This is a genomic window from Enterococcus sp. AZ119, assembly GCF_050546175.1.
Classification (GTDB): Bacteria; Bacillota; Bacilli; order Lactobacillales; family Enterococcaceae; genus Enterococcus; species Enterococcus faecalis.
Genome location: NZ_CP172951.1, coordinates 2,189,654 through 2,247,324, shown reverse-complemented (window position 1 = coordinate 2,247,324; position 57,671 = coordinate 2,189,654). Strand labels below are relative to the sequence as shown.

55 protein-coding genes and 1 other annotated feature (2 of these 56 running past the window's edge) are annotated in these 57,671 nt (G+C 37.5%); of the genes, 40 read left to right on the top strand and 15 right to left on the bottom strand.

The window, feature by feature from the left end; translation table 11 throughout:
• The 10 genes from dltB to IGL37_RS10860 form a co-directional block, all read left to right on the top strand.
• Positions 1-783, top strand: the 3' portion of a protein-coding gene (gene dltB, locus IGL37_RS10905) for a D-alanyl-lipoteichoic acid biosynthesis protein DltB (RefSeq protein WP_002372329.1). It extends 423 nt beyond the left edge of the window; 783 of the gene's 1,206 nt are visible here — the last part of the coding sequence; its start codon lies off the left edge, out of view; its stop codon occupies positions 781-783.
• A gap of 32 nt (positions 784-815) precedes the next feature.
• Positions 816-1,052 carry a D-alanine--poly(phosphoribitol) ligase subunit DltC gene (dltC, locus tag IGL37_RS10900; RefSeq protein WP_002356389.1) on the top strand — a complete coding sequence of 79 codons (237 nt, stop codon included), beginning with the start codon at positions 816-818 and terminating at the stop codon, positions 1,050-1,052.
• Positions 1,052-2,326: a D-alanyl-lipoteichoic acid biosynthesis protein DltD gene (dltD, locus tag IGL37_RS10895; RefSeq protein ID WP_002356390.1), complete on the top strand. Its 1,275-nt coding sequence runs from the start codon at positions 1,052-1,054 to the stop codon at positions 2,324-2,326. Before dltC ends, dltD begins: the two co-directional genes overlap by 1 nt.
• A 212-nt stretch (positions 2,327-2,538) precedes the next feature.
• On the top strand, positions 2,539-3,621 hold the full coding sequence (locus tag IGL37_RS10890) for a M42 family metallopeptidase (RefSeq protein ID WP_002372326.1): 1,083 nt from the start codon (positions 2,539-2,541) through the stop codon (positions 3,619-3,621).
• Between the two features lie 20 nt (positions 3,622-3,641).
• Positions 3,642-4,433, top strand: coding sequence for a DUF975 family protein (locus IGL37_RS10885; protein ID WP_002372324.1), 792 nt, complete (start codon positions 3,642-3,644; stop codon positions 4,431-4,433).
• Between the two features lie 145 nt (positions 4,434-4,578).
• Positions 4,579-5,319 carry an MBL fold metallo-hydrolase gene (locus tag IGL37_RS10880; protein ID WP_002356393.1) on the top strand — a complete coding sequence of 247 codons (741 nt, stop codon included), beginning with the start codon at positions 4,579-4,581 and terminating at the stop codon, positions 5,317-5,319.
• 32 nt (positions 5,320-5,351) lie between these two features.
• The gene (locus IGL37_RS10875; protein ID WP_002356394.1) at positions 5,352-6,356 is read left to right on the top strand and encodes a lipoate--protein ligase; all 1,005 of its coding nucleotides are present in this window, start codon (positions 5,352-5,354) and stop codon (positions 6,354-6,356) included.
• Positions 6,357-6,969: 613 nt separating this feature from the next.
• The gene (locus tag IGL37_RS10870; protein WP_002381418.1) at positions 6,970-7,659 is read left to right on the top strand and encodes an O-methyltransferase; all 690 of its coding nucleotides are present in this window, start codon (positions 6,970-6,972) and stop codon (positions 7,657-7,659) included.
• A gap of 240 nt (positions 7,660-7,899) precedes the next feature.
• Positions 7,900-8,463 (top strand): alkyl hydroperoxide reductase subunit C, encoded by a 564-nt coding sequence (ahpC, locus tag IGL37_RS10865; RefSeq protein WP_002356396.1) that lies wholly within the window; start codon positions 7,900-7,902, stop codon positions 8,461-8,463.
• 96 nt (positions 8,464-8,559) lie between these two features.
• On the top strand, positions 8,560-10,242 hold the full coding sequence (locus IGL37_RS10860) for an FAD-dependent oxidoreductase (RefSeq protein ID WP_002370536.1): 1,683 nt from the start codon (positions 8,560-8,562) through the stop codon (positions 10,240-10,242).
• Between the two features lie 99 nt (positions 10,243-10,341).
• On the opposite strand, the gene IGL37_RS10855 is transcribed toward IGL37_RS10860, so the two are convergent.
• From IGL37_RS10855 to IGL37_RS10845, 3 genes are all read right to left on the bottom strand, one after another.
• Positions 10,342-10,932 (bottom strand): hypothetical protein, encoded by a 591-nt coding sequence (locus tag IGL37_RS10855; RefSeq protein ID WP_033786525.1) that lies wholly within the window; start codon positions 10,930-10,932, stop codon positions 10,342-10,344.
• A gap of 120 nt (positions 10,933-11,052) precedes the next feature.
• On the bottom strand, positions 11,053-11,586 hold the full coding sequence (locus tag IGL37_RS10850) for a 3'-5' exonuclease (RefSeq protein ID WP_002356400.1): 534 nt from the start codon (positions 11,584-11,586) through the stop codon (positions 11,053-11,055).
• Positions 11,587-11,619: 33 nt separating this feature from the next.
• On the bottom strand, positions 11,620-12,375 hold the full coding sequence (locus tag IGL37_RS10845; protein ID WP_002367205.1) for an exodeoxyribonuclease III: 756 nt from the start codon (positions 12,373-12,375) through the stop codon (positions 11,620-11,622).
• Positions 12,376-12,581: 206 nt separating this feature from the next.
• On the opposite strand from IGL37_RS10845, the gene IGL37_RS10840 reads away from it, so the two are divergent.
• Both IGL37_RS10840 and murB read left to right on the top strand, forming a co-directional pair.
• A complete protein-coding gene (locus IGL37_RS10840) occupies positions 12,582-13,496 on the top strand; it encodes a Gfo/Idh/MocA family protein (protein ID WP_002394135.1) in 915 nt (304 codons plus the stop codon).
• A gap of 86 nt (positions 13,497-13,582) precedes the next feature.
• A complete protein-coding gene (gene murB, locus IGL37_RS10835) occupies positions 13,583-14,470 on the top strand; it encodes a UDP-N-acetylmuramate dehydrogenase (RefSeq protein WP_002387193.1) in 888 nt (295 codons plus the stop codon).
• A gap of 73 nt (positions 14,471-14,543) precedes the next feature.
• Here murB and cbpA read toward each other — a convergent pair whose 3' ends face one another.
• A complete protein-coding gene (cbpA, locus tag IGL37_RS10830; protein WP_002365057.1) occupies positions 14,544-15,182 on the bottom strand; it encodes a cyclic di-AMP binding protein CbpA in 639 nt (212 codons plus the stop codon).
• A 285-nt stretch (positions 15,183-15,467) separates the two neighbouring features.
• Between cbpA and rpmG the strand changes: the two genes are divergently transcribed.
• The 4 genes from rpmG (at position 15,468) to IGL37_RS10810 (ending at position 17,479) form a co-directional block, all read left to right on the top strand.
• Positions 15,468-15,620 carry a 50S ribosomal protein L33 gene (gene rpmG / locus IGL37_RS10825; RefSeq protein WP_002356408.1) on the top strand — a complete coding sequence of 51 codons (153 nt, stop codon included), beginning with the start codon at positions 15,468-15,470 and terminating at the stop codon, positions 15,618-15,620.
• A 20-nt stretch (positions 15,621-15,640) separates the two neighbouring features.
• Positions 15,641-15,811, top strand: coding sequence for a preprotein translocase subunit SecE (secE, locus tag IGL37_RS10820; protein ID WP_002356409.1), 171 nt, complete (start codon positions 15,641-15,643; stop codon positions 15,809-15,811).
• Positions 15,812-15,935: 124 nt separating this feature from the next.
• A complete protein-coding gene (gene nusG / locus IGL37_RS10815) occupies positions 15,936-16,481 on the top strand; it encodes a transcription termination/antitermination protein NusG (RefSeq protein WP_002384070.1) in 546 nt (181 codons plus the stop codon).
• Between the two features lie 110 nt (positions 16,482-16,591).
• Positions 16,592-17,479 (top strand): alpha/beta hydrolase, encoded by an 888-nt coding sequence (locus IGL37_RS10810; RefSeq protein WP_002362316.1) that lies wholly within the window; start codon positions 16,592-16,594, stop codon positions 17,477-17,479.
• A 92-nt stretch (positions 17,480-17,571) separates the two neighbouring features.
• Here IGL37_RS10810 and IGL37_RS10805 read toward each other — a convergent pair whose 3' ends face one another.
• Complete coding sequence (locus tag IGL37_RS10805; RefSeq protein WP_002356415.1) at positions 17,572-18,294, bottom strand: MurR/RpiR family transcriptional regulator; 723 nt, start codon at positions 18,292-18,294, stop codon at positions 17,572-17,574.
• Positions 18,295-18,372: 78 nt separating this feature from the next.
• On the opposite strand from IGL37_RS10805, the gene IGL37_RS10800 reads away from it, so the two are divergent.
• From IGL37_RS10800 to IGL37_RS10790, 3 genes are read left to right on the top strand one after another with little or no spacing between them, the layout of a single operon-like run.
• Positions 18,373-20,001 (top strand): peptide ABC transporter substrate-binding protein, encoded by a 1,629-nt coding sequence (locus tag IGL37_RS10800; protein ID WP_033598766.1) that lies wholly within the window; start codon positions 18,373-18,375, stop codon positions 19,999-20,001.
• Between the two features lie 13 nt (positions 20,002-20,014).
• Entirely contained in the window at positions 20,015-21,118 is a 1,104-nt protein-coding gene (locus IGL37_RS10795; RefSeq protein WP_002356417.1) for a M42 family metallopeptidase, read from the top strand.
• On the top strand, positions 21,115-21,960 hold the full coding sequence (locus IGL37_RS10790) for a M55 family metallopeptidase (protein ID WP_033917830.1): 846 nt from the start codon (positions 21,115-21,117) through the stop codon (positions 21,958-21,960). The genes IGL37_RS10795 and IGL37_RS10790 overlap by 4 nt, the downstream gene beginning before the upstream one ends.
• A gap of 64 nt (positions 21,961-22,024) precedes the next feature.
• On the opposite strand, the gene sdaAA is transcribed toward IGL37_RS10790, so the two are convergent.
• Positions 22,025-22,897, bottom strand: a complete 873-nt coding sequence (gene sdaAA, locus IGL37_RS10785) for an L-serine ammonia-lyase, iron-sulfur-dependent, subunit alpha (protein ID WP_002356421.1) — start codon at positions 22,895-22,897, stop codon at positions 22,025-22,027.
• A 22-nt stretch (positions 22,898-22,919) separates the two neighbouring features.
• Positions 22,920-23,588: an L-serine ammonia-lyase, iron-sulfur-dependent subunit beta gene (gene sdaAB, locus IGL37_RS10780; RefSeq protein ID WP_002414070.1), complete on the bottom strand. Its 669-nt coding sequence runs from the start codon at positions 23,586-23,588 to the stop codon at positions 22,920-22,922.
• Positions 23,589-23,963: 375 nt separating this feature from the next.
• On the opposite strand from sdaAB, the gene lsa(A) reads away from it, so the two are divergent.
• The 5 genes from lsa(A) (at position 23,964) to rplL (ending at position 28,060) form a co-directional block, all read left to right on the top strand.
• The gene (gene lsa(A), locus IGL37_RS10775; RefSeq protein ID WP_033917831.1) at positions 23,964-25,460 is read left to right on the top strand and encodes an ABC-F type ribosomal protection protein Lsa(A); all 1,497 of its coding nucleotides are present in this window, start codon (positions 23,964-23,966) and stop codon (positions 25,458-25,460) included.
• A gap of 122 nt (positions 25,461-25,582) precedes the next feature.
• Entirely contained in the window at positions 25,583-26,005 is a 423-nt protein-coding gene (rplK, locus tag IGL37_RS10770) for a 50S ribosomal protein L11 (RefSeq protein ID WP_002356424.1), read from the top strand.
• A 111-nt stretch (positions 26,006-26,116) separates the two neighbouring features.
• Entirely contained in the window at positions 26,117-26,806 is a 690-nt protein-coding gene (rplA, locus tag IGL37_RS10765) for a 50S ribosomal protein L1 (RefSeq protein WP_002356425.1), read from the top strand.
• 62 nt (positions 26,807-26,868) lie between these two features.
• Positions 26,869-26,998 (top strand) — a sequence feature (ribosomal protein L10 leader region).
• Positions 26,999-27,128: 130 nt separating this feature from the next.
• Entirely contained in the window at positions 27,129-27,629 is a 501-nt protein-coding gene (gene rplJ / locus IGL37_RS10760; RefSeq protein ID WP_002356426.1) for a 50S ribosomal protein L10, read from the top strand.
• A gap of 62 nt (positions 27,630-27,691) precedes the next feature.
• A complete protein-coding gene (gene rplL / locus IGL37_RS10755; protein ID WP_002356427.1) occupies positions 27,692-28,060 on the top strand; it encodes a 50S ribosomal protein L7/L12 in 369 nt (122 codons plus the stop codon).
• A gap of 312 nt (positions 28,061-28,372) precedes the next feature.
• On the opposite strand, the gene IGL37_RS10750 is transcribed toward rplL, so the two are convergent.
• Positions 28,373-29,203 (bottom strand): AraC family transcriptional regulator, encoded by an 831-nt coding sequence (locus tag IGL37_RS10750; protein ID WP_002356429.1) that lies wholly within the window; start codon positions 29,201-29,203, stop codon positions 28,373-28,375.
• A gap of 148 nt (positions 29,204-29,351) precedes the next feature.
• Here IGL37_RS10750 and IGL37_RS10745 point away from each other — a divergent pair, with 148 nt between their 5' ends.
• The 3 genes from IGL37_RS10745 (at position 29,352) to IGL37_RS10735 (ending at position 34,335) form a co-directional block, all read left to right on the top strand.
• Positions 29,352-30,851, top strand: a complete 1,500-nt coding sequence (locus IGL37_RS10745) for an amino acid permease (protein WP_002359464.1) — start codon at positions 29,352-29,354, stop codon at positions 30,849-30,851.
• On the top strand, positions 30,784-33,906 hold the full coding sequence (gene ebgA, locus IGL37_RS10740; protein WP_029655894.1) for a beta-galactosidase subunit alpha: 3,123 nt from the start codon (positions 30,784-30,786) through the stop codon (positions 33,904-33,906). Before IGL37_RS10745 ends, ebgA begins: the two co-directional genes overlap by 68 nt.
• 180 nt (positions 33,907-34,086) lie before the next feature.
• Positions 34,087-34,335 carry a GlsB/YeaQ/YmgE family stress response membrane protein gene (locus IGL37_RS10735; protein ID WP_002356434.1) on the top strand — a complete coding sequence of 83 codons (249 nt, stop codon included), beginning with the start codon at positions 34,087-34,089 and terminating at the stop codon, positions 34,333-34,335.
• A 368-nt stretch (positions 34,336-34,703) separates the two neighbouring features.
• On the opposite strand, the gene rlmD is transcribed toward IGL37_RS10735, so the two are convergent.
• Complete coding sequence (gene rlmD, locus IGL37_RS10730) at positions 34,704-36,074, bottom strand: 23S rRNA (uracil(1939)-C(5))-methyltransferase RlmD (protein ID WP_033917833.1); 1,371 nt, start codon at positions 36,072-36,074, stop codon at positions 34,704-34,706.
• Between the two features lie 131 nt (positions 36,075-36,205).
• On the opposite strand from rlmD, the gene recX reads away from it, so the two are divergent.
• The 4 genes from recX to IGL37_RS10710 all read left to right on the top strand — a co-directional run bounded on the left by recX (position 36,206) and on the right by IGL37_RS10710 (position 40,108).
• Entirely contained in the window at positions 36,206-37,006 is an 801-nt protein-coding gene (gene recX / locus IGL37_RS10725) for a recombination regulator RecX (protein WP_002356439.1), read from the top strand.
• Entirely contained in the window at positions 36,996-38,180 is a 1,185-nt protein-coding gene (gene mutY / locus IGL37_RS10720) for an A/G-specific adenine glycosylase (protein WP_033917834.1), read from the top strand. Before recX ends, mutY begins: the two co-directional genes overlap by 11 nt.
• Positions 38,181-38,360: 180 nt before the next feature.
• Positions 38,361-39,485: an LCP family protein gene (locus IGL37_RS10715; protein ID WP_002356443.1), complete on the top strand. Its 1,125-nt coding sequence runs from the start codon at positions 38,361-38,363 to the stop codon at positions 39,483-39,485.
• Positions 39,486-39,622: 137 nt separating this feature from the next.
• Positions 39,623-40,108: a hypothetical protein gene (locus IGL37_RS10710; RefSeq protein ID WP_002356444.1), complete on the top strand. Its 486-nt coding sequence runs from the start codon at positions 39,623-39,625 to the stop codon at positions 40,106-40,108.
• Positions 40,109-40,152: 44 nt separating this feature from the next.
• Here the strand turns inward: IGL37_RS10710 and IGL37_RS10705 are convergent, their stop codons facing one another.
• The 4 genes from IGL37_RS10705 to IGL37_RS10690 all read right to left on the bottom strand — a co-directional run bounded on the left by IGL37_RS10705 (position 40,153) and on the right by IGL37_RS10690 (position 43,565).
• The gene (locus IGL37_RS10705) at positions 40,153-40,677 is read right to left on the bottom strand and encodes a GNAT family N-acetyltransferase (RefSeq protein ID WP_002362532.1); all 525 of its coding nucleotides are present in this window, start codon (positions 40,675-40,677) and stop codon (positions 40,153-40,155) included.
• A gap of 16 nt (positions 40,678-40,693) precedes the next feature.
• Positions 40,694-41,533: an NUDIX domain-containing protein gene (locus tag IGL37_RS10700; RefSeq protein WP_002384084.1), complete on the bottom strand. Its 840-nt coding sequence runs from the start codon at positions 41,531-41,533 to the stop codon at positions 40,694-40,696.
• A gap of 144 nt (positions 41,534-41,677) precedes the next feature.
• Complete coding sequence (locus IGL37_RS10695) at positions 41,678-42,865, bottom strand: toxic anion resistance protein (RefSeq protein ID WP_002356447.1); 1,188 nt, start codon at positions 42,863-42,865, stop codon at positions 41,678-41,680.
• Positions 42,866-42,884: 19 nt separating this feature from the next.
• Positions 42,885-43,565, bottom strand: coding sequence for a 5-bromo-4-chloroindolyl phosphate hydrolysis family protein (locus IGL37_RS10690; protein ID WP_002356448.1), 681 nt, complete (start codon positions 43,563-43,565; stop codon positions 42,885-42,887).
• Between the two features lie 402 nt (positions 43,566-43,967).
• Between IGL37_RS10690 and IGL37_RS10685 the strand changes: the two genes are divergently transcribed.
• From IGL37_RS10685 to IGL37_RS10675, 3 genes are read left to right on the top strand one after another with little or no spacing between them, the layout of a single operon-like run.
• The gene (locus tag IGL37_RS10685) at positions 43,968-44,552 is read left to right on the top strand and encodes an NUDIX hydrolase (protein WP_002356449.1); all 585 of its coding nucleotides are present in this window, start codon (positions 43,968-43,970) and stop codon (positions 44,550-44,552) included.
• Positions 44,549-44,845, top strand: a complete 297-nt coding sequence (gene macP, locus IGL37_RS10680) for a cell wall synthase accessory phosphoprotein MacP (protein WP_002356451.1) — start codon at positions 44,549-44,551, stop codon at positions 44,843-44,845. Before IGL37_RS10685 ends, macP begins: the two co-directional genes overlap by 4 nt.
• A 15-nt stretch (positions 44,846-44,860) precedes the next feature.
• Positions 44,861-45,556, top strand: coding sequence for a 5'-methylthioadenosine/adenosylhomocysteine nucleosidase (locus IGL37_RS10675; RefSeq protein WP_002356454.1), 696 nt, complete (start codon positions 44,861-44,863; stop codon positions 45,554-45,556).
• A 66-nt stretch (positions 45,557-45,622) separates the two neighbouring features.
• Here the strand turns inward: IGL37_RS10675 and IGL37_RS10670 are convergent, their stop codons facing one another.
• Positions 45,623-45,889: a GIY-YIG nuclease family protein gene (locus tag IGL37_RS10670; RefSeq protein WP_002356455.1), complete on the bottom strand. Its 267-nt coding sequence runs from the start codon at positions 45,887-45,889 to the stop codon at positions 45,623-45,625.
• Positions 45,879-46,613 carry a tRNA1(Val) (adenine(37)-N6)-methyltransferase gene (locus IGL37_RS10665; protein WP_002374085.1) on the bottom strand — a complete coding sequence of 245 codons (735 nt, stop codon included), beginning with the start codon at positions 46,611-46,613 and terminating at the stop codon, positions 45,879-45,881. The genes IGL37_RS10670 and IGL37_RS10665 overlap by 11 nt, the downstream gene beginning before the upstream one ends.
• Positions 46,614-46,801: 188 nt before the next feature.
• Here IGL37_RS10665 and IGL37_RS10660 point away from each other — a divergent pair, with 188 nt between their 5' ends.
• The 6 genes from IGL37_RS10660 to elrA all read left to right on the top strand — a co-directional run.
• On the top strand, positions 46,802-47,428 hold the full coding sequence (locus IGL37_RS10660; RefSeq protein WP_002356461.1) for a lysophospholipid acyltransferase family protein: 627 nt from the start codon (positions 46,802-46,804) through the stop codon (positions 47,426-47,428).
• Positions 47,429-47,479: 51 nt separating this feature from the next.
• The gene (locus IGL37_RS10655) at positions 47,480-48,748 is read left to right on the top strand and encodes an exonuclease SbcCD subunit D (RefSeq protein ID WP_281517325.1); all 1,269 of its coding nucleotides are present in this window, start codon (positions 47,480-47,482) and stop codon (positions 48,746-48,748) included.
• A gap of 4 nt (positions 48,749-48,752) precedes the next feature.
• Positions 48,753-51,890: an SbcC/MukB-like Walker B domain-containing protein gene (locus tag IGL37_RS10650; RefSeq protein ID WP_033917835.1), complete on the top strand. Its 3,138-nt coding sequence runs from the start codon at positions 48,753-48,755 to the stop codon at positions 51,888-51,890.
• 19 nt (positions 51,891-51,909) lie between these two features.
• Positions 51,910-55,107: a DEAD/DEAH box helicase gene (locus IGL37_RS10645; protein WP_033917836.1), complete on the top strand. Its 3,198-nt coding sequence runs from the start codon at positions 51,910-51,912 to the stop codon at positions 55,105-55,107.
• Between the two features lie 67 nt (positions 55,108-55,174).
• Positions 55,175-56,080 carry an Rgg family transcriptional regulator ElrR gene (elrR, locus tag IGL37_RS10640; protein ID WP_033918009.1) on the top strand — a complete coding sequence of 302 codons (906 nt, stop codon included), beginning with the start codon at positions 55,175-55,177 and terminating at the stop codon, positions 56,078-56,080.
• A gap of 189 nt (positions 56,081-56,269) precedes the next feature.
• On the top strand, positions 56,270-57,671 hold the 5' portion of the coding sequence (elrA, locus tag IGL37_RS10635; RefSeq protein ID WP_033917837.1) for an enterococcal leucine-rich protein ElrA. It continues 770 nt past the right edge of the window; only the first 1,402 of its 2,172 coding nucleotides appear in the window; it begins with the start codon at positions 56,270-56,272; the stop codon falls past the right edge of the window.

The following is a 57,671-nucleotide window of genomic DNA, read 5'->3' as shown; positions in this document are numbered from 1 at the left end:
ATGAAAGAATATCATCCGTTTCGTTACATTCAGTTTCTCTTGTTTTTCCCGACTATTTCTTCAGGACCCATCGATCGTTATCGGCGCTTTGAAAAAGATTTGAAAAACCCGCCGAGTGCGGAGAAATATTTAGACTTTTTAGAAAAAGGAATTTTTTATTTATTTCTAGGATTTTTATATAAGTTTATTATCAGTCATTATCTTGGTGGTGTCTTTTTACCACATGTGGAAAAAATGGCCTTGGCACAAGGTGGTTTATCTTGGTGGACAGTCGGCTATATGTATAATTACAGTTTGTATCTATTCTTTGATTTCGCAGGCTATAGTTTACTGGCCGTTGGCACAAGTTATTTAATGGGCTATGATACACCAATGAACTTTAACAAACCGTTCCTAAGTTGGAATATTAAAGAATTCTGGAATCGTTGGCACATGACCTTATCTTTTTGGTTCCGTGATTACATTTACATGCGCTTAATGTTTTTCTTATTGAAAAAGAAAGTCTTTAAGAGTCGGATTGTGACTTCTAATATTGGTTACTTTGCGTTGTTCTTAATCATGGGCATTTGGCATGGATTAACGTGGTTCTACATCGCTTATGGGCTCTACCATGCAACACTAATTTGTGTGACAGATGCTTGGCTACGTTTTAAGAAAAAACATAAAGACAAGATACCATCAAACAAATTTACACATGCATTTGCAGTCTTTTTAACTTTCCAAGCGGTTTGTGTCAGCTTCCTGATTTTCTCAGGATTTTTAGACAAACTATGGTTTAAATAAACAAAAATAAAAATATAAAGGGGCAATTTACAATGAACATTCAAGAAACAGTATTAAACATTTTAGAAGATATTACAGGAACAGACGAAGTTGTGAACAATCAAGACATTCAATTATTTGAAGAAGGATTATTGGACTCTTTAGCAACGGTTCAATTATTAGTAGAAATTGAAGGACAATTAGGAATCCAAGTTCCTGTATCAGACTTTGACCGTGAAGTATGGGGAACACCAAAACAAATCATTCAACAAGTGGAAGCTTTACAATAATGTCTAGAAAAAAACGACTAATCAGAATCTTAGGTCCAGTGCTTTGTTCAGCGGTCTTGGTTGCAGTGTTCTTTTTTGCACCGTTCAGAATCAATTTAACTTCCGAAAAAACGTTGAAGGAAGCATCAACGTCAATGGCACCGAACGTTTTAAAAGGCAATGTGATTAAAAACAAAGCAGTGGCTTCTGGTAAATATGTTCCTTTTTTTGGCTCTTCTGAATTAAGTCGATTTAGTGCTTTCCACCCTAGTGTGCTCTCTGAAAAGTATCAACGGAACTACCGACCGTTTTTACTAGGAGAAGCGGGCACACAGTCATTAACCCAAGCGATGGTCATTCATTCGATGGGCGATGCGATTGCCAATAAGAAAGCGGTCTTTATTTTATCTCCGCAATGGTTTGTCAAAAAGGGTGTACCTAATGATAGTTTTGGTGCACACTATTCACAATTACAAACCTATCAATGGTTAGCTAATTTAACCGAATTAACCAGCGGTGACCAATATCTAGCACAACGTTTGACCAAATTTCCAGTTGTTCAAAAAGACAAAGTCTTAATGGAAACCTTGGCAAATCTGCAGGCAGGGCAACTTCCCCAACGCTCTCAACGAGATTATTTTATAATGAATCTCCGTTTCTTGAATCGTGAAGATGAATTGTTTAGCCAAATTGGCATGGTTAGCAGAGAACCAATTGTTGAAAAAGATATGAAACAATTACCTGCTACTTATAATTTTAATGAATTAGATCAGCTAGCTGGAAAAATTGCGGCAAAAGCCATTAATAATAATAAATTTGAAATTAGTAACGGTTTTTATCGCCAACGGATTAAACCAGTTTTACCGAAATTAGCTCATTCACAAAAGAAATGGGATTATCGTTTTTCTCCAGAATATGGTGATTTCCAAGCTGCGTTAGAACAGTTAGCAGAAAAAAATGTCGATGTTTTATTTGTAATCCCACCTGTTAACAAACGTTGGTCGGACTATACGGGCTTGTCACAAGATATGTTGCAACAAGTAGCACGCAAGCTGAAATATCAACTTCAAGAGCAAGGCTTTACTAACATTGCTGACTTCTCAACATGTAGTAATGAACGCTACTTTATGGCGGACACGATTCATTTAGGTTGGCGTGGTTGGCTCGCTGTTGATCGTCAAGTAGATGAATTTATGAAACAACCTGCGTCTAAAAAGTTAGCGTATCAAATTGATGATCGTTTTTATCAGACAGATTGGCAACAACAAAATCCATTGGTCTTACCTCAATTTTAAGAAGGCAAGATGGATCAAGTACCAATTATCTGAAGCGGACTAGAAGCGCTTCGTAACAATGAAAATAGCCTGTACCTGCCGTTGAATAACGAGCGTGCAGGCTGTTTTTTCGTTTATTTTTAGTGGAGAACGTTGCTCAATTTATTTTTTGTAAGTATTTTTTTAGTTCGTGGTATAATGGATAAAATTGGTTTTTGAGGGGAGTTATTTTTATGGATGCAAAAGAAGAAAAAATGTTAATTGATTTAACAAGTGCTAAAGGGATTGCTGGGAATGAAGACGAAGTACGTTCGTTATTTAAAAAGTATGCAGCACCGTATGCGGATAAATTTTTATATGATGGCCTTGGCAGTATTATTGCAAAAAATGTTGGTGATAAAGAAGGACCAAAAGTCTACATTTCTGGGCATATGGATGAAGTCGGTTTCATGGTTACCCAAATCACAGAAAAAGGCTTTTTAAAATTTCAAACTGTTGGTGGTTGGTGGGGGCAAGTGATGTTGGCCCAACAAGTTCAGATTAAAACCACGACTGGTAAGGTTTACCATGGTGTCATTGGGTCTAAACCACCGCATGTGTTAACAGCGGAAGTTCGTAACAAACCCTATGAGATTGCAGATATGTTTATTGATATTGGTGCAAGTAGCGATCAACAAGTTGCAGAATGGGGGATTCATCCAGGGGATATGGTGACACCATATATTGACTATCGTCGCATGAATGATACAAAATTTTTATTGGCAAAAGCGTGGGATAACCGAATTGGTACGGCCGTTTCATTAAAAGTTTTAGAAAATTTAGCGACAGAAGGGCACCCCAATATTTTATTTGCAGGCAGTGATGTGCAAGAAGAAGTCGGGCTACGCGGTGCGCAAACAAGTACGCATCTTGTGAATCCAGACATAGCGTTTGCTTTAGACACAGGAACAGCTGGTGACACACCAGGAATGACACCTAAAGAAGCCGACTCTATTTTAGGTGAAGGGCCACAAATTTTGATTTATGATGCATCAATGATTCCGCATAAAAAATTACGTGATTTTGTTATTCAAGTGGCGGAAGAAAATAACATTCCCTTCCAATATACAGTGATTACAGGGGGAGGTACGGATGCTGGCCGCATGCATTTAACGCGCAACGGGATTCCATCATTAGCCATCACGGTGCCTGTTAGATATCTGCATTCACATACCTCAGTTATTCATGAAGATGATTATTTCAACACAGTCAAATTAGTCACAGAAGTGGTGAAACGTCTAGATAAAGAAACAGTCGCTAAATTGACTAGTTATTAGTTTCAGAAAGGATGGAATGAATGAAAAGTTTAGTAACAAATTCGCAACATCGTGCCAATGCTCGCAGAGCTCTTGATGGGCAATGGGGGATCATGGCTTGGTTAACTTTCTTAGGAGTGGTTTTACAGAGCTTCTTAACATCGATTGTGCAAAATTTATTTTCTGGTGAAAATCAAGTTTTTCAAAGTAGTTTTGCCGCAGTATTACTGCAAATTTTTGTTTTATTCGCGTTAAGTTATGCGCTATATTACGCAGCCTTGAAGGTGTTACGTGGTGAAAAGGTGCGGGTCAATATTTTAATGAGTGTTTTTCAAGGAAAATATTATGGTCCGCTATTTGTGGTCAACCTACTTCAAAAAGTACTTGAACGTGTAATTGGTTTGTTATTTTTGTTACCAATTTTATTTGGAGCAGGGACAACCTTGTATTTCAAATTGATGTTTAATACAGTTACACCAGAGGAAATTCAGACCTTTTTCTTAAATGATTTTTCCTTTTTCCTAGCGTTTGGCGTTGCCTCTATCTTGATCTTTTTAATTGGCTTATTTGTGAGTGGCGTTTTTCAATTTGCTGTGTGGCTACGTTTTGATAATCCAGAACTGCCAATTATGATGGCGTTGAAACAGGCGTTATATTTAATGAAAAATCGTTTTTGGCAATATTTATGTTTACAATTTTCTTTTATTGGTTGGTATATTGTGGGCTTTTTAGCTATTGGTATCGGTTTATTATGGGTGATTCCTTATAACTATGTAGCGTTAGCTAGTTTTTATCAAACTGCCTTAGAAGAAAAAGGCTTAGCCGAAGAATAAAAAAGAAGCTTGAATCCTTCGTTATCTCGACAAAGGGTTCAGGTTTTTTCTTTGGTCTTTTTGTGAAAATTTAAGCGTTTTAACCTCGTTTTTCCGTTATTTTATGGTAACATGGAAGTATCGTATTGAAGGAGGTTGTCCACACATGAAATTGACTGTCTTAGGCTGTTTAGGTGCTTATCCATACAAAGGAGAAGGAACGAGTTCCTATTTGTTAGAATCTGAAGGCTTTCATTTGCTTATTGATGCAGGCAGTACGACATTAGTGCGTTTAGAAAACTATCTAGATCCATTGAAATTAGATGCTGTCATTCTGTCGCATTACCATCATGACCATATCGCAGATTTAGGTGTTTTACAATATTATCGTCAGCTTTATCCAACGCTGGAACCGACACCTATTTTGCCAATATATGGCCATACACAAGATCAAATGCATTTCAAAGAACTAACGCTTCCTAACGTTTCCGAAGGGAAAGAGTATTTTGAAGCAGAAGAGTTGGCAGTAGGACCATTTTTAATTACTTTCATGGAAACGATTCATCCTGTCACTTGTTACGCGATGCGGATTGTTGAAAAAGCGACTGGCAAAGTCTTTGTCTTTACAGGAGACTCTGGTTACTTAGCAAGTTTTGAAGACTTTGCAAAAGACGCGGATTTATTCTTAGCGGATACGTACTTATTTGAAGGTAATGAACGACATCATGCACATTTTACGTCAAGAGAAGCGGGTGAAATTGCCAAAGCAGCACAAGTCAAACAATTGATGTTGACCCATTTACCACAACATGGGTCATTGGAACAACTACGGGAAGAAGCGCAAAACTATGCTGGAACGGAAATTCCAGTGACATTAGCCCAACCAGATTTAACAGTTGAGATTTAAAAAAGTAACTATACCAAGGGAGAGAACCGATTGTGATTTTTGTACCGAATGAAAATAATGACCCACGAGTGAACTTAGCAATTGAAACATATTTGTTAACAGAAATGCCTTTAGATGAGCCCATTCTTTTATTTTACATTAACGAGCCGTCAATCATTATTGGCCGTAACCAAAATACAATTGAAGAAATTAACAAAGAATATGTAGATGAGCACGGCATTCATGTTGTTCGTCGCTTAAGTGGCGGCGGCGCCGTTTATCATGATCATGGTAATTTGAATTTTAGTTTTATTATGCCAGATGACGGCAACTCTTTCCGTGATTTTGCGAAAGTTACCCAACCAATTATCCAAGCATTGCACGACTTAGGCGTTGAAGGTGCCGAATTAAAAGGGCGCAATGACCTAGTGATTAATGATATGAAGTTTTCAGGAAATGCGATGTACGCTACCAACGGCCGCATGTTTGCACATGGAACCTTAATGTTTGATAGTGATATTGATGAAGTTGTAAATACATTGAAAGTACGGAAAGATAAAATCGAATCTAAAGGTATCAAGTCTGTTCGTTCACGGGTAACAAACATTAAACCATTTTTATCTGAAGATAAACAAGAGATGACAACGGAAGAATTCCGCCAAGAAATTCTTTTGAAAATTTTCGGCGTAGATTCGATCGACCAAGTTAAAACGTATGAATTAACTGATCAAGACTGGGCGGCTATTAACAAAATTTCAGAGCAATACTATCGCAATTGGGATTGGAATTATGGTAAATCACCTGCATTTAACTTAGAACGTCGCCATCGTTTTCCAATTGGTTCAATTGAAATGAAAATGAATGTGGCGGATGGTGCCATTCAAGAAATTAAAATCTTTGGGGACTTCTTTGGGCTTGGTGAAATTAAAGATGTTGAAGATATTTTAACCGGCGTGAAATATGATAAAGCTTCTTTAGAAGAAGCCATTGATCAAATTGACGTTAAAAAATACTTTGGCAATATCGAAAAAGAAGATTTGCTTGGGTTAATTTATTAAAAAAAAAGACAGCCGTTTCAAACGGTTGTCTTTTTTCTAGCTAAAAATAATTTTTAGCTTTTAGAAAGGTAGTGCTATGTGCAAAATCGTCGAAACGATTTTTATCAGGGAGATATCAAATAGCTCGCCTGCATATGTACTTGAACCAAGTCAAGTCCGGGAATTTGGTTATGTGCTTCACTATAAATCACTATCTGTAAAGAGTATACAAGATTTCCTTTCTTTTGTGATATCAAATTTTTACAGACAAAGTAGTAAAATTTGACGTTTCTTATTTTGGCAAGGTTATAGGCTTGTTTTGGGGCTTGAAATAGCAAGAATTAATAGTGATTTAAGGGAAAATATTAACATATGTAGAAGTATTTTTATAAGAAATAACGAGAAAAAATCAATAAGTATGTTCTTGAGGGCTACTTTTTGACGTTTTCTAATTAAAACTTAATAAAAAATAGCAGAAACAAAGAAAAAATGTGCTTACAAGAAGTAATCCGCACTTAGCTAGGAAGTTAAGAATGTGCATGTTATTTTCAAACAAATAATAAGAATCCTATTTCAATCCTTTACAGAGGAACAAGGACTTCGTATAATAAAGGGACGAAAAGGAGCGAAAGTGATGAGAAACGAAATGATGCATCGACCAGTCGTTAAACCAGAATTGGTTGAGTATATGCGTACAAAACAAAAGAAACTTCCCGGAGAATTAGGTGCAGTGGAGGCGGAAGCCAATGAAGCAGGGGTGCCGATTATTCCGCACGAAACAGTAGTTTTTCTACAATTTTTGCTAGGACAACTAAAGCCCAAAAATATTTTAGAAATCGGGGCAGCAATTGGTTTTTCTTCAAGCTTGATGGCCCAATTTGTCGGTGAAGATGGTCACGTGACCACGATTGATCGTTTTGACGTAATGATAAAAAAAGCGAAGAAAACTTACCAACGCCTGGACTTAGAAGAAAAGGTCACTCTTTTAGAAGGACAAGCAGCTGAGATTCTGCCAACGTTGGAAGGACCTTATGACTTTATTTTTATGGATAGTGCCAAATCAAAATACATTGAATTTTTACCTGAATGTTTACGGTTGCTACCAGTTGGCGGCGTTTTGATGGTGGATGATGTATTTCAAGCTGGGACAATTTTAGACCCTGCTGAGGAAGTACCGAAAAAAAATCGAGCGATTCATCGTAAATTAAACCAATTTTTAGATGTAGTCATGGCGCACCCTGATTTAACTTCTACTTTAGTTCCTCTTGGTGATGGAGTTATTTTAATTACCAAAGAGAAAGAAACGATTATTTTAGATAGTTAAAGAATGTCTTCACAAAAAGAAAGCGAATCATTAAAAAGCAAGTTCTTTTAATGATTCGCTTTCTTTTTTATGTTATTTAAAAAGTTATCTCGCTATTTCTAATTGAGAATGATAATCATAAAATTCTCAATATGACAGTATTATGTGTTAATAAAACCTCTTTTGTTTATAATTATTCTATTGACGGAATAATTATAAACTGTTATCCTTAAAGAGTAAAAAAACAGAGGAGGAACGACAATGAATTTAATTAATCAAAAACTTTTTGACTTTGAATGTGATGCCTATCACGATGGTGAATTTACACGAGTATCAACAGAAGATATTTTAGGAAAATGGAGTATTTTCTTCTTTTATCCAGCTGATTTTTCTTTCGTGTGTCCTACGGAATTAGGGGATATGCAAGAGCATTATGCGCATTTACAGGAATTAAATTGTGAGGTTTACTCTGTTTCAGAAGATAGTCATTATGTGCATAAAGCATGGGCTGACGCTACAGAAACGATTGGAAAAATTAAATATCCAATGTTAGCCGATCCCAACGGTCAACTTGCTCGTTTCTTTGGCGTTTTAGATGAAGCTTCTGGAATGGCTTACCGTGCTTCATTTATTGTGAGTCCAGAAGGTGAGATCAAATCTTATGAAATCAACGACATGGGTATTGGTCGTAATGCTGAAGAACTTGTTCGTAAATTAGAAGCTTCTCAATTTGTAGCAGAACATGGTGATAAAGTTTGTCCAGCCAATTGGCAACCAGGAGAAGAAACAATTGCGCCAAGCTTAGATTTAGTTGGTAAAATTTAAATTCGCTTTGTAAATAGAGGTCAAAGAGTTGGATAAAACAGAGAAAATGTTTTGTTCAGCTCTTTTTCTGAAACACAGAAGAAAGAGGAGAAGCAAGTGACAGAAGAAATCTACGATTTGATTATTATTGGTGGCGGCTCAGCTGCTTTATCTGCAGGTATCTATGCAGGTCGCGCAATGATGGATACCTTAATTATTGAAAAAGACAAAATTGGTGGACAAGTAACGACGACTTCTGAAATTGTGAACTATCCAGCGATTCGTCACACAACAGGTCCAGAACTAATGGAAGAAATGCGCATTCAAGCACAAGACTTCGGTGTAGCTTTTACAAAAGACGAGATTATTGATGTTGATTTTAGTCAAACGATAAAAACTGTTCAATCAGCGAGTCAAACCTATCAAGCATATGCAGTATTGATTGCGACAGGGGCCTCTGCTCGTAAAATTGGTTTCCCTGGTGAAAGTGAATTTACAGGACGCGGCGTGGCCTATTGTTCTACTTGTGATGGGGAGTTTTTCCAAGGCCTAGATATTTTTGTGATTGGTGGCGGTTATGCAGCAGCGGAAGAGGCCGTTTATTTGACACGTTACGGTAAATCAGTAACGATGATTATCCGAGAACCCGATTTTACATGTGCAAAATTAACTGCGGAGGCGGCCAAAAATCACCCGAAAATTAAGATTGTTTATAACACAGAAGTGAAAGAAATTACGGGAGATGATTTTGTCCGAAAAGCTGTGTTTGTCAATAACCAGACGGGAGAAGAAACGGTTTATGAAGCGCCAAAAGACAGTACATTTGGCCTGTTTGTTTTTGCTGGAAATAAACCAAGTACAGAAATTTTTGAAGGGAAAATTGCCTTAGACCGTGGGTATGTGCCAACAACTGAAAATATGGAAACCAATATTCCCGGAGTTTATGCAGCAGGAGATTTACGAATAAAAGAATTACGTCAAATTGTGACGGCGGTTGCAGACGGTGCAATTGCCGCCACTCATGCGCAACGTTACGTGACAGAACAAAAAACACAGGCGGGCCAACCGATTGTAACGAAGCGAATGACTGAACGATTAGCTAATCAATCTGCCCCTGAAACAAGCAGTCAGCAACCAAAAGAAAAACAGCCAGCGAAAGTTACTGGTAAGCATCAGTGGTTCCCAGAAAGTATGCGCCAACAATTAAGCGGTATTTTCGCTAAACTAACCAAAAAAGTGACATTGCTTCAGTTTTTGGATGCAAGTGATGAAAAATCATTGGAACTTCAGTCATTCTTAACAGAATTTGCAAGTCTGGAACAGAAGATTACTTTAGAAACGATTTTGAAAGATACTGAGCCAGCCAAAGAATTGCTGTATGGGATTGAAAAAATGCCTAGCGTTGTGCTCTTAGATACGGCAGGAAACTATACAGGAATTAAATTTAGTGGTATTCCTAGTGGCCATGAAGTAAACTCGTTGGTTTTGGCGGTTTATAATGTCGGCAGCGAGGGGCAGCCGTTAGAAGCAAGTCTGCAAAAGAACATACTTGCATTGCCAAAAAGAAAAATAGAAATCTTTGTTTCACTAACATGTCATTTCTGTCCCGATGTCGTGGCGGCTTGCCAACGTATTGCATCAATTAATCCTCATGTGGAAGCAGAAATGGTGGACATTAGTCTATTTCCAGAGTTGAAAAAAGAAAAGAAAATTATGAGCGTTCCAGCAATGCTGATTGATGGCGAACAAATGATTTTTGGTTCAAAAACAATGACCGAAATTATTGAAGCCTTGGCTTAAAAGAGGCGGAAAAAGTAATTAGCCTAAAGAACCTAAGTCATTCAAAAAAGTGAGAAATACGTCGAGATGATGTATTTCTCACTTTTTTCGCATAGTTAGTCAAGTACCTTTTTTGATTAGGCGATTGAGTTTCCTAAAAAGAATTAAAAAGACACAACAGCAAATGAACAATAGGCTTCCTGTTAGTGGTAAAAAGATACCTTGCATGTAGCTATCGATATGCATTAAACCAGGTACCTCACTGAAAAAATCATGGATAAACTGTTGAATGAGCTTATTAGCTAGAAAAGCGGCTAAAGGCAAAATAAAAATCAAATAATAGATGGGTTGTAAGGCATAGCTAATTAAAATTTGTAATTTTGTCGTACCTAAAAGAGCTAAGATCAGTAAGTCGTTTTTTTGCTCTAAAAAAGTTAGGAAGAAAGCTCGGCAAATATAACTAATCAGGAAGAAAAAGAGTGTTCCAGTGCTGATTCCAGCCAAACCTCTGAAAATTGTCAAGGGAGGAATCACTGCATAATTATCAAGAAGAATCATTTGTGAAAGCCATCGAGAAAACAACAAAGTCAATAATAGAGCAGAAAAAGTCAGAAAACTAATAATAAAGATAAGAATCAACGTACTAAATTGGTTTTTTGAGCGCCACGCATTTTTGAGAGAGTCTATGAATAAGTAAAGAATCGAATACATCATCGCGTCCTTTCTGAAAAATTTTTGGTCTAGAGGAAAAGTTATGTAAAAGAAAAGACGTTATCTCCTGCCAACTAGCCACTGAAAGAGATAACGCCCTCGCTGGAAACAAGAACTGGATTATTTCACCAATACTAATTTTTTTAAAGGTTCAACCCCAAATCGTTGTTCTTGCTGTAAAAGAATTTCGGCACAAGCTCGGCTATCTTCTAAAGCATCATGATGATTATTTAAAGTGATATTGAGGTTTTCACAAACGGTATTTAATTTATGATTAGGAAATTCAGGAAACAGTTTGCGACTCGTTTTGACTGTACATAAAGAAAGGTAATTAGGTTGTTCTAAGCCATAGTAATCTAAACAGCCAGCCAAAACACTACAATCGAAACTTGCATTGTGAGCGACCACTAACCGATTTGGTTGAAAACAATGCTGAATTTGTTGCCATACTTCAGGGAATTTGGGCGCATTGACAACATCTGATTCATGAATGCCGTGAATTTGCGTATTTCGCCAGAAAAAAGGTGTTTCTGGTTTGATTAACGTGTAAAATTCATCCACAATCCGACTATTTTCTACTTTAACAATTGCAATGGAACAGGCACTATGTTTATCATAACTAGCTGTTTCAAAGTCAAAAGCGTAAAAGTTCATTAAAAAAACTCCTTTCAACGCGTTGAGTAACACTTAAAAATCAAGTACAACTTCCACTGGACAATGATCACTACCAAGAATATCTGTATGGATTTTAGCACTGACTAAACGTTCATTCAAGGATTCTGACACAACGAAATAGTCAATCCGCCATCCTGCGTTATTTTTTCGTGCGTTAAAGCGATAACTCCACCATGAGTAGATGCCTTCAGCTTCTGGATAAAAATAACGGAATGTATCAGTGAAGCCACTGTCTAACAACTCAGTAAATTTTTGCCGTTCTTCAGGCGTGAACCCCGCATTTTTTTGATTGGTTTTCCAATTTTTTAAATCAATCTTTTGATGAGCTACGTTTAAATCACCGCAAAGAATTACGGGTTTTTCTTGATTTAATTCGTTTAAATAGGCACGAAAAGCATCTTCCCATGTCATTCGATAAGCTAAACGCTTTAGTTCAGCTTGTGAGTTTGGTGTGTAGCAAGTGACCATGAAAAATTCTGGATATTCTAAAGTGATCACGCGGCCTTCTTGATCGTGAGCCTCGATACCTAAGCCATAGCGAACACTTAACGCTTCTTCTTTAGCGAAAATTGCTGTGCCAGAATAGCCTTTTTTTTCGGCATAATTCCAATACTGATGATAGCCAGGAAGTTCTAAATCAATTTGCCCAGCTTGTAATTTTGTTTCTTGTAAACAGAAAAAATCTGCATCTAATTCATTAAAAACATCCATAAAATTCTTTTTAACAACCGCTCGTAAGCCGTTGACATTCCAAGAAATACATTTCATTGTTGAAACTCCTTTCAAATAAGAAACGCTTTTGCTCGTTTCAGTGCAAACCAGAACCAAAGAAAAGGTCGCTTGGTGCTTTCTTCTATTCTAATACTTTTTAAAGAAGTTTTAAATACTTGAAAAGAAAAAGAGAAAATGACTGATTTTTGGAAAGAAGTAGTCTATGATAAAATAGTAAAAAGAGCAGAAATGAGGACAAACGAATGAAAATTGGAGTCATTGGTTTAGGAAATATTGCACAAAAAGCGTATTTGCCAACTTATAGTGAATGCCGCCACTTGGCAGAGTTTGTATTAGCGACTAGGAACCCAGAAACACGACAAAAAATCGCTGATCAGTATGGCTTTACAGAAACCGTTGAGACCGTAGAAGAATTGATTGAAGCGAAGATTGATGCTTGTTTTGTCCATGTAGCCACAAAAGTGCATGGTGCAGTCGTTCGCCAATTATTACAGGCTGGTATTCACGTCTTTGTGGACAAACCTTTAAGTGAAGAGCTTGCTGAAGTCAAAGAATTACAAGCATTGGCAGTAGCAAAAAATCTGCGCCTGATGGTTGGTTTCAATCGTCGTTTTGCCCCTTATACGGAAGTATTGAAAAATATTCCTGAAAAACAAACAATTTTTATTAAAAAGAACCGCATCAATACAACGAGAGAAACAAGTTTTATGATGTATGATTTATTTTTACATGTCGTTGATACCGCAGTTTATTTAGCGGAAGGACCGCTCCGCGTGGTGCAGTCAAAATTAGTGGAAGAAAACGGTCATTTAAAACGAGCAATTTTACAATTAGAAACCGAACAGACAACGATTGTTTGTTCCATGGATTTACACTCTGGGGCCAATACAGAAACTTTTGAAGTCACCAGCCCCACAGGTACTTATCGCTTGGAAAATTTAACGCATTTGACCATCCAAACAGAAGAAGAATACCAAGTAAAAGAGATGGGGGATTGGACGCCAACATTGGAAAAAAGAGGTTTTTACCAAATGGTTACTGCTTTCATTCAGGCCATTCAAAAACCGCAAGAGCAAGAGTTAAAGCAAGAAAAAGTCTATGAAAGTCATGCGTTATGTGAAGAAATGCTACGCCAACAACAACGGCATGTTCTTTAAAGAGGACTAGCAACTTTCTTTCTATCATGCTAGAATAAGACAGATATTTTGAAAAGAAAGGACTAACTTTCGTGAACACTAAAGCTATGTTAGAAACATTAAACGAAATTACTTTATTAGTAGATGAACCATTAAAAAACGTAACCTTTACTAAAACAGGCGGCCCAGCTGATGTGTTGGCCTTACCCAAAACAAAAAAAGAAGTCGAAGAGATTGTGGCGTATTGCCGAGAACAAGGACTTTCATGGTTAGTATTAGGCAATGCTAGCAACTTGATTGTTCGTGATGGCGGTATTCGCGATGTCGTGATTATGCTAACAGAAATGAAAGAAATCAAAGTAGCCGGTACCACCATGATTGTGGATGCTGGTGCCAAGCTGATTGATACAACCTACGAAGCCTTAGCAGCTGATTTAACTGGTTTTGAATTTGCTTGTGGCATTCCGGGAAGTGTCGGTGGTGCTGTTTATATGAATGCTGGAGCATACGGCGGGGAAATTAAAGATGTTTTCCAATCTGCAGAAGTGCTATTGGCAGATGGAACTATCCAAACAATGACGAAAGAAGACCTGAATTTCCGTTATCGTCATAGTGAAATTCAAGAATTACATTGTATTGTCTTGCAAGCAACGTTTGCTTTAGAAAAAGGAAACCATGCAGAAATTAAAGCCCAAATGGATGAATTAACGGAACTTCGTGAACTGAAGCAACCGCTAGAGTATCCCTCTTGTGGCAGTGTCTTTAAACGCCCTGTTGGTCATTTTACAGGGAAATTAATCCAAGACGCTGGCTTACAAGGCTTAAAATGGGGCGGTGCTCAAATTTCCGAAAAGCATGCGGGATTTATTGTTAACATCGATCATGCAACCGCAACAGATTATGTGGAATTAATTGCACATATCCAAGAAGTGATTAAAGAAAAATTTGATGTTGAATTGCAAACGGAAGTTCGAATTATTGGTGAAGAAGTCTAAAAAATAAGCTAGGGAGGTAAGTCATTTTGACTTGCCTCCCTAGCTTTAAATCCTAAGATAAAGGTCGTAAATTTTACTCGTCTTCTAAATTTTCCAATTCTACAACTTTAAAATTTTTCCGCTCTAAATGTTCTACAATGGCTGTACACGTTTCGGCAGTTGTGCCGGCTGGTAAAGTAATAAGTGTGCGACGAACAAATTCTTCACTATCGACATCCAATGTAATACAGCTGGCGATGCTGCTATATTTGGCAATGATTTTTGAAATGGCTGCTAAGTCGCCTTGTTGACCAACTGAAGCAATCGTTAAAACATAGCTCCCTTGTTTTACATTCCAAGATTGCGCTAAAATATTTAATAAGGTGCTGTGTGTTAAAATGCCGTAAAAATAATTATTTTCATCTAAAACAGCAATGTAAGGTAGTTCTTTAATAGTAAAAAATACCTTGAAAAATGAAGTGTTGACATAAATAAATTTTGTGGCATTTTTTAACAAATAGGTAACAGGTAAACTCATATCGCCACCGTTTGCTTTATGGCGGTAAATATGCATTTTATAGATATTTCCTCGGAAAATTTTTCCAGATTCGTCTAAAATTGGGACACAACGGTAACCTGAGTCTTCTAAAATAGAAAGAGCTTCTTCTAGAGTACAAGATTCATTGACGGTTGTTAAATTATCTTTTTTAATAACTACAGATTTTAATAACATAAACAGGCCTCCTAAGGGTTCATTTTTAATAAATTTATCATATCATAACTTAGCAGAAAACAATAGCTGAGACCTCAGAATAAAAGCAATTTTGTTAAAATAAATAGAAAATAAAGAAAAATCAGATATTTTATAAAAGAAATCAAGCACGTATTCGCGATAATGGTAAAAAATTACGTAAGAATCGGCACAGCGCTTCTTTAAAAAGTAAATTAAACTTTGACAACTTTTTCGAATAATGGTACTGTTAAGAAGTAAATTTGTGAATAGAGGAGGTCGAAGAACATGGCAACAAAGAAAGCAGCTCTTGCTTGTTCCGTTTGTGGCTCTCGCAACTATTCTAAATCCGTTAGTGAAGGTAAACGTGGCGAACGCTTAGAAATCAATAAATTCTGTAAATATTGTAATCAATACACGTTACATAAAGAAACGAAATAGATTTAGAGGAGGGTATCAACATGAAATTTTTCCGCAGCGTTGCTGATGAGATGAAGCAAGTAACTTGGCCAACAAAAAAACAATTGCGTAAAGATACATTAGTTGTAATTGAAACATCTATTTTATTTGCAGCATTGTTCTTTATCATGGATACTGTTATCCAAACGGCATTTGGCTGGATTTTAAAATAATTAATTCTAGTATTTCCCGACGAGGGGTGCTATAATAGTATTCGAGAAAAAGCTTCGGGAAACTGAGCTTTTTTTATTTGCTCGAAAAAAATAAACTAAAACATTTAAAGGAGCCGAATCAGTAATGGAAACTTTTGAAAGAAATTGGTACGTATTGCACACCTATTCAGGCTATGAAAATAAAGTAAAAGCAAACATTGAATCACGTGCACAAAGCATGGGGATGGGCGATTATATTTTTCGTGTCGTTGTACCAGAAGAAACAGAAAAAGAAGTCAAAAATGGTAAAGAAAAAGAAATCGTTCATAAAACTTTCCCTGGTTATGTGTTAGTGGAAATGATTATGACCGATGATTCTTGGTATATTGTTCGTAACACGCCAGGCGTAACTGGTTTTGTAGGATCACATGGTGCTGGTAGTAAACCCGCTCCTTTATTACAAGAAGAAATTAACCACATTTTACGTTCAATTGGCATGAGCACCCGTCAATCAGACTTAGAAGTAGCGCTAGGCGATACAGTGAAAATTATCGAAGGTGCCTTTTCTGGTCTTGAAGGTGTTGTGACAGAAATCGATGAAGAAAAACAAAAATTAAAAGTAAACATCGATATGTTTGGTCGTGAAACAAGTACAGAATTAGACTTTGAACAAGTCGATAACATTGATTAATAAACAAGCTGACAAACTATTGTTCAGCTGATTGATACAGATTGTAGGGTCTGGAAAAGCAGTCAACTGACTTCTTTTCCAAGCCCTTTTTTATTTCATCGCAGAAAGGAATGAAAAAAATGAAACATGCCCAAAAATATCGTTATTTTTCTTTGCTAATGGGTCTTGTTCTATTATTAAGTGCTTGCCAAATTGGGGCAACCACGAAGAATGACAATCAAGCCGCCACAAAAGAAGCAACTGTTGAGTTAAACCGCACAACAACACCAACACTTTTTTTTCATGGTTACGCAGGAACTAAAAATTCGTTTGGCTCGTTACTGCATCGCTTGGAGAAACAAGGTGCCACAACTCAAGAATTAGTGCTACTCGTTAAACCTGATGGGACCGTGGTTAAAGAGCGAGGAGCTTTAAGTGGCAAAGCGACGAATCCCAGTGTTCAAGTTCTATTTGAAGATAATAAAAACAATGAATGGAATCAAACAGAATGGATAAAAAACACATTACTCTATTTACAAAAAAATTATCAAGTGAACAAAGCCAATATTGTCGGGCACTCTATGGGTGGTGTTAGTGGTTTACGTTATTTAGGAACCTATGGGCAAGATACATCGTTACCTAAAATTGAAAAATTTGTCAGCATTGGAGCACCTTTCAATGATTTTATTGATACGAGTCAACAGCAAACCATCGAAACGGAACTAGAGAACGGCCCCACAGAAAAAAGTAGCCGCTATTTGGATTATCAAGAGATGATTAATGTTGTTCCAGAAAAACTGCCCATTTTATTAATTGGTGGTCAATTAAGTCCAACAGATTTAAGTGATGGAACGGTACCGTTATCTAGTGCCTTAGCAGTCAACGCCTTGCTAAGACAGCGAGGAACTCAAGTCACTAGCCAGATTATTAAAGGAGAAAATGCACAACATAGCCAATTACATGAAAATCCTGAAGTAGATCAATTGCTAATCGAATTTCTATGGCCGAGTAAAAAATAGCAAAAAGGCACATGTTCCATAAAAAATGGAACATGTGCCTTTTTCTATACTTTGGCTAGCGAAATAGCTTTTTTCAGCTATAATAAATAAAATTATTTATTTTTAGGAGATATTGGAATGGAATCCTCATGATTTAAATAAGCACAAATCAAGGCTTCAAAGGTGATTAATGTTTGGCCAAAAAACATTTGTGGCTGAGCGACACTTGTTGAAAACGGGCTGTAAGAGTCAGTTGAAAAAACGAGATCTGCCAGTCGACCAAGAGTTGAATTTTTGGCGCCAACAAAAGAAATGATAGGATGTTTTTTCTCTTTCGCAAGCAGAGCTGTTTCTTTTAAGTATTTTTCTTCACCAGAATGTGAAAGGATGATAAAAAGAAAATTCTGATTATTTTGACTATTTATCGAATGAGTATGGGCTGTTGTGATGCTGGGGATGCCATGAAAATTGAAAACTTCACTAATGTAAGCCGCCAAATGTCGTGAAAAGTCATGACCTAAAATAACAAATAAATGACTCTTGTGTTTGGCAAGCAGTTGACAAAACTCGTTGGTTGTTTCAAATGAAGGCGCTGTTTCAAAAGGGATTGGCTGAGAAAAATGGGCTTCTTTTAATTTGTAAATAAGTTCATTATAACCTGATAAATTTAATTTTTTGGCTAAACGAATGATGGAACTAGGCGAAGAAAAGCAGTGTTTGGCAACTTCTCGAATACTCAAATCGGCCGCGTTCGTACTTTGTTGATCCAAATAATACAAAATCTGACTTTCTGTTTTCGTTAAATGATACGTTTCTTTTAAGTAATCTAAGTTCATGAGCAAACCTCCTTTATCAGATTATAAATAATTTTGTGGGAAAAAGGTATCAAAAAATAAAAAAAATGAGGTGTTTTTATGAAAAGGGCAACAAAGCAAAGGCTGTCTTTGGCAGCAATCATGGTTTTACTTCTCTCGGGCTGTGGAAGTGTTGGGAAAGAAACCAAAAAGCAAGAACAACAGGTATTACGGGTCGGGATTGATTCGGAATTATCAACGGCAGACGTGTCGTTGGCAATGGATAATACAGCAGCAGATATAATGAGCCAAGTAGGGGAGGGACTTTTCTCCTTTGACGAAAAAGGAGAAGCTAAACCAGCATTGGCAACTGAAAAAGTACAGCCCTCCAATGATGGTTTAATCTATACTTTTACGATTCGAAAAGATGCAAAATGGAGTAACGGCGAGCCAATCACAGCCAATGATTTTGAATATTCTTGGAAGCGCACAGTGGACCCAAAAACAGCTTCCCCGCAAGCGTATTATTTTGAAGGGCTAAAAAATTATCGTGCTATTGTTGACGGTGGCAAATCTAAAGAAGAGTTAGGGGTAACAGCCATTGATGACCATACCTTGGAAGTAGAGCTAAGCTATCCTATGAGTTATTTTCAACAATTATTGGCGGTACCAGCTTTTTATCCTTTAAATGAAGCATTTGTCGAAAAAACGGGCAAAAACTATGGTACATCAGCTGAGTCAACACTTTACAATGGCGCCTTCACATTAGAAGGTTGGGATGGCACGAATAATACTTGGTCCTATGTGAAGAATAAAAATTATTGGGATCAAGCGAATGTTTCGCTAGATAAGGTGGATGTCCAAGTAGTTAAAGAAGTCAATACTGGGAAAAATCTTTTCGAAGGGAAAGAATTAGATGTTGTAAAAATTTCTGGAGAAATTGTTGCACAAGAACAAGGCAATGCAGCTTTGAAAATTCGTGAAATTCCTGGAACGTATTATATCCAATTAAATACGCAAAAAGATCTTTTGGCAAATAAGAATGCACGTCGAGCAATAGCATTATCATTGAATTCTGAGCGTTTAGCTAAAAATGTTTTAAATGATGGCTCAAAAAAAGCACTTGGCTTCGTGCCAACAGGTTTCACTAATCAAGAAACGCAAAAAGATTTTGCAGAGGAATTAGGAGATTTAAATCCTAGTGAACCAGAAAAAGCGAAAGAGTTATGGCAAACGGCTAAAAAAGAATTAGGAATTGAAAAAGCGGAGCTAACGATTTTAAGTTCGGATACAGAAAATGCTAAAAAAATCAGTGAGTATGTTCAAGGAGCTTTAGCAGATAATTTAGAAAATTTAACAGTCAATGTTTCACCAGTTCCTTTTAATAATCGTTTAGAAAAAAGTCGCAGCGGAGATTTCGACATTGTGGTTGGTGGCTGGACGCCAGTATATGCTGATCCAATCGATTTCTTAAACTTACTGCAATCAAAAAATTCCAATAATTTTGGTAAATGGTCTAATAAGACCTTTGATCAGTTGCTTCAAGAAGCAAACGTAACTTATGCAAATAAATATGAAGAACGTTGGAAAACATTACAAAAAGCGGATCAATTGGTTGCGGAAGAAGCACCCCTAGTTCCTCTTTATCAATTAACAGAAGCACGCTTAGTGGCCGATTCTGTCCAAAATTTAGTCTATGGTCCATTAGGTTCAGGCTATTACAAATCAGTCTCTATTAGCGACAAGTAAAGGTTGGGAAAAAATGAAAAAAAGTCAAGCTGTTCAATTAATTCAGGAACTTTCAAATGCTAATGGTGTTTCAGGCTTTGAAACAGAAGTCGTTAGAATCCTTCAACACGCAACTGCAGATTTTACTATTCAACGGCTAGATGCCATTAAAAATTTATATCTTGAGAAGAAAAATAATCTAAGTGAAGGTCCAGTAGTGCTTTTTGATGCTCATAGTGACGAAGTGGGTTTTATGATTCAAGCAATTAAAGAAAACGGCTTGTTGCGTTTTCTTCCGTTAGGTGGCTGGGTCCCTAATACGATTTCTGCACAAAAAGTTCGGATTCGCAACCGGGAAGGTACCTATCTGCCAGGCGTAGTTACTAGTCGACCCCCTCATTTTATGACACCAGAGGAACGTCAGCGGCCATTAACCATTGCTGATTTGACGATCGACATTGGTGCTACCTCAAAAGAAGAAGTAATTGAAACGTACAAAATCGATCTTGGTGCACCGGTCATTCCAGATGTGACGTGTTGTTACAACGAACAGACAGATCTTTTTTTAGGAAAAGCTTTTGATTGTCGCATTGGCTGTGCTTGCTTAGTGGACGTCATGGAGGAGTTGAAAGAAGAGACACTTCCATTCAAGTTAGTTGCGACAGTAACTGCACAAGAAGAAGTTGGCGAAAGAGGAGCACTTATTGCCGCAAAACAAGTCAATCCTGATTTAGCTATTGTTTTCGAAGGCTGCCCGGCTGATGATACGGCAGAAACGCCAGAGATGATTCAATCAGCAATGGGAAAAGGACCGATGTTACGTTATTTTGATGTTTCTATGATTACGAATCCGGAATTTCAAGAGTATGCACTGGAGATTGCTAAAATACACAAAATTCCTGTTCAAGTTTCTGTTCGAAGTGGTGGTGGAACCAATGGCATGGCGATTACACAAGTTCAAGGAGCCCCGACGATTGTTGTAGGAATTCCTGTCCGTTACGCTCACACACCCCATTGCTATGTAGATTTTCAAGATTACCAAGCGGCGAAAGAATTAGTCATTCAATTAATCAAAAATTTAGATGCTGACAAAATTCAAGCACTGGTTCAGCCATTGTCAAAGGAGTGGAACAAATGAAGATTTATGTGTCATGCGATATTGAAGGATTAGCAGGTATTGCGACATTTGATATGGAAAAAGAGGACACCGTTTTATTCCGAGAATTATATCACCAACATGTGGCTTGGTTGATTGAAGGGATTCAAAAGAGTGCTAAAAATGAACAAATTACAGAAATTACTATTGCCGATTCGCATAGCCGTGGATTGAATTTAGCTTATGCGCGCTTGGCAGAAATGGATGAACGAATTTCCTTAGTGAGCGGCTTTCCTCGCATGGATTATATGATGAGTGGCTTGGATAGTAGCTATGATGTAGTCTTTTTCTTAGGTTATCATGCCGGTATTGGTAAACAAAAAGGGAATATGGATCATGGGTATAGCGCTAGTGTTGCTTATGGTTTAAAAATAAACGACTTAGCGATGAATGAAACGACAATTAATGCAGCTTACGCTAGCGAATTAGGTGTCCCTGTTGGTTTAATTATCGGTGAATCAGGCTTAGAGGAACAACTTTTTCAAGAAAAAATGATGCCCGAAGTTCCCTTTGTTTCCACCAAAGAATCTCTGGGACGTTATGCAATCAAAAATAGACCCATGCAACAAGTTCGGGAAGCTATCGTAGCGACTACAAGTCAGGTGTTAACTTCCTTTGCGTTGTCTGAATTACCCCGATATGCCTTGCAAACACCAGCAACTGTAAAATTGCAATGTGTGACGACAGCACAAGCAGATCGTATTGAAATGTTACCAATGATTAAACGCGTTGATGGTAGAACTGTTTCATTTGTGGGTGAAACGATGAAAGATGTCATGAATGGAATTGTCGCTGTGGTTGGTTTAGGCGGAACAAGTTATTAAAGAAGAAGCTTACGGAAAAAACGAATGGACGTTTTTTTCTGTAAGCTTCTTGCTATAGTTATTTCTATTTTTGTTTCTCTAGAATTTCTTTGCTTAAACGTTGTGCAGTTGGTGTCACCGCAAGACCGCCTTCAGCTGTTTCCTTGAAAATTTGTGGCATTTGGCGACCCACTTGGTACATTGCGTGGATGACTTCGTCTGGTGGAATGACACTTCGAATCCCCGCTAAAGCCATATCAGCTGAGATGAAGGCTTGAGAAGAACCTAATGCATTTCGCTTCACGCAAGGAACTTCAACAAGTCCCGCAACAGGATCACAAATGAGGCCCATCATATTTTTTATCGTAATGGCTACAGCTTGAGCAGATTGATCAGGCGTACCGCCAGAAGCCGCAACTAAAGCGGCACTTGCCATTGCACTAGCAGAACCGACTTCAGCTTGACAACCACCTTCGGCACCACTGATTGAGGCATTATTGGCAATCACTAAGCCAAAAGCCCCAGCGGTAAATAGAAAATCCAATTGTTGCTGATGCGTTAACTTTAAGCGGTCAATAACTGCCAACAAGACGCCAGAAACTACTCCGGCACTGCCTGCGGTTGGTGTAGCACAAATCAAGCCCATTTTTGCATTAACTTCATTAACAGCAATCGCATTTCGCACGGCTTGTAAAATGGTCTCACCGCTTAAAAAGTTGCCTGAATGTATGTAATCATTTAATCGGGTTGCATCGCCACCAGTTAGCCCTGTTACTGAGGTAACACCAGCGATTCCTTCAGCGACGGATTGTTTCATAACGGCTAGATTTTTTTCCATTGTTTCAATAATTCGTTCACGAGAATACCCGCCATGAGCCATTTCTGTTGCAATCATTAATTCGCTCACAGAAGGGTAATCTTTCGCTTGAGCTACCAAATCTTTAATTGAATAAAACATCGTATTACTCCTTTACGTTCATTTAGTCAAAATAGTTAACGCTATATATATGAGGGATTTCAGCTAATTGCATGACAATGTCACCGACTTCGGCTTGATCAACTTCAATAATCATAATCGCTTTTTCCCCTTTAGATTCTCGGGTAACGGTCATTGTACTAATATTGATATCGCTAGCTGAAAGGATGTTGGTCACCTTAGCAATCATGCCAGGAACATCTTGATGAACAACGATAAATGTTGGCGTGCCCATACTTAAAGACAATTTGAAGCCATTTAATTCAGAAATTTGAATGTTTCCACCACCAATTGAAATTCCTGTCACAGATAGTTTTCGGTCGCCAGAAGAAACCACAATTTTAACGGAATTAGGGTGGTCTGCTTTTTCACTTTTAGGAATAAAACAAACTTCCATTCCTTGTTCATAAGCAATTTCCAAAGAATTGGCTAGTTGCTCATCATCTGGTTCCATACCTAAAAGGCCGCCAACTAAGGCGATATCTGTTCCGTGACCACGATAAGTTTTAGCAAAAGACTCATATAAATAAATGTCAACGCTATCAGGTTGCTGTCCAAAAATACTGCGAACCACTTTTCCAATTCTTGCCGCTCCAGCTGTATGAGAACTGCTTGGACCAATCATAACAGGTCCGATAATATCAAAAACACTATTAAAGCGTAACTCTTCCATTTCAGCACCTTCTTCATTAGAATATGTTTTCATTGGAAGTCTAACACAAAAAATGGCGGGGAACTAGGCAATCGCTTGTGTTTTAGCGAATAATTTAAATTTTTATCAGAATGAAAGCAAGGGGCCTTCGTTGACAAATCAGTGAAGAGATGCTAAATTCTAGATAATAAAAGACGAAAAGAGGGATTCGTGCGTTGAAAATTTAAGTTAATTTTTTAGAGAAACTGTATAACTTTGCCTGATTATAACGGGTGGAGTGTGCGGATTTTCGGAAATTAGCTTAAAGAATTCAGCCACGGGTCTTTTTGTATACCTTGGATTGATGCCGCTGATTTCCGTAAAGCTGCATCAATTTTGCTTTATGGAGGTATATTTATGTCGAAAATTGAACTAAAACAACTATCTTTTGCCTATGATAATCAAGAAGTATTGCTTTTTGATCAGGCAAATATCACGATGGATACCAATTGGAAATTAGGATTGATTGGCCGCAATGGCCGTGGGAAAACAACCTTATTAAGATTGTTACAAAAGCAGTTGGATTACCAAGGAGAGATTCTTCATCAAGTCGATTTCGTCTATTTTCCACAAACAGTTGCAGAAGAACAACAGCTCACTTATTATGTCTTACAAGAGGTGACTTCTTTTGAACAGTGGGAATTAGAACGAGAATTAACGCTTTTAAACGTTGATCCTGAAGTTTTATGGCGGCCCTTTTCTTCTTTATCAGGCGGCGAAAAGACGAAAGTTTTATTAGGTCTTCTTTTTATTGAAGAAAATGCCTTTCCTTTAATTGACGAGCCAACAAATCATTTAGATCTAGCTGGCAGACAACAAGTGGCTGAATATTTGAAGAAAAAGAAACACGGGTTTATTTTAGTCAGCCACGATCGGGCATTTGTTGATGAAGTGGTTGATCATATTTTGGCGATTGAAAAAAGTCAATTGACGCTGTATCAAGGGAATTTTTCTATTTATGAAGAGCAAAAAAAATTAAGAGATGCTTTTGAACTAGCAGAAAATGAAAAAATCAAAAAAGAAGTCAATCGCTTGAAAGAAACCGCTCGTAAAAAAGCGGAATGGTCGATGAACCGTGAAGGTGATAAGTACGGCAACGCTAAGGAAAAAGGGAGCGGGGCGATTTTTGATACAGGAGCCATTGGTGCCCGGGCAGCGCGCGTAATGAAGCGCTCGAAACACATTCAACAACGCGCCGAAACACAATTAGCAGAAAAAGAAAAACTATTAAAAGATCTTGAGTATATTGATCCTTTGTCAATGGATTATCAGCCAACGCATCACAAAACATTATTGACGGTGGAAGAGCTTCGTCTAGGCTACGAGAAAAATTGGCTATTTGCGCCAATTTCTTTTTCAATAAACGCGGGAGAAATTGTTGGAATAACAGGAAAAAATGGCTCAGGAAAATCGAGCTTGATTCAGTATTTGTTGGGGGATTTTTCTGGAGATTCAGAAGGCGAAGCCACTTTGGCTCACCAATTAACCATTTCTTATGTGCGCCAAGATTATGAAGACAATCAAGGAACTTTATCCGAATTTGCAGAGAAAAATCAGTTAGATTACACCCAATTTTTAAATAACTTACGAAAACTTGGGATGGAGCGCGCCGTTTTCACTAATCGAATTGAACAAATGAGTATGGGGCAACGGAAAAAAGTCGAAGTAGCCAAATCATTGTCTCAATCAGCTGAACTTTATATTTGGGATGAACCCCTTAATTACTTGGATGTGTTTAATCATCAACAATTAGAAGCGCTAATCTTATCTGTGAAGCCTGCAATGCTAGTGATTGAGCATGATGCGCATTTCATGAAGAAAATAACGGATAAAAAAATTGTCTTGAAATCATAAAAACATCTTGAAAAAGTAAAGGGAATCCTGTATAGTAATAGGGTATGTTTTAAATGTACGTTGAGTGGGAGGGGAAATCTCAACCCCATTAACCACGCACGAGAACTTAAGGAGGTATTTTCGTGGCTAAAAAAGTAGAAAAAATCGTTAAATTACAAATTCCTGCGGGGAAAGCAACACCAGCTCCACCAGTAGGTCCAGCGTTAGGTCAAGCAGGTATCAACATCATGGGATTCACTAAAGAATTCAATGCTCGTACAGCTGACCAAGCAGGCTTAATTATTCCAGTAGTAATCTCTGTATATGAAGATCGTTCATTTACATTCATTACTAAAACACCACCTGCTGCAGTCTTATTGAAAAAAGCTGCAAAAATCGAAAAAGGTTCAGGTGAACCAAACAAAACTAAAGTTGCAACAGTTTCAAGCGATCAAGTGAAAGAAATCGCTGAACTTAAAATGGCAGACCTAAACGCCGCTGACGTTGAAGCAGCAATGCGCATGGTTGCAGGAACTGCACGAAGCATGGGTATCATCGTAGAATAATTTTTATTCCACACTTACTCAAAGAAGTAGCTTCTCAGTTCGTTTCATATTTAAAGATATGAAAGACGTGGGAGGTACAACCGTTATAACCACAATCAAGGAGGAAACAAAATGGCTAAAAAGAGCAAAAAAATGCAAGAAGCATTGAAAAAAGTTGATGCTACAAAAGCTTACTCAGTTGAAGAAGCAGTAGCTTTAGCAAAAGATACAAACATCGCGAAATTTGACGCAACAGTTGAAGTTGCTTACAAATTGAACGTTGACCCTAAAAAAGCAGACCAACAAATCCGTGGAGCAGTTGTGCTTCCAAACGGAACTGGTAAAACACAAACTGTTTTAGTATTCGCTAAAGGCGAAAAAGCTAAAGAAGCTGAAGCTGCTGGTGCAGATTTCGTAGGCGACGACGACATGGTTGCAAAAATCCAAGGTGGATGGTTCGACTTTGACGTAGTTGTTGCGACTCCTGACATGATGGCTACAGTTGGTAAATTAGGCCGTGTCTTAGGACCAAAAGGTTTAATGCCAAACCCTAAAACTGGTACTGTAACAATGGACGTTACAAAAGCTGTTGAAGAAGTTAAAGCTGGTAAAGTAACTTACCGCGTTGACAAAGCTGGTAACATCCACGTACCAATCGGTAAAGTTTCATTTGATAACGAAAAATTGGTTGAAAACTTCAACACAATTAACGACGTATTATTGAAAGCTAAACCATCAACTGCTAAAGGTCAATACATCAAAAACATTTCAGTAACAACAACATTTGGACCTGGAATCCACGTTGACCAAGCTTCTTTCTAATTTGAAAGAAAATAATTAAAAAATTCTTGACTCACTCACTTACCCTATGGTAAAGTGAGTGAGGTTAATAATTAACTGTACCGAAGACAGTAGGTGACGCAAGTCTTAATTTCCTACCGAGGACAATTGTTGAGTTATATACAATTCGGTCCCTCTATGTCTACGGTGGCATGGAGTTTTGTTGTTTTACACGATTTTTTGAAAAAAAGCCGATGTAAAACAATACTTGGCGAACGAAGTGAGCGAAGTTTCATTTGATTCTTCTACTTTACATATCGTAAACCAAGTCCAACTCCACCATCAAAATCAGGAGGTGAAATAAATGAGTGAAGCAGCAATCGCTAAAAAAGAAACCCTAGTTCAAGCAGCCGCTGAGAAATTTGAATCAGCAGCATCAGTTGTAATCGTGGACTACCGTGGTTTAACAGTTGAAGAAGTCACTAACTTACGTAAACAATTACGTGATGCAGGCGTAGAAATGAAAGTCATCAAAAACTCAATCCTTTCTCGTGCAGCTAAAAAAGTTGGTTTAGACGGCTTAGACGAAGTCTTTACAGGCCCAACTGCTGTCGCATTCAGCAACGACGATGTAGTAGCACCAGCTAAAATCATCGACGAATTTGCTAAAGATGCAAAAGCATTAGAAATCAAAGGTGGCGTCATCGAAGGAAAAGTTTCTTCAGTGGAACAAATTACTGCGTTGGCAAAACTACCAAACCGCGAAGGTTTACTATCTATGCTATTATCTGTATTACAAGCGCCAGTCCGCAACGTGGCTTACGCTGTCAAAGCAGTGGCAGAGAAAAACGAAGAAGTTGCTTAATTGCAGTCTAATTCAAACAAATAAAAAACAAACAATTTTAATTTAAATGGAGGAAATTCAAAATGGCATTAAACATTGAAAACATCGTTGCTGAGTTAGAAACAGCAACTATCTTAGAACTAAGCGAATTAGTTAAAGCTATCGAAGAAAAATTTGACGTATCAGCAGCAGCTCCTGTAGCAGTAGCTGGACCAGCAGCAGGTGGAGCAGCAGAAGAACAAACTGAATTCACTGTTGAATTAACAGCAGCTGGCGATCAAAAAGTTAAAGTTATCAAAGCAGTTCGTGAAGCAACTGGCTTAGGCTTGAAAGAAGCTAAAGCTGTAGTTGATGGCGCTCCTGCACCAGTTAAAGAAGCTGTTTCTAAAGAAGAAGCAGAAGCTTTAAAAGCTGCTTTAGAAGAAGTTGGCGCTTCAGTAACAGTAAAATAATTCATTCAACTTTTGAATGTTCGAGAACCCTTGTGTTGCAAGGGTTCTTTTTTTATAGCAAACGGTAGTTGTCTTTTGCTAAAACAACTACCGCTAGTAAAATATCTATAAAATTTAATTGTCTACTTTGACAAATTAACAACAATACAATCATCTACCACTTTCTCTCCAATATTGTTTATTTGCTAAAACTTGTAAATTATTTATTGATTTTGATTAGTCTATATATCACACTCCCACCTATAATAAAACCCTAATTAATTATTAAATAAATTGTTTTTTTCTTTAACTACAGATAAGCAACAATTTATTTTAAGTCAAAAACTGTTGGCGATATTGTCGAGGTGTCATCTCTTTTTTCTGGAAGAAAAATTTTGAAAAATAAGAAGGTGAAGAAAAACCTGCTTCAAAACTGATTTCCGTGATGGTTAAGGAACTTTTTCTTAATAGAGAACAGGCTTTTTGCAGTTTTAAGTTTTGTACATAAATACTAGGATTTGTTTGTTCATAACGCTGAAACAGCTTAAATAAATAGCTACGATCAATGTTATACTCAGAAGCTAATTGACTAATTGAAAGATTGTTTGAAAAATTTTCGTGAATAGCCATTTTAATTTGGTTAAATAATTGTTGGCTTTGATTTTCGTGCTGTGTAACGGAATGATGCTCTAGATAATTCAACAATTGAAAGCTTTCACTTAAACTGCCAAAATGATTATGTTTCTTCGCTTCTTGGTAAATATTTTTAAATAAACTTTCTAATTTCTTATCAACAGTTCCTTTTAAAATACAATTTTCGGTAGTCAGGCCTATTTTTTCTAAATACTGAGACGAAAGATCTCCAACAAAACCAACCCAATGATAGGTCCAAGGATTTTGCCGATTAGGATAATAAATATTGCGACAATTGGCTGGAATCATAAACAAATCGCCAGCGGTAATGTGTTGTTTTTCCATAAAGGGTGTTGAAAAATAGCCTTCACCATCGCTACAATAATGCAAAACCCAATAATTAATGGGGGCAAACTCAGTTGGTTTTGTCGGACGGCATTTTTCATAGCCAGCTTCATAAAGATGAAATTCTTGGCTAATAGGTTGATCATTAATCAGGATGCTGACATTATTTGTAAAAACATTTTGCATGCTATCACCTCTTTATAAGAGTATGTAAAGGCTTTCTAAAAGTCAACATCTTTACAAGAAATAGGCAACATTTTTTATTTTTAAAAAACTGTAAGCGTTTTACAATGTGTGAGTACTAATTAATTTGATAAAGAGAGGATGTAGTAAAATGGCAACACATTCACGGGAACGATTAGGTTCTGTCGCATTGATGCTCATGACTTTTTCAGCGGTTTTTGCCTTTCCCAGCATTGTTAACAACAGTATTCAGATTGGCCTAGCAACTATTCCAGGCTATTTATTCGGCTCTATTTTTTACTTTTTACCATTTATTCTAATGATTGCAGAATTTGCTTCTGCTAATTCTGAAAATGAATCAGGTGTTCACAGTTGGTTGGAATCTGTGCTAGGACCTAAATGGGCATTTTTAGGTGCTTGGTCGTATTTCTTTGTCAACTTGTTTTTCTTCTGTTCATTACTACCGAATACATTGATTTATGGTTCATACGCTTTTTTAGGTCAAAACGTTTTTCAAGGAAACCATAGTACTAAAATAATTGCAGTGATTTCTATTCTGTTATTTTGGTTAATGACATGGGTTTGTATTAAAGGGGTCTCGTGGATTTCGAAAGTGACTAGCTTAGCGGGTGGTGCACGTTTATTTATGGGCGTAGCTTTTGTGGTTTTAGCCTTTGTCGTCGTGTTTGGTTTTGGCAATGAACCAGCACAAGAGTTTACCACGACGTCAATTATGCCAACTTTTAATTGGACTTTTTTCATGACGATGGCGTGGATTTTACAAGCTGTTGGCGGTGGTGAAAGTATCGGTGTATATATTAAGGATGTTAAAGGCGGCAATAAAACGTTTGTCCGCACGATGATTGGTGCAACGATTGCGGTCGGTATCATGTATATTCTTGGTGCCGTTGCTGTAGGTTTGGTAGTGCCAACGGACGTCTTAAAAGGAAATTTTTCAAATGGTATTTTTGATATCTTTAAAATTTTAGGTACGTATTTCCATATTCCCGCAGCAATGATGGTGCGCTTAGTAGGAATTATCTTATTTGTCGGAAGTCTTGGTTCTTTGGCTCTGTGGACAGCAGCACCAGTTAAAGTATTTTTCTCAGAAATTCCTGATGGGGTCTTCGGTAAGTGGCTAGTGAAAACCAACGAAGAGGGAAATCCAACCAATGCTTTGTTAGTTCAAGGAATTATTGTGACGATTTTAGTTGCCATTCCAGCATTAGGAATTGGAAATATGGATAGCTTTTTAGAAACGTTAATTAATATGACAGCTTCTACGTCATTAGTGCCTGTCTTGTTCTTGTTAATCGCCTATATTGGGCTTCGTTGGAAAAAAGAAACAATGCCGAGAAGTTTCCGCTTTGGTAATCGAACCTTTGGCTTAATTGCGGGAATTTTCTTATTAGCCATTTTTATCTTTGTATTCTTTATGTCAACTGTGCCGGATCCAAAATTAATCATGGAAGAAATCAATGGCACGTTACCGAAAGGAACCGCTAGTCCACTGGGCATGTTGGCGTATAACATTATTGGGTTAATTGTCTTTATGGGCTTTGCTTGGATTTGTTGGAAACGATATGAAACAAAAGAAAAAAATGAAGTTGGTAAAGGAGAAATGGATTATGAAGACTTGGGAAAATTATAAAGTAGATAGTATTAATCGGTTGCCTGGACGAGCACATTTTTCGAGCTTTCCTTCGAAAGAAACAGCGTTATTAAATGAAAATAAATATACACAAGCATACAAAAATTTAAACGGACGCTGGCATTTTCTCTTTTTAGAAGCGCCAGAATACAGCCCAGAAAACTTTTTTGCGACGGACTTTGATACAAGCCAAATGGATCAAATCACTGTTCCTGGAAATTGGCAAGTCCAAGGATATGGCAAAATGCATTACTCTGATTTATGGTACAATTTTCCCATTAATCCGCCGTATGTACCAACGGAAAACCCAACAGGTATTTACAAACGGACATTTGCTATAGATGAAACATTTCACGATAAAAAAATCATTTTACGTTTTTGTGGCGTAGATTCAGCTTATCATGTTTGGGTGAACGGCCATGAAGTTGGCTACAGTAAAGGTGCACGAAATGAAGCAGAATTTGACATTACGCCTTACGCTAAAATTGGTGAAACAAATGATTTAACGGTGCGAGTCTATCAATGGTCAGATGGTACGTATTTAGAGGATCAAGATATGTGGTGGTTAAGTGGTATTTTTCGTGATGTTGAATTACTCGGTGTACCAGAAAATGGGCTGGAAGATTTCTTTATTATTTCCGATTTAGATGATTCGTATCAAAATGGCCACTTGGCAATTACGGGTAAATTTTGGCAAGACAAAGGACAACAAGTTCAATTGGAGTTGATGGATCAGCAGGGAAAAACGGTTCTTAAAGAGACTGTCGCAGGAAATCAAGGTACAGTTGAATTTTCAGCAAGTTTACCGTCTGTCACTGCTTGGTCAGCTGAAAAACCATACTTGTATCAACTATTTATCACTGTTTTTTGTGAAGGGGAAGTCGTCGAAGTTATTCCGCAAAAAGTTGGTTTCAGAAATATTCATGTATCTGGTGAGACTTTCTTAGTCAATGGTGTGGCCATTAAACTAAAAGGAATGAATCGTCATGATTATAATCCGAAAAATGGTCGAGTGGTTAGTCGTGAAGAAATTGAAAAAGATATTCGTTTAATGAAACAATTTAATATTAATGCCATTCGAACCAGTCATTATCCAGCATCTGCTTATTTCTATGATTTATGCGATGAATATGGAATGTATGTGATTGATGAAACTGATTTGGAATGTCACGGCTTTGAATTAACCGGAGAATATGATTGGATTAGCAACGATCCAGAATGGGAAACGGCTTATGTTTCTCGGATGGTACGGATGATTCAACGGGATAAAAACCATCCATCAATTCTCTTTTGGTCGTTAGGAAATGAATCTGCGTTTGGTCATAACTTTATTGAAATGGCCTGTATTGCCAAAGAAATGGATCCAACACGTTTGGTTCATTATGAAGGTGATTTTGAGGCAGAGGTCACGGATGTCTATTCTACAATGTATACGTGGTTGGAACACCCAACTAGAGAATTACTGATGAATACGATTATTGAAAATTCAAAAAAACCGCATATTTTATGTGAATATTGTCATGCGATGGGGAATGGCCCTGGGAATTTAAAAGAATACCAAGAGCTATTTTATGCTCATGATAAATTACAAGGTGGCTTTATTTGGGAATGGTTTGACCATGGCATTGAATCGGTAACAGATAACGGTGAAGTTTATTATCGTTATGGCGGCGATTTCGGCGATGATCCAAGTAACAAAGATTTTTGTATTGATGGGATGTTGATGCCTGACCGTACGCCATCTCCTAGCTTGTATGAATACAAAAAAGTCATTGAACCCATTACAACTAGCGCTATTGACGTTCTGTCAGGTGAATTCTCATTATTGAGTCGGTTTGACTTTGAAAACTTGGCTATCTTTAAGCTGGTTTATACAATTACTGAAGATCAAACAGTGATTCAATCAGGGACAGTAGCAGTGCCAGCAATTGCTGCTAGAGCAGAAGGAAGACTGCACTTACCTTATCATTTAGATTTTCCTAAAAAGGCAGGAGCCGCCTATTATTTAACTCTTTCATATCAATTGAAAGAAACGACTGCCTATGCATCTGCTGGTCATGAATTAGCTACCGCACAGTTTGAATTGCCAATTGCAACACCAGGGATTGAGATCACACCAGTTGGCACGATGATGGCAAAGGAAATTGGCCCTCATTTATACATTGAAGGACCAAACTTTTCAATTAATTTTGATAAAGTGAAGGGCGCCTTAACGAATGTGACACGAGATGGTAAAAAATTATTGCATAGAGGGCCGAAATTTACATTTTGGCGGGCACCGATCAGTAATGATATGGAAATTATTGATGAAATGAAGAAGAAATATTTCTTACATTTAGAGCATGAAATTGTCCGTTCTTTTGAGTGGAAAAAAGTTGATGATTTTATCCAAGTCATCGTAAAAACAATTAACGGAACGACTAACAGTGCTTGGCATTATCAATGTACCTATCAGTATTTAATTGCACCAAATGGCGAAATTTTCTTCGACTTAAAAGGTAGTCCTGCTGGTAAAATTGAAAATGCGCCAGATATGTTACCACGTTTGGGTGTGACTCTCCATTTAGACAAGTCTCTATCAGAAGTAAAATATTTCGGTAAAGGGCCGAGAGAAAACTATGTAGATTCACAAGAAGCTGGTTTACTTGGCGTTTATGATGCTACAGTGGCGGAAATGTTCACTAATTATGTTGTTCCACAAGCCAATGGTAACCACATGGCGACTAAATGGTCCGCATTCACGGATGATCGCGGCCAAGGGGTAGTAGCAACAGCGGCTGATTCATATAATTTTAGTGTTTCTTATTTTGAAGAACAAGCGCTAGATGTTGCTAAGCATACCAATGAATTACAAGAAAGTGAGTATGTTGTTTTAAATATCGATTACAAACAAAACGCCCTAGGTAGCTACTCTTGTGGCCAGTGGCAATTAGAAAAATACCGAACTACGTTTGAAGAATTCCAATTGGCATTCCGCTTAACACCTTTTAATAATAAAGAGATTCAAGCAGCGGATGTCGCACATGAACGAGTAAAACGACCAACAATTTCTTAAATAAAAGCTCAGAACAGTGCACTTCGGTCTCCTGTTCTGAGTTTTTTTAATGAAATTATCAGAAATTATTGCTTTTTTTTCATGGAAACAAGCAAACTATTTTGTTATCTAATAAAAGTAGTCCATAATAGTAACATAGCGAATTATTCGCTAGATAAAGCATTTAGGAGGAATTATTTTATGCATACTTTATGGGTTTTAATCGTTGGTGCTGTTATCGGTGCTATCGCTGGCGCACTTACAAGCAAAGGTCAATCAATGGGTTGGATTGCGAATATCGTTGCCGGTTTAGTTGGTTCATTTATCGGAGAAAAAATCTTAGGTAGCTGGGGTCCTCACGTAGCAGGTATGGCAATTGTGCCATCAATTATTGGGGCAGTAATTTTAGTTGCTGTGGTTTCATTCTTCTTCGGACGAAAAAATAGCTAATTAAGTAAATAATTGTTTAATTAGTTAAAGGAGGTCGGGACAGAACCGTTTAGCTCCGAGAACCAAGTAGGTACTGTTTAACATCTATTTGCTTTGCAAATAGTGTTTCTCAGCAATAAGAAGAAATTTCCGAAAATTATCATAAAACACAACGAGGAACGAGTTGATGTTGCATGATACCTACCCGGTGCTTTTTAATTTTTGGATAATTTCGGCTTATTTCCGAAGGACCTTCAACTCTTAGAGCTTTAGCTCTTAGAAGTTGTTGAGATCGGAGCAACGCGTAGTGTTGGTTCTGTTCCCACCGTTTATCAGTTTTTGAGCGTGGAGCAAAAATCCAAAGTGATTTTTGTCCCACGCTCCTTTTTTTATTTTCTCGTTAATTTTACGACAACTTCACAACGAGCGGTTTGTGGAAACATATCAACAGATTGTAAATAGTCTACTTGATATACTTTGGCTAATTGAACTAAATCACGTGCTAACGTGGATACATTACAAGAAATATACACCATTTTCTTAGGTGGTTGTTTCAAAAGGGCCGTTAATAATTTACGATCCAAACCAGTCCGTGGGGGATCAACTACAATGGCATCAGGTTTAAAGCCTTCTTTGAACCATTTAGGTAATAAGTCTTCAGCTGTTCCAACAGCATAATGTGTGTTCGTAACACCAAGTCGTTTTGCATTGAATATAGCATCGTCAATTGCGGCGGGAATGGTATCCATACCACGAACTTGATGCGCTTGTTTCGCTAAACTTAAGCCAATGGTCCCGACGCCACAATAAGCATCAACAACAGTTTCGTTTGGTTGTAAATCTAAGGCCTTGATTCCTTCATTATATAAAACTTCCGTTTGTTCTGGATTCAATTGGAAAAATGCTCGCGGCGATAAATCAAAGACAACGTCGTTAATGTGTTCTTCAATGCTTTCTTTGCCCCATAAGTGAAGGGTATCATCACCCATTACTAGAGAGGTTTTTTTATTTTGGACATTTTGCATAATAGAAACAACTTCTGGTAATTGTTCATTAATTGCGCGAACCATTTTTTCTTTTTGTGGAAATTTCTGCGATTGTGTAATGAACACTACTTGGACTTCGCCAGTTTGGATGCCCACTCGAACCATTAATGTTCGAAAGATACCACTATTTTTACGTTCATCATAAATTGGTAATTGAAATTTATTCAATAAATCAACTAATGTATTCATCACCTTGGTTGTCGCAGGCTGTTGGACCAAACAGTTATCAATCGGTACTAATTGATGTGAATCAGCTTGATAGAGACCAGCTTCTACTTGGCCATCGATTTGGCGTAATTGGAATTGGGCTTTATTTCGATAATTCCAAGGATTCTCCATCCCAATTGTTTTTCGTAGTTCATAGTTTTGATAATTGGCTGGTTTAAATTTGTTAAGCGCCTGCTTTAATAAATCTTTTTTAAAGTCTAATTGTGCTTTGTAGGCTAAATGTTGTAGTTGGCAGCCGCCACATGTTTCATAGACAGGACAAGGAGGGACCACGCGATCTTTAGCAGCTTTTTTGACAGATTGAAGGGTTCCTTCAGCAAATTTGGGTGTAACATTTGTGATCGTGGCAGTCACTTCTTCTTTCGGTAGCGCCCCAGGAACGAAAATAATTAATTTTTTATAATAGCCGATACCTTCGCCATTAATTCCTAATCGTTTAATTTTTAAAGAAATTTGTTGGCCTTTTTTTACTAGTTGTTGGGTCATATTCTTTCATCCTTTAGTCATCTCACATTTTTCACTTCCTCCCATTTTAGCACATTTTTATTTATTTGGCTTCCAAGGATTCTATGGTATAGTAGAATATATGTTCTGATTTAGAGGGGCAGGAGAATAAGATGACAACAATCACACGAATTAGTAAAGATAAAGGTGAATTTTATCTACTTTGGCTATCTTCAGGCGAAAAACTGCGTGTCTCGGAAGATATTTTAGTACGGCAGCGTCTGCTAAAAGGCCAAGAGTTATCAGATACTTTAATAGAAGAAATAAAAAAAGCCAGTTCTTATGATGTCGGGTTACAAATGGCGATGAATTACTTAAGCTATCAATTACGTTCAAAGAAAGAGATTTTTACTTATTTAAAAGAGAAAGAAATTGTACCTGAAGATCGAGTAAAAATCGTTCAACGTTTAGAAGAGCTGCGGTTGTTGGATGATGCAATTTTTAGTGAAAGTTACGTGCGGACAGCTATGCGAACCAGTGATAAAGGACCACGAAATGTGGCACAACAATTAAAGCAAAAAGGTATTAGTGAAGAAGATATTCAGCATGGTTTGACCTTTTATACGTTAGATGAACAACTTAATGTTGCCACAGCAACTGCAGAAAAAGCCATGAAACGCTATCGAACTAAAAGTTTTAAAGATGCACTTCAGAAAACGCGTCTGCATCTGATGCAAAAGGGCTTTACAAATGAAATCATTGATCTAGCTTTGGAATCTTTAGCTTTTGAAAAGGACGAAGAACAAGAACAACAAGCGTTAAACAAGGAAGGAGAACGTTTATGGCGTGCTAATCAGCGATTTGATTTTTCTAAAAAAGTCCAAAAAGTCAAACAAAGCTTATTCCAAAAAGGGTTTGACTATGATTTGATTCAGCAATTTATTAGCGAAAAGGAAGTAGAACATGACGAATAAAGAGCCTTGGGAGGCGTGGAGTCCCGCAAAAGTTAGTTCATTCCAGGAAGATTTTTTAGCTTGGTATGAACGAGAAAAACGCAATTTACCTTGGCGAGCGAATACAGATGCATATCGTATTTGGATTTCTGAAATTATGCTACAACAAACTCGCGTAGATACAGTCATTGATTATTTTTATCGATTTATGGAATGGTTTCCGACGATTCAAGATTTAGCGGAAGCGCCAGATGATAAGTTGTTGAAAGCTTGGGAAGGGTTAGGTTACTATTCACGAGCGCGTAATTTAAAAGTGGCAGCGCAACAGATTGTTTCAGAATTTGGTGGGAAAATGCCTGACACAATCGAAGATATTCGGAGTTTAAAAGGAATCGGCCCCTATACGGCTGGTGCGATTGGCAGTATTGCCTTTAATCTCCCCGAACCAGCAATTGACGGTAACGTCATGCGGGTAGTGAGCCGTTTATTTGAAATTGATGCAGATATTGCAAAAGCGAGTAGTCGTAAAGTATTTGAAGCGGCGATGCTTAAAATCATCGATCGTGAGCGTCCAGGGGATTTTAATCAAGCTTTAATGGATCTAGGCTCAGCCGTCTGCACCCCAACTTCCCCTAAGTGTGAAAGTTGTCCGCTTCAGCAATATTGTGCGGCCTATCAGGCAGATAAAATGACCGCTTATCCAGTCAAATCAAAAAAAGTTAAGCCGAAAGATGTGTATTATGTCGGCACTATTATTGAAAATAAAAAGCAAGAATTTTTATTAGAACAACGCCCTGAAACCGGTTTGTTAGCCAATATGTGGCTGTTTCCGATTGAAGAAATTAGCAAAAAACAATTTCAACAATTGCAAAAACTGGCGCAACCAGTAGAAACGGAAAAACAATTAACTTTAGAGTTAGCGCCTGTAACAGAGCCTTTGGTCGCTGAAGAACCTGTCAGCTTTTTTACGGACTATGAAACAGTTGTCTGGCAAAAACGTGCCTTAGGCGAAGTCGTTCATATTTTCAGTCATTTGAAATGGCATATCTTAGTCTTTTATGGCCGAAATACAGGCGAATTAACCACACTAGAGTCGCAGCGATGGGTGGCAGCACAACAATTTTCGGACTATGTTTTTCCAAAACCACAGCAAAAAATGGTGGAATTGTTCAAAAAAGAACACAAAAATAAATAACGAAAAAGAGAGGCTTATTTGTTTATAAGCCTCTCTTTTTCGTTCCCTCTAGGTTATACCCCTATATAAATTCTGCTATGTTTAGTTTTGAAGGGGACTGGTAAGATAGACTTGTCTCTTGTCTGCTTAGAGGAGTAGTAATGATGGTGGAGACTTTTTAAGAGAGAGGAAGTACAGCCAATGAGTAGGAAGCGAAAAATCAGCTTAATTAGTTTAGTCATCATTTTGGTTTTTGTCACAGTCGGCTCAGCATACTTTGCTGTAGCGGGTAGCTATTTAAAGAAAACAATTGATAAAGGCTATGTTCCCATAAAAAATGATTATAATGAAGCGCAAAATAAAGATAGTCAATCGTTTTTGATTATGGGGCTAGACAATACAATTGAACGGAAATTAGGCACAACTAGGACTGATGCTATGATGGTGATTACCGTGAATAACAAGACGAAGAAAATAACCTATTTAAGTTTGCCACGGGATAGTTTTGTTCAAATTGATGCGAAAAATTACCAAGGGATGCAGCGAATTGAAGCCGCCTATACCTACGATGGACCAACAGCTTCTGTTAACACAGTTGAGAAATTATTGAATATTCCAATCAATCATTACGTTGTGTTTAACTTTTTATCTTTTATTAAGTTAATTGATGCGGTTGGCGGCATAGATGTCAATGTCAAGCAGGCGTTTGATGGTGTCACCAAAGACGGGCCAGGATCCATTCATTTTGATGCAGGGAAACAGCATTTAGATGGTACGAAAGCTTTATCTTATGCCCGTGAAAGACATAGCGATAACGATATTATGCGTGGATTCCGACAACAAGAAATTATTCAAGCAGTTGAAGACAAGTTGAAATCTGGTCAATCAATCATGAAAATAATGGACATTATTGATTCGTTAAATGGAAACATTCAAACTGATGTGGATTCCAATGAATTGACTCATTTAGTCAAAGAAGGTTTGACTTGGACCAATTATGATAAACAACAGCTTTCTTTTGACTGGCGCACTTTTAGTAATGAAGGGCGCAGTATGGTTGAACTATATCCAGATAGTATTGAAAATGTCCGTCATCAATTACGTGTGTCTTTAAATTTAGAAAAGCCAGATGAACGAGATCAAGACGGCTATGTCTTCCATACGAACGGTGAATTTTTATATCAAAGTGATTATACCGTTCAAGATGAAGCAGCTGAGGAAAACGAAATGACTTCCATCAACGGCAATACGTATATTGGTGTTCCTGGCAATACACAGACCGGCCCGTTGCCATCAGTTAAAACGGAAAATGGCTTTATAAAATAATTTATTTTCCAAGTGTAGAAAATCCGAACATAACAGATTAAGTAATCCGCTTACTTCTTATTCTTCTAAGAAAAAAACGAAGGATTTTAGCAAGGAAACAGCGTATCATTTGATATAAACCCAACATTCCCTTTATAATGAAAGTAACAAGCAAATTTTTGTTACTTAGAAGGGGAAGGGAGCAAGGAGTTATGTTTAGTTATACAGATACCATTTTGTCAATTATGCAAAGAATTGAAGTATACAACGAAATTTTCAAAGCCATCTCTAAAGAAGTTCAAGAATACGGTTGTAATCAGGCTGCACATCGGAGAGGCCGTGACACTTATATGTTTTGCCGAAATAATGTGAATCGTTTTTTTACAGAAGAAATGATGTTTCGTAAAAATTTAGAGCCGTATTATGATAAAGAAGCAACGAAAATCTTGCTAGAAGGATTAGATACGTATAAAGAAGGAGTATTTTTCTGGTTAGAGGCATTAAGTGAATCTTGCCAAGTGACAGATGAATTGAAATATCAATTAGGAATCCGCCAAAAAGAATCCTCTTATTTATTAATTAATCAAGCTTGTAAAGAAGCCTGTGAGGGCATTCAAAGCGCTCATAGTGTTCATAAGATGTAAAAAGTTAGGGATAGCTGTCAATCTGGCAGTTATCCCTAACTTTTTTATTTCAATATCATCTGATAAGCATAACGTTCGCCATCGTTAACATCTAAAATCACGTCACCTTGATAAACAAAGCCAGCTTTTTTAATCAGGTGCTGCATAGCGAGATTTTGTGGATGTGTATCAATTCGAATATCAGTAGCACCTTGCAAACGAGCGGCTGTAACCAGTGAGCGCAAAAGCACCAAGGCCAGTCCTTGACCTTGAAAGGAACTTTTTAGAGCAACACGATGAATCGCCGTATACGTAGTTTGAGAATGAGGTTGCCAAGAACCATTAAAAATCGCTTCATAAGCAGGATCAATCTCCGAACATAAAACACCAACGCCTGCCAAGGCATCCTCAACCATTAAAATATAGCAAGTTTGCTGGTCGATATCTTTTGCTAAAATTTCTTGATTCGGGCCATCGCCATTTTGCCATTGGGGAATGCCACTTTTTTGTAAGGTGCGGCGTCCATCTTCAATGATAGCAAGGATGTCAGGCAAATCAGAAGGTTCTGCTTTTCTTAAGTAAACAGTCAAAAAATATTCCCTCCTCTTAGAAACCTGTTGTTGTTTTCAATTGGTAAATTTTTGAAGGGCGGCCAATGCCAACGGGACGTTCACCTAACTCTTCAAAATATTGTGTCATGGCTTTTTTAAAATTTGAATGGTCAATGCTGCGATAATCAACGCCGAGGAACTTCGCAAAAACTTTACGGGCTTCCGTAATGGTGAAATCTTTTCCTAAGACTTGAAGCACTTGCGGTTCATGTTCCATTTTATCAACAACACGATTAAACGCCTTAATTATAATTTCACTATGGTCGAAGGCTAATGTATCTTTACCAAGAGAGGCCGCTGTTTTCAAGTCTAAAGTAATTTCCACATCTTCATGAGATAACGTGATATGTTGACCATGTCGTTCAAGATTGAACCAGTGGACTTCTTTGGCATCGTCGCCAGCAATTAAAGGTTCTTCACCAATAAAGGCTAAATAGCTGACTGTCACGACCCAGCCACGAGGATCTCGATCTGGGCGACTAAAGCTGTGTAATTGTTCAATATTTTCTTGAGAAATCACCACACCAGTTTCCTCTTTTGTTTCTCTTAAAACACTATCTTCAGTAGATTCGTTGCGATTAACAAAACCGCCAGGAAGCGCCCATGAGTTTCTAAAGGGGTGACCTTTACGTTGAATCAGTAAGACTTTCAATTGATCGGCTTCCTTGTTGTAACAAAGAAGAACCATATCAACGGTTAAAGAGGGTTTTTCATATTCAGGTAATTCTTGTTGATGATACCAAGTTAAAAACTCTGCTAAGCTAGCTTGGCGTTCATAATAATTTTTTTCTTCGGCTTTAGAAGCAAATTGTGGCACAATTGCTCCTCCTTTCAAAAAGAAACATGGTTTTCTTTTATTGTATCATTAAGTGGCTGAAATACAATATTCAAGCGTAAAAAGAAAAGCAAGCCTGGGACAAAAATCACTTTGGATTTTTGTCCCAGGCTTGTACTATAAGAAGTTTGTTCTAAACGTTGTTTATTGTGTTAATTCTAATAATTTATTTTTCAAATCTTCTTCCATATGGCCAAGTTCGATCTCGGCAGCTTGGCGTTTTTCTTTTCCTTCTTGTTGAATACGTAATGTTTCTTGGATAGTTTCAATTAAATCATTTTGTGTTTTTTGTAATGTTTCAATATCGACTAGGCCACGTTCGTTTTCTTTTGCTGTTTCAATTGCAGAAATTTTTAGCATTTCTGAATTTTTCTTCAGTAAGTCATTGGTGGTTTCAGAGACTTGACGTTGAGCAGTCACAGCATCTTTTTGACGGAGTAAGGTTAAGGCGATGACTACTTGGTTTTTCCATAACGGAATCGCCGTATTCACCGATGATTGAATTTTCTCAGCCAAAGCTTGGTTAGTATTTTGAATTAAACGAATTTGTGGGGCTTGTTGAATCGTAATTTGACGAGCCAAGCGTAAATCATGGGTTCTTTTTTCTAAACGGTCTAGGAATTGGTTATAATCATTAACAATTTGGACATCCATTTGATCCCCAGATTCTTCCGCTTTTTTCATGGCTTCAGGAATAATTTGCGTCCGTAGTTCTTCTGCTTTTAATTCCCCAGCGGCAATATAGATGTTTAAGGCATCAAAATAATCTTTATTTTTTTGATACAATTGATCTAACATGGCATTATCTTTTAAAAGACCATCTTTTTCATGGGTTAATTTGACAGCAATTTTGTCAATTTGCGCACCAATTTTTTGATATTTGGCGGTAATTTCGTAAACGGATTGTTTGACTTTACCTAACATTTTTTGAATAAAGTTGCCTTCGCCAGCACGTAATTCATTGGGATTGGCTTCATTTAAACGAAACATTAGATCGGTCAGTGAATCACCAACAGGACCAATGTCTTGTGCTTGAACGTGGTTTAACATCGCTTGCGAAAATTCGCCGAGTTTGATTTGGGCATTTGAACCATAGGTAATTACTGCTTGTGAATCTTGGACGTCAATTTTTGAAGCTAACTCTTTTGCTTGGGCTTGACGTTCTTGTGGTAATTTATCAATTAAACGAGGAGCTGCTTGCTGTTCTTTTAACTCAGATAGTTCATTTTGTTGCGTTGGTGTTAGTTCATCCATTGATGAAAATGGATTACTTAATAAATCATCCAATGTATTGGTTACAGATGTTGTTTCTTTGGGTTGTTGCTCAGTCATTTTTTTTCCTCCCTAATGATTATTGCTGGTCTTCGTTTACTTGAGGTGATTCCTCAGTTGCAGCTTTTTGCGACAAGCTGCTTTTAGCGATCGACATTTCGACATCTAAATCGTCTAAGTCATCGGAAACGATTTCCTCATAATCATTTTTAACTAATTTTGACAATTGGTCAATGATTTGTGCGCTTTCTTCTAATTTTTCATACGTTTGTTTGTTTTTTACTTCATGTTGTTCGATTTCTAAATGCTTACTTGTTAAGTCAACGATATTTGGTAAATGTGTATAGAGAAAGTGATTGGCTAAGTGTAACTTTTTAGGTTCTTTCACTAACTCTTTAAACAGAGCTTTAGAAACCTTCGTTGTATCATTACGTAAGTCAATCGCCCGTAATTTAGTTGAACGATTCATGTTTTCTTGTAATTGTATGATTTGTTTTTTGGCTGTGCTCATTGTACTTCTGAAAAAATCAATTTCTTGTGGAGATAACCCCAATTCACGATAATGGGCTTCTTTATCTTTTGTTAAGTAAGGCATTTGATCGCTCTTGTCGGCGGCATTTTTCTTTTTTCGATAGAGAACGAATACTAAAAAGCCTACCAGAATCACAAAAGCGAAGAAGCCATATTCTCTAGCGACAGCAATGATTAAGGCTCCTAAAAGAATATAGCCAATCAGTAATTTTGTATTTAATTTGTTCATTTATATAGTTCCTCCTATCTATCTAATCCTCGAAAGAGTCAGCTCTCGTTACAATAGTTATTTTAGCATACTCTGTGAGAGAAAAGACATACAGCGGAAGATGTATTTTATGATTTAGTGAAATCCTAAGAAAAAAAGTATAAAACGCAAAAAAAGACCCGTCCTAATTGGGGGTAGGACGGGAAAGGAGTTAAAAATGAAAAAGTGTTTTGTTAGGGTTGTTTGTTGGTATGCTTAAATAATACAAGGAAGTTGTGAATTTTTTATGTCTATTTTTTTTCGAAAATGTAATTTTTTTCTAAAGCAATAAATTTTTTTCTTTGAAAAGGGTTTAACTAGAGAAGAAGGGGTGCGATTTTTATCATTTTAGGGTATGATAAACAAGAAAGGTTGGTGAAAGATATGTTAAATTATGAGGACTTCGAAGAAAAAACACTTCAACGTCGAGAAATTTTTAAAGGAAAGATTATTGATGTTTTTTTGGATGACGTGGCTTTACCGACAGGCGGCACTGCTAAACGCGAATTGGTTTTTCATTCAGGCGCAGTAGCTATGATTCCGTTAACCGCAGAAGGAAAAATCGTATTAGTTAAACAATTTAGAAAACCCTTGGAACAAGTGATTTTAGAAATTCCAGCGGGAAAAATTGATCCTGGAGAAGAAAATCAACTGGAAACGACGGCTATGCGGGAATTGGAAGAAGAAACTGGGTATCGTGCGGGTCAGCTCACCTACATAAATTCAATGTATCTGTCACCAGGATTTGCTAATGAAAAATTGGCTCTCTATTTGGCAACGGATTTGCAGAAAGTCGAAAATCCGCGTCCTCAAGATGAAGATGAAATCTTGGAACTTTACGAGCTAACAATAGCTGAAGCCAAAGCAGAAGTGGCAAAGGGCACGATTTGTGATGCCAAAACACTTTTTGCTATACAATACTGGGAATTGTATTTACTGCAGAGACAGTTTAAGGAGGACACGCAATGAGCAAAGGTCCGTTAGTCACTCGGACAGAACTTCGCAAACGCAGAGAAGCAGAAGAAAAAGAAGCAGAACGTCGTCAGCAGGAAGAACAGAAGCTGGCGGAAAAAGCGTATAAGCGAAAAGAAAAAGAAATTTCGACGTTTTATCGTAAAGAAAAGAAAAAACAAAAACCGATCAACAAGTCACGAGTAGGAGAATACTCGAAGCGTCGAGAACGGAGTACTTGGTTAAACAAGGCAATTATTATTGTAGCGATTTTATTAGCCGTTGTGGCGTATATCGTTTTGAATTTATAGAAAAGAGGAATCACTATGAAAATTGGAATTATTGGAGCAATGGATCAAGAGGTCAAAATTCTAAAAGAAAAATTGACAGACACGATGTCATGGGAACGAGCAGGCGCTTTATTTGTTTCTGGTTCGTTAGGAAGACATGAGGTGATTGTGGTTCGTTCAGGAATTGGTAAAGTGGCCTCAGCTGTGACCACGACTTTATTGATTCATCAATATGGCGTAAATATGGTGATTAATACAGGTTCTGCTGGTGGTATCGGTGAAGGACTAAAAGTCGGCGATTTAGTCATTGCAGACAAATTAGCTTACTTTGATGTTGATGTCACTGGTTTTGGTTATGCCTATGGACAATTGCCTGGTGGTGTGCCTTTGTATTTTGAAACAAGTGAATACTTGCGGATGGAAATTGCGAAAGCTGCTGAAAAAACTGGTTTAGCTATTCGTAAAGGATTGATTGTTACTGGAGATACTTTTGTGGATAGCGCTGAGAAAATCGCCAAAATTAAGAAAGAGTTTCCTGAAGCCTTAGCTTGTGAAATGGAAGGCGCAGCAATTGGCCAAGCGGCTTCACAGTTCAATATTCCATTCTTAGTTGTACGGGCAATGAGTGATACAGCAGATGGCGAAGCAACTCAAAGCTTTGACGAATTCATCGATGAAGCTGGGAAAAAATCAGCCGAAATGGTTATTCATTTTGTCGAGAACTTAGTTTAAAAAGAGAAAGAAACAGCCATCATTTCATCAATGAAATGATGGCTGTTTCTTTTTGCTTATTGTCACTTAATGAAAGGTTTTTAAATACTGTTCTTTTTGTTTACGCGTTAATTTTTTAAAGGCAGCTTCGGCTTTGGTGGCCGCGCTACGTGTTTCAAATTTCTCTGTATGAATCATTTTGACTGGGCGGCGTTTGGCTAACCGTGTATATTTTGCACCAGTTCCGCTATTATGTTCGGTTAATCGACGTTCTGGCTCAGTTGTATAGCCACCGTAAAAGGAACCATCTTGGCAAAGTAAAACATAAAAATAATGGGATTTCTTATTCTCCATACAGCATAGCCTTCATTTCTGCTTCGTATTCGTTCTTTTCATTGTATGTAAAAAGAGGTGGTAACACACGAAAACCGTCTTTTTTGCCTTGCTTAATGCCTTCAATTAGTAAAACATTGGCTTCTTTGCCTGGCTTCGGATAAACAAACCGAGCTTTTTTCGGCGCAATATTGGCGTTTTCCATGGCATGTAAAATATCCAGGAAACGATCAGGACGATGAACCATTGCGAGGCGACCATTTGTTTTTAATAAATCCGCTGACACAGTGACCACTTCTTGAAGAGACGTGTGAATTTCATGACGGGCAATCGCTAAATGCGGGTTTGGATTTTTTTGGCTAGTTGGTCGTTCTTTAAAGTATGGGGGATTACATAGTACTAAATCCACAGAATCTTTTTTGATGACTTCTGTCGCTTGTTTTAAATCACGTTCATACATCGTTACTTGTTTTTCCAATTTATTTAATAGAATACTTCGTTGACCCATATCTGCCAAACGAGGTTGTAATTCGATTTGGTCGATCTTTGCAGCTGTTTTCCGACTAACGAAGAGGCCGACCGCGCCATTGCCAGCACACAAATCGACAATCTTGCCTTTTTTTGGTAGTTGCGGAAAATTAGCCAATAAGACTGCATCAATGGAAAAAGAAAAGACTTCTTTGCTTTGAATAATTTTAATATCATCCGCATATAATTGATCAATCCGTTCGCCGGATAATAACATAGATTAAGAACCTCCAACTTTTCATCTGATTGTTCATGTATTATACTACTTTTAAACCCGTATGACAAAATCTGTTCCCTAGATTAGTAGGGACATGTTATTTCTCTAATTGATAGACGTAAAAAAAGCTTGTCAAAAGGTAGAGCTTTCGGCATACTAGAAAGCGGAGAGAAGAAAGGAAGAAAATTATGTTTTTTACATTTATGCGTGGCGTGGTTCGCGTCATTTTATTTGTGATTAATGGAAATGCACATTATGAAAATAAAGAAAAATTACCAAAAGACCAAAACTATGTCTTAGTTGCGCCGCATCGAACATGGTGGGAACCGCTGTATTTAGCTGTTGCTGGCAGTCCTAAGAAGTTTAGTTTTATGGCAAAAAAAGAGTTGTTTAAAAATCCTGTTTTACGTTTCATTTTAAAACATGCGAATGCGTTTCCAGTGGATCGTGAGAAGCCCGGTCCCAGCGCGATTAAAACACCTGTCAAAATTTTAAAAAATTCTGATTTAAGTTTGATTATGTTCCCTAGTGGCACGCGTCATTCCTCAGAATTAAAAGGCGGGGTAGCCTTGATTGCTAAAATGGGGCGAGTACCTATCGTGCCATCTGTTTATCAAGGTCCGTTAACCTTAAAAGAGTTGTTTAAACGTAAAAAAGTAACGGTTCGTTTTGGGGAGCCAATCGATATTAGCGATATTAAAAAAATGGATAAAGACGGTTTAGCTGAAGTGGAACGTCGGATGCAAGAAGCATTTGATCAGTTAGATAAAGAAATTGATCCAACTTTTAAATATGAATCAACAGAAAAAGAATAAAACAAACCGCTACAAAATAGGAATGTTACTGGCAGGTAGTCTCATCAAAAGATGATGCTCCCTGTCTTTTTTCTTGTGTTAAGAAAAAAGTTTGTTAAAAATCTAATTCTTCTGTCCGATTTTCTTAAAAAATACCAGAAATTTGTTATAATAATAAGAAGGACTTTTTTAGGCGGTGAAAAAATGAAATTTTTACATACAGCAGATTGGCATATTGGCAAAAAATTACATGGTTTTGATTTGTTGGCAGAACAAAGGGAAGCCTTTAAACAAATCTTAGCAATTGCGAAAGAAGAGCAAGTGGATGCTGTTGTGATCGCTGGAGATTTGTATGATCGCTCTGTTCCAGCAGTTGAAGCAGTCGAGATTTTTAATGAAATGATGATTCAAATGAATCTCAAAGAGCATTTCCCCGTGTTAGCTATTTCGGGAAACCATGATAGCAGCACTCGTTTAGAAACAGGAAGCCCTTGGTTTAACCAAACGCAATTTCATTTGAATACGCGTTTAGAACAAGCCTTTCAACCAATTGAAATCGACAATACCCAATTTTATTTGTTGCCTTATTTTGAACCGATTGCGGCTCGCTTATATTTTGAAGATGAAACGATTCGAACGATTCAGGCGGCGATGGAAAAAGTTGTCGCGAAAATGCAGGAATCTTTTCTTCCCAACAAAAAACAGGTGTTAGTTAGTCATTTTTTTGTCGCTGGCAGTGAAAAAACTGATTCTGAAACAAAATTAACAGTGGGTGGTTTGGATGTTGTACCGACGGCTTTGTTAGAGCCTTTTGATTACGTCGCGTTGGGCCACTTACATGGAAAAAATGCGTTGCAGGCACCTAATGCTCGATACAGTGGCTCGCCTGTAAAATTTTCTTTATCAGAAATGACACAAGAAAAGGGTGTTTGGCTTGTTGAAACAGAAGCTGAAGTTCATTTTCAATTCCGTGCTTTGAAACCATTGCGAGACATTCAACAATTGACGGGCTCGTTTCAGCAGTTAACGGATCCCGCTTTTTATCAAGAAGTGAATCGGGAAAATTATTTACATGTCCAATTAACTGACCGAGCGATCATTCCCAACATGATGAATCAATTGCGAAAAATTTACCCCAAAATTATTGGGCTGGAACGTTTGAATGGTCGAGAAACAAGCAACGGAAATCAGAAAAAAGTGGTACAAATAGAACAACGTTCACCAGAAGAACATCTGCATGACTTTTTTAACGATGTGACAGGAGAGGCCTTGACAGAACAACAAGCACAATGGGTCCAAGAAGAACTGAGTACACTTAATCAATTAGAAAGAGGGAAGTAACAGGATGAAACCATTATCTTTAACATTGAAAAACTTCGGACCGTATATTAATGAAACCATTGATTTTACGAAGTTTGAAGATTCTTCACTTTTTCTAATTAGTGGAAAAACAGGGTCTGGGAAAACAACGATTTTTGATGGAATGAGCTATGCTTTGTTTGGTGAAAGTTCTGGGAAATTACGTTTAGGCAAAGAAATGCGTTCCACATTTGCTGACCCCTCAGAAGCCACTGAAGTTACTTTGCTTTTTAAACATAACGAGTATCTCTATGAACTGAACCGCCTTCCCGAACAAGAACTTTTTAAAAAACGTGGCACAGGAGTCCGTAAACAAAGTGCCAAAATTTCTTTAATTGTCAAAGATGCTCAAGGGAAAGAACTACGAGCCTATTCTAAAAGACGCGAAGTGGACGAACTCATTCAAGAATTATTGCATTTGAATGCCAATCAATTTGCTCAAATTGTATTGTTACCACAAGGAGAGTTTCGGACTTTTTTAATTGCTAAAAGTGATGAAAAAGAAAAGGTTTTGCGTAATTTATTCGGAACAGAATTGTATCAGTTGTTCAGCGAAAATTTAAAAGAACGCTTAAAAATTGCCAATCAAGAGATTCAAGAAACCCAGCAAAAAATTGAACTGAAAACAGAACAGTTGCATTGGTCAGAAGAACCTGAACCGACAATGACACTTTTTGAAAAACTTCAATTATTAGAAAGCCAACAACAAGAGGCTCAGCAACAACTATTAGTTGAAAGAGAACAAATTGCAACCTTAAAACAAGCCAAACAAGCAAAAGAGCAAGTTCGTTATGCTATTGAAGAACGACAAAACTTGCAACAGCAAAAAGAAGAATTACTGGAAAAGAAAGCAAAACAAGCTGAACAGGAAACCGTCATTGAGCGGTTAAAGGAACAGATTCAGCAATTAAAATGGAGCCAAAAACAGCAATCTTTAGCTGAAAAAGTCTTTGAAAAACGAAGCGAAAAACAACAAAAAGAGCAAGAAACAAAGTCCAAACAACAAGCTCTTATGGAAACGCAACAAGCATTGACAGATTGGCAAGCAATCATGAGTGAGTTGGAAGAACAACAACCATTGATTGCTGAAAAACAAGAACGTCTTCAAACGATTCAACGTCAATTACCACAATACCAAGAATATGAACAGTTAGCTCAACGAAAAATAGCAGAACAAGCCAATTATCAAGCCATTCAAAAAGAGTATGAATCTTGCCAACAGGAAAAAACAACATTGGCGGATAAAGTGGCGACAGCCAAACAATTTATTGAACAAGAAGGAACACTTGAAAAAGCAAATTTTGAATGTTCTAGTGTAGCAGATCATTGGCAAAATTTTGTAGAACGTTGGCAAAAAAATCAAAAAGCTTGGCAAAAAATTAGTCAAAACCAAGGGGAATTGCACGAGTTGACACAACGGTTTGCTGTTGAACAGCAACAAAAAAGCGTCGAAGAAGCGAAGTTGCAGACAAAGAAAAGTCAATGGGCCTCTTTACAAATCCAACGATTAAGCTTGTTACTTGAAGAGGGGGAACCTTGCCCAGTTTGTGGCTCTTTAGAACATCCAAAACAACAAACTCATCAAGAAGTTTCCTTAGAAGAGATTAATCAAGCGGAACGGGAATTAACGGAAGTTGAAAAAACGGTACAACGATTTACTGAAACGCTCTCTGCATTAGGGGCGGAAAAGCAACAGAAAGAAAGCCAATTACAAGAACAGGAAGCTGCGTATACTGAGGAACAAGAACAATTAGCAGCGCAGTTTGCTGACTTGCAGTTGCCGTTAACAGGACTAACTTTTTCACAAGTAACACCTGCAGAAATTGCGGAAGTTGAGTCGCAATTAGCTAAAGAAAAACAACAAATAGCACAAAAACTAACGGAAATTTCAGTCGAAAAGGACCGTCTGGCGGAACTAGAAGAACAAGTAGCTGAAAATTCTCAACGCTTTGAAGTGCTCCGACAACAAGTAGAAACAATGCAACAAAGTCTGGAAAGAATCACTATCCAGCAGCAAATGATTGCTAGCCAATTATTGGATGCAACCGTCACATACGAAGAAATGACCAAACAACAAGCTTTGCTTCAAGAAGAACTCTCTGCATTTGAACGTCAAAAAGAAAACGTGACGACACAAGGAGAAACCTTGAAGAAAGAAGAAATGATCCTTGAAAGTACGTTGACGCATTTGGAGAAAGAACAACAAACACTTCAACAAACAGTCGCACAACTTGAGAGTCAGTTAAACGCAGTTTTAACGGAACAAGGAGTGACAGAGGACCAATTGACGGAGTGGTTGAAAGAGGTACCGACACTAGAAAGTCAGCAAGAACAAATTGCTTTATTTGAACAAGAGCAAACCCAACTGACTATCCAACTCGCTGAAATTGAGAAAAAATTATCTAGTGATACGTTCCCAGAATTATCTTTAATCACCACAGAAATTGAACAAATAACACAACAAATTGAAGAACAAGAAAAAAAATACTATCAACTGCATGAAAAAATGCTGAATAACCAACAGTTGGTTCAAGAAATTAATGCGCAAAGAACAACAATTGAAGACAAGTTTGAGGAAGTTGCTGCACTACAACAGTTGGCAGATACGGTGAATGGCAATAATCCTAAAAAAATTAGTTTTGAACGGTATATGTTACAAACGTATTTAGAAAGAGTGCTGACAGTCGCTAATCAGCGTTTAGACCGCCTGACCAATAGTCGTTATCAATTTGAATTGAATCACGAAGCAGGCAGTTATCGGAATCAAACGGGGCTAGAAATCAATATTTATGATGACAATTCAGGGACGGTGCGCAGTGCTCACACGTTATCAGGCGGGGAAAGTTTTATAGCAGCGTTAGCTTTGGCACTTTCTTTAGCAGAAGTGATTCAAGAACAAGCCGGCGGAGTCTTAATTGATGCGTTGTTTATTGATGAAGGCTTTGGTTCCTTAGATGAAGAAGCATTGGAAATGGCAATGGAGGCGTTAGAAACGATTGAAAATGAAGGCCGCATGATTGGGATTATTAGTCATATTGGCGAATTAAAAGCACGAATTCCACAACAATTACAAATAAAAAGCAATGGGAATGGTCAAAGTACCGTTCACTATCAGCTAGCTTAGTAGAAGAGGAGGTGAGTCGATGAAATGGAGTATTCCAGAGCGAATCGTTGAACAAGGGCGCGAATATATGCAAGAAGGCCGGGTCTTATCTATCGTTCAAAATCCAGAAAAAAGGATCTGGTTGTCTGAGGTTTTAGGGGAAGAACTTTATCTTGTTGAATTGGATGGTACCGCCAAAGAACAAGATGTTTGTGAATGTCAATATTGGATGGAACATGGCTATTGCAAGCATACAGTGGCAGTTGAACTGGCACTGAAACAACGAGGCGTGTCAAGAATTATTCAAGCGAATCAAACAGTCAGTTTTGAGAAAACAAATCGATCAACAGCTGAAATGTTTACCAAAGGCTTTGCCAAATTAAGCAAAGCTTCTGCCGAAGTTCCCTTGCAGCCTTTACGTTTAGAATTTCATTTAGATGTGATCGAAACGAATAATTACTATCCAGAATTATCAACGATTGGTCTTTCTTTAAAAATTGGTTTGGAAGGCACCAAACCTAAAACATATATTGTGAAAAATATTGGTGATTTTTTACAAGCATATGAAAAAGAAATGACCTTTATGGTGAATAAACAACACCAATTTACTTTGCTACATGATTCTTTTTCAATGGAGATTCAAGAAATTTTAACAGAACTTGCGGCAATTTATCATACCAGCCAATTATTAGGTGCAAACGGTATTCAAGTTAAAGGGAAAATCGACAAACGTTATCTATTATTACCAATTGATCGCAGTCAATCGTTAGTTGAAAAAATGAATCGAACGGGTCAGTTTATATTGGCCAATCAAACTCATAAGTATCGCTATCTAACGTTCAAAGAAACCAGTTTGCCACTTACGTTTACAGTACAAAAAACCGAGGAACAAAGCTTCAAATTAACTATTCAGAATCCTATTACAACGTTTCTAGCCCATTATCACTGGGCGATTGCGGATCAAACGGTTTATTTACTAACAGAAGAGCAGGAAGCCATCTACACCACGTTACTTCAATTAATGAAACGCTTGGAAGAGCCGTCAATTATTTATGAAAAAGAAACAGTTTCTGATTTATTTAGTGAAGTGTTACCATTATTGGAAAAAATTGGTCGAGTGTCTGTTGAAGAATCAGTTGAAGAATTAGTCGTCCATCATCCTTTAAAAGCAGTCTTTATTTTTAAGAAAATTAAAGGTCGGATTAACGCTCGGATTGACTATCACTATGGAGAAGTCATTTTCTCGACAAACCCGAAATATGCTCAATTACCTGAAGTCAATCAAGAAATCGTTCGAGATAAAGCAAAAGAAACAGCAATTAAGCAGCAATTTCAACAGTTTGCCTATCAGCAAACAACCACAGGCTTTGAAAAAGTCTTACCTGCTGGGGAGTCCTTGTATTATTTCTTTAAAGCCGAAGTACCAGCTTTCCGTCAATTAGGAGAAGTTCGGATGGGACGGAAATTACGGGAATTGTATTTAGATGCCCAGCATCATCAACCAACGATTGAAGTTGCGGAAGGGGATTCTTGGTTGGATATTCGGTTTGATGTCACTGGCATTGATGAAACCGAAATCGATGCAGTATTGACTAGTCTGCTACGTAATGATGCTTTTTATACGTTAAAAAGTGGTGAAATTCTTGCTTTTGACTCAGAGGAATTTTTCCATACAAGTGCAATTTTAACGAAGCTACGAAAAAATATGCATCAAGAAGACAATGTCATTCATGTGCCCAAAAATCAAGGTCTCATGATCGAAAGTTTATTAGAAGACAACGAGCGGGCACATTTTTCAGATTCCTTTAAAAAAATGGTCACGGATTTAACACATCCAGAAAACTTTGAAGCGCAAGTCCCCAAAACCTTACAAGCAACGTTACGCCATTACCAAGAAACAGGGTATAAATGGCTGAAAATGCTTAGCCATTATCAATTTGGCGGTATTTTAGCTGATGAAATGGGTTTAGGGAAGACACTGCAAACCATTACCTATTTACTTTCGGAAAAAGAAGAAGAGCGCTTGAAAGGGACAGCTTTGATTGTCGCTCCTGCAAGTTTAACCTATAACTGGTTAGCCGAAGTCAAACGTTTTGCGCCAACCTTAAATGTTCAAGTGGTTTCTGGCAATCGCCAAGAACGAGCAGCGCTTTTACAAAATAGCACCGAAGATATTCTGATTACTTCTTATGCAAGTATGCGACAAGATGTTCAGCTTTATCAGGAAATGCGTGTCGGCTATTTGATTTTAGATGAGGCCCAAATGGTTAAAAATAGTGGGACTAAAACGGCGCAAGCCTTAAAAAGTTTAAAAGTACCGCAACGTTTTGCATTAAGTGGCACACCAATTGAAAATAATTTAGATGAACTGTGGTCAATTTTCCAAATGATCTTACCGGGATTGTTCCCAGGCAAAAAAGCCTTTCGAGAAATTAAGCCGGAAGAAATTGCCAAAATGATTCAACCATTCATTTTACGACGAGACAAGAAAACGGTGCTCGCAGACTTACCAGAAAAAATTGAAAATAATATGTACAGTGTCTTAACAGAAGAACAAAAAACGGTTTATTTGGCCTATCTAAAACAAATGCAAGCAGATGTCAGTCAAATGGATCAGGCGACCTTCAAGAAAAATCGCATGAGTATTTTAGCAGGCTTGACCCGTTTACGACAAATCTGTTGCGATCCGCGTTTGTTTATTGAGGATTACACGGGAGGTTCTGGCAAAGTGGAGCAAGTCAAAGACTTTTTAGTGGCTGCCAAAGAAAACAATCGTCGTGTCCTATTATTTTCTCAGTTCACAAGCATGCTTTCTATCTTAGAAAAAGAATTGAATGAATTAGGCTTAGAGACGTTTTATTTACGAGGAAGTACGAAGCCTCAAGATCGGTTAACGATGGCGAATGCCTTCAATGAAGGAGAAAAAGATGTCTTCTTAATTTCATTGAAAGCAGGGGGAACCGGACTAAATTTAACTGGTGCAGATACAGTTATTTTATACGATTTATGGTGGAATCCCGCAGTCGAAGAACAAGCGGCTGGTCGGGCGCACCGCATGGGACAAAAAAAAGTTGTTGAAGTGTGGCGGATGATTGCAGAAGGAACGGTTGAAGAAAAAATGAATTCCTTACAGCAAGAAAAACGCGAGCTGTTCCAAAAAGTGATTCAAGGAAATGAAGAGCAATTAGCGAAAATGACGGAAGAAGATATTCGCACAATTTTAAGCATTGGGGAATAACCGTTCAACTTAGTTGCTATCTTATTTAAAGAGAAATGGAGTAATTCGTTTGAAACAAAAAGAATATATGGAATATCGGCCGCTAGGTGAAGAAATTGAACGGATTCGTAAAGGGAAAAATATTCCTCTGCGTGTCTTTGATGAAAATGGTGTTTCTAGTCGAAGTTATCAACGCTTTGTCCAAGGAAATAGTGAATTGCGTATTTCGGATTTAGCCATTATTGTCGAAATCTTGTCTATTTCGCCGATGGAAATGACAGAAAAATTAACGCCAATGTCCAAAACGGTTTTAGCTAAGGAGCAGTTTAATCAAGCAATCTTTAGTAAAAATTTTCAAGAAAGTAGTCGAATCGTTGCAGATTATCGGGCGTATTATGATAAATCGTCTTTTGCTTTAGGAAAGCAAGAAGTAATGTATTCGATGTTGGCGTTGGAATATCTTTTTAACCCTCAAACGGTTGTGACAAAAGAGGAAATTATTGCATTAGAAAATCAGATTCTGGAACGATTAATTAATGCCGATGTGTATACTATTTTTAATTTGAAATTTTTAGCATTACAAAAAAACGTTGGCTTGCAGCCGTTTCCAACTTCGTTACTTTTTCGTGTACTACAATCTGTCAATGAGCGGGAAATTATTGATATTCGCTCGCTAGAAATTATCGAGCAAGTAATTATTGATTTTTTATTTGCGGCGATTGTCAGCCAAAATGTTCCCCATATTCTTCATGTATTAAGCATGTTTAAAGAATATGAAGTGGGTGAAAATAACTGGCGAATGATCCTCTGGAAAAAAATAGCAGAAAAAATAGAAATGATTTTAACCAATGAAGAAATATTCGCAGATTGGTTAATCTTTAAAGAACAAATCCTTTTATCTATCACATTGTTCTTACCAAAAGCCAAACAAGAATTTTTTGCTGGGCAATTGGAAAAAATAGAGGATAGTTTAAAAGAAATAAAAGAAAACTAGGCATAATTGAGAATTTGTCATAATAAATTCTGGTTGTGTTTAGCGACAAAGAGCGCCAAATAGGGGTAGAAAACCCTATTTGGCGCTCTTTGTCTTGTCTATACAAATTAATTTGGACAGTTTGTCGTAATTGAACCCATTTTCAGTTGATATTCACTATAATTAAGAAAATATCAGGAGGTGAAGTTTATGAAAAAAATGTGCATCTCCGCAGTTAGTGCCTTACTTTTGGGTAATAGTTTGCTACTTCCTGTAACAACTTTCGCCGAAACGACCGAAACAATCGCATCCTCCAGTGAAGAAAATGTTTCATCTGTTTCAGAAGAAAAGATTCCAGAAACTTCATCGGCAGAAGAGCAAAATTCAGCAACCAGTAGTTCGGAGATTCCCCAATCAGAAGAGTTAACGACTGTTGAAACAAGTGAAGAGCCGCCAAATGAAGCACTAGCGATAACGGAAGCACAACTGATGATGCCCCAATTATACGCAGGTGCTGTCTTAGATAAAGCGACGCCTATCAGTACACTATTTCCTGATCCAGCCTTTGCGGAAAATATCAGAAAACAGTTAAGCAAATCTCGGACCTCTAATACGGTCACCCAAGCAGAATTGGATAAATTGAATAAAGTTATTTTAGAAAATGTCGTTGTTTCTAATGTGGAAGGAGTTCAATACCTAAGAAACTTAGAAGAATTATCTTTTCAAGATTCACTCAATGTAACAGATTTGAGTCCTTTTGCTAAAGGTGAATTTAAGCTATTACGTTTTTTATATATGAGAAACAATAAAATAGCTGATCTTAGTCCGTTAGGTCAAGCAGGATTAATTAATTTAGAAGGCTTGTATGTTGAGAACAATCAATTAACGACATTAAATGGACTTGAAGGAATGGCTGCTTTAAAAAATTTAAGTATCCAAAATACGACAGATCATCCGTCAAAAATCACGCCGAATAATCGAGTGACTTCCTTCGACCCGCTTCGTTCTCTTCGTAATTTAGAAACCATTTGGGCTGCCAATAATCAGATTGCTACTTTAGATGGGCTTACGGAAGCAAATAACCTACTCCGTCTTTATGTGGAAAATAATCAATTAAAAACAATTGCGCCCTTGGCGAATAAGCCACGTCTAGAAGAGTTGAGTATTATGAATCAAACGATTGCTAGTCTGGAAGCTTTAAGCACTGTTCCTAATCTGCGTGTACTGTATGCAAGAAACAATCAAATTTCTTCCTTGGCACCGTTAGAGAAAACACTCAATCTAACAGTTTTAGATGTGGGAGAAAATCAAATTTCAGATATCAGTCCGTTAAAAGGCTTAACGGCCATTACAGGGCTAGATGTATCTAATCAAATGATTATCTTATCTTCTGTCGATTATATTGCTGGGAAACCACTGCAATTAAAAAATAAGGTGGTATCTCGTGATGGTCAACTATTTCCACCGCTGACGATTAGCCCTTATGGAAGTTACGATGCCACAAAAGGACTGTTTGAATGGAATTTACCCAAAGCTCATGAAGGCGTTTCTTATATCTGGGAATCAACAGATAAAGCATACTTAGGGAACTTTTCTGGAACAGTCGTCCAAC

Excerpts from the sequence above, each read along its gene's own strand:
- rplL (WP_002356427.1), top strand. The coding sequence starts at position 27,692 with ATGGCATTAAACATTGAAAACATCGTTGCTGAGTTAGAAACAGCAACT.
- IGL37_RS10750 (WP_002356429.1), bottom strand. The coding sequence starts at position 29,203 with ATGCAAAATGTTTTTACAAATAATGTCAGCATCCTGATTAATGATCAA.
- recX (WP_002356439.1), top strand. The coding sequence starts at position 36,206 with ATGACAACAATCACACGAATTAGTAAAGATAAAGGTGAATTTTATCTA.
- secE (WP_002356409.1), top strand. The coding sequence starts at position 15,641 with ATGAAATTTTTCCGCAGCGTTGCTGATGAGATGAAGCAAGTAACTTGG.
- IGL37_RS10670 (WP_002356455.1), bottom strand. The coding sequence starts at position 45,889 with ATGGAGAATAAGAAATCCCATTATTTTTATGTTTTACTTTGCCAAGAT.
- mutY (WP_033917834.1), top strand. The coding sequence starts at position 36,996 with ATGACGAATAAAGAGCCTTGGGAGGCGTGGAGTCCCGCAAAAGTTAGT.
- IGL37_RS10665 (WP_002374085.1), bottom strand. The coding sequence starts at position 46,613 with ATGTTATTATCCGGCGAACGGATTGATCAATTATATGCGGATGATATT.
- IGL37_RS10675 (WP_002356454.1), top strand. The coding sequence starts at position 44,861 with ATGAAAATTGGAATTATTGGAGCAATGGATCAAGAGGTCAAAATTCTA.
- IGL37_RS10800 (WP_033598766.1), top strand. The coding sequence starts at position 18,373 with ATGAAAAGGGCAACAAAGCAAAGGCTGTCTTTGGCAGCAATCATGGTT.
- IGL37_RS10715 (WP_002356443.1), top strand. The coding sequence starts at position 38,361 with ATGAGTAGGAAGCGAAAAATCAGCTTAATTAGTTTAGTCATCATTTTG.
- IGL37_RS10685 (WP_002356449.1), top strand. The coding sequence starts at position 43,968 with ATGTTAAATTATGAGGACTTCGAAGAAAAAACACTTCAACGTCGAGAA.
- murB (WP_002387193.1), top strand. The coding sequence starts at position 13,583 with ATGTTAGAAACATTAAACGAAATTACTTTATTAGTAGATGAACCATTA.
- sdaAB (WP_002414070.1), bottom strand. The coding sequence starts at position 23,588 with ATGGAAGAGTTACGCTTTAATAGTGTTTTTGATATTATCGGACCTGTT.
- IGL37_RS10850 (WP_002356400.1), bottom strand. The coding sequence starts at position 11,586 with ATGAACTTTTACGCTTTTGACTTTGAAACAGCTAGTTATGATAAACAT.
- rplJ (WP_002356426.1), top strand. The coding sequence starts at position 27,129 with ATGAGTGAAGCAGCAATCGCTAAAAAAGAAACCCTAGTTCAAGCAGCC.
- rplA (WP_002356425.1), top strand. The coding sequence starts at position 26,117 with ATGGCTAAAAAGAGCAAAAAAATGCAAGAAGCATTGAAAAAAGTTGAT.
- macP (WP_002356451.1), top strand. The coding sequence starts at position 44,549 with ATGAGCAAAGGTCCGTTAGTCACTCGGACAGAACTTCGCAAACGCAGA.
- IGL37_RS10855 (WP_033786525.1), bottom strand. The coding sequence starts at position 10,932 with ATGTATTCGATTCTTTACTTATTCATAGACTCTCTCAAAAATGCGTGG.
- IGL37_RS10840 (WP_002394135.1), top strand. The coding sequence starts at position 12,582 with ATGAAAATTGGAGTCATTGGTTTAGGAAATATTGCACAAAAAGCGTAT.
- IGL37_RS10805 (WP_002356415.1), bottom strand. The coding sequence starts at position 18,294 with ATGAACTTAGATTACTTAAAAGAAACGTATCATTTAACGAAAACAGAA.
- rlmD (WP_033917833.1), bottom strand. The coding sequence starts at position 36,074 with ATGACCCAACAACTAGTAAAAAAAGGCCAACAAATTTCTTTAAAAATT.
- ahpC (WP_002356396.1), top strand. The coding sequence starts at position 7,900 with ATGAATTTAATTAATCAAAAACTTTTTGACTTTGAATGTGATGCCTAT.
- IGL37_RS10655 (WP_281517325.1), top strand. The coding sequence starts at position 47,480 with ATGATGCTCCCTGTCTTTTTTCTTGTGTTAAGAAAAAAGTTTGTTAAA.
- IGL37_RS10710 (WP_002356444.1), top strand. The coding sequence starts at position 39,623 with ATGAAAGTAACAAGCAAATTTTTGTTACTTAGAAGGGGAAGGGAGCAA.
- dltC (WP_002356389.1), top strand. The coding sequence starts at position 816 with ATGAACATTCAAGAAACAGTATTAAACATTTTAGAAGATATTACAGGA.
- IGL37_RS10645 (WP_033917836.1), top strand. The coding sequence starts at position 51,910 with ATGAAATGGAGTATTCCAGAGCGAATCGTTGAACAAGGGCGCGAATAT.
- IGL37_RS10845 (WP_002367205.1), bottom strand. The coding sequence starts at position 12,375 with ATGAAATGTATTTCTTGGAATGTCAACGGCTTACGAGCGGTTGTTAAA.
- IGL37_RS10880 (WP_002356393.1), top strand. The coding sequence starts at position 4,579 with ATGAAATTGACTGTCTTAGGCTGTTTAGGTGCTTATCCATACAAAGGA.
- IGL37_RS10810 (WP_002362316.1), top strand. The coding sequence starts at position 16,592 with ATGAAAAAAATGAAACATGCCCAAAAATATCGTTATTTTTCTTTGCTA.
- cbpA (WP_002365057.1), bottom strand. The coding sequence starts at position 15,182 with ATGTTATTAAAATCTGTAGTTATTAAAAAAGATAATTTAACAACCGTC.
- IGL37_RS10650 (WP_033917835.1), top strand. The coding sequence starts at position 48,753 with ATGAAACCATTATCTTTAACATTGAAAAACTTCGGACCGTATATTAAT.
- IGL37_RS10745 (WP_002359464.1), top strand. The coding sequence starts at position 29,352 with ATGGCAACACATTCACGGGAACGATTAGGTTCTGTCGCATTGATGCTC.
- rpmG (WP_002356408.1), top strand. The coding sequence starts at position 15,468 with ATGGCAACAAAGAAAGCAGCTCTTGCTTGTTCCGTTTGTGGCTCTCGC.
- IGL37_RS10790 (WP_033917830.1), top strand. The coding sequence starts at position 21,115 with ATGAAGATTTATGTGTCATGCGATATTGAAGGATTAGCAGGTATTGCG.
- ebgA (WP_029655894.1), top strand. The coding sequence starts at position 30,784 with ATGAAACAAAAGAAAAAAATGAAGTTGGTAAAGGAGAAATGGATTATG.
- IGL37_RS10690 (WP_002356448.1), bottom strand. The coding sequence starts at position 43,565 with ATGAACAAATTAAATACAAAATTACTGATTGGCTATATTCTTTTAGGA.
- IGL37_RS10660 (WP_002356461.1), top strand. The coding sequence starts at position 46,802 with ATGTTTTTTACATTTATGCGTGGCGTGGTTCGCGTCATTTTATTTGTG.
- IGL37_RS10735 (WP_002356434.1), top strand. The coding sequence starts at position 34,087 with ATGCATACTTTATGGGTTTTAATCGTTGGTGCTGTTATCGGTGCTATC.
- IGL37_RS10695 (WP_002356447.1), bottom strand. The coding sequence starts at position 42,865 with ATGACTGAGCAACAACCCAAAGAAACAACATCTGTAACCAATACATTG.
- sdaAA (WP_002356421.1), bottom strand. The coding sequence starts at position 22,897 with ATGTTTTATTCAATTAAAGATTTGGTAGCTCAAGCGAAAGATTACCCT.
- elrR (WP_033918009.1), top strand. The coding sequence starts at position 55,175 with ATGGAATATCGGCCGCTAGGTGAAGAAATTGAACGGATTCGTAAAGGG.
- IGL37_RS10890 (WP_002372326.1), top strand. The coding sequence starts at position 2,539 with ATGGATGCAAAAGAAGAAAAAATGTTAATTGATTTAACAAGTGCTAAA.
- IGL37_RS10885 (WP_002372324.1), top strand. The coding sequence starts at position 3,642 with ATGAAAAGTTTAGTAACAAATTCGCAACATCGTGCCAATGCTCGCAGA.
- IGL37_RS10795 (WP_002356417.1), top strand. The coding sequence starts at position 20,015 with ATGAAAAAAAGTCAAGCTGTTCAATTAATTCAGGAACTTTCAAATGCT.
- dltD (WP_002356390.1), top strand. The coding sequence starts at position 1,052 with ATGTCTAGAAAAAAACGACTAATCAGAATCTTAGGTCCAGTGCTTTGT.
- IGL37_RS10870 (WP_002381418.1), top strand. The coding sequence starts at position 6,970 with ATGAGAAACGAAATGATGCATCGACCAGTCGTTAAACCAGAATTGGTT.
- nusG (WP_002384070.1), top strand. The coding sequence starts at position 15,936 with ATGGAAACTTTTGAAAGAAATTGGTACGTATTGCACACCTATTCAGGC.